This is a genomic window from Vibrio jasicida CAIM 1864 = LMG 25398, assembly GCF_000400365.1.
Lineage (GTDB): Bacteria > Pseudomonadota > Gammaproteobacteria > Enterobacterales > Vibrionaceae > Vibrio > Vibrio jasicida.
The window spans coordinates 57,672-108,099 of record NZ_BAOG01000102.1 but is presented as its reverse complement, the minus strand read 5'-3'; the positions used below and the strand labels follow the sequence as shown (position 1 = coordinate 108,099).

The following is a 50,428-nucleotide window of genomic DNA, read 5'->3' as shown; positions in this document are numbered from 1 at the left end:
TGAATGGTAGACATATGGTTCACCTCGTTCTGAGAGCCTACTCTAAGCGTAGGGCTTGAGAGTGAGGCGGACCATATAATTAGCCCCGACTCAATCGAGTTTCGGGGCTTTTTACTGTCTACTTACTAAATAACTAATTTGCTGAAAGCTTATAACGATCGTCGATAACCGTCACTTCAGGGAACGATTTGCCCGCCTTCATCGCTTTCTCTGTTTCTTTCTTCACAGACTTATCAATCCAGAAGTTTGAAATATCCATTGGGTGCAAAATCCATTCGGTATTTTTTGTCATCCCATTCTTAGGAATCTTAACCCAACGCCAATGGGCATCACGTGTGTAAGGGACCATGTAACCAGGAACAATGACGTTTGCATCACCGATGTATTTTTGGATCTGACGAGACAAGTCGTAGCGTTTTTGTTGTTCAAACTCATTATCATACGCTTCAATTAGCTTATCTAGCTCTGGGCTGCTGTAGTTTGTATGTGCATTAGTTTGAGGCTTATTCGCATTATCTGAGTGGAAGTATTCCCAGTACGCAGGGATCTCACCAGAGCCCATATTCAAAAATGCTAGTTGGTGCTTCTTCTCCAGAATGTATTTAAACGCCGAAGAACCATCAACAAGGTTTAAGGTAAACTCCAAACCTGCCAACTTCGCTTGCTCTTTTAAGTACGCAATACGTGGAGTGTGTGAGTTGTAACCGTAGGTAATCGCAAAACTCAAACGCTCACCTTTATCATTGACGCGGATACCATCCGAACCAATTTTACCAAAGCCGGCTTTCTCGAAATGTTTTACTGCCTCTGCAGCATCAAACTTCGGTGGTGTGTTGCTTGGATCATCATACTCACCGTGGCCAAAACCAAGACCATGTGGCTTACGAGAGTAGTCACCACGCATTATGTTTGCGATCATACCGTCGTAGTCTGTTGCTGCCATCACACCTTTACGCACTTCTAAGTTGTCTAGCATCGGCATTGCCGTGTTCATCCACAGACCACCCGCCCCCTGAGGCGACTGGTTGAAGCCCCAGTATTTTTGTACATAGCCTTTCTTGTACACTTCACTGTCTGTTTTATCATGCCAGAAGTTAGGTAACACCATCTCGAAGTAGTCTAAATTGCCCTTCTCGAAGTGCTTCATTGCGATGTCTTCATCACGAATCACGGTAATACGAACCTTGTCTACATTGTAACGATTTTTGTAGTAACGGTTGTTATAACCCCACCAATCTTCACCAACGTGTTTAAACGTCACGCTCTTACCTTTCTTTACTTTATCAATGTAATAAGGTGCCGCGGTAGGCTCTGATTTGAAGTTGAACTTACGAACAAAGTTGTCCGGCATACCATCTTTGTTTTCATCTTTTTCCCCTTCAAAAAAGTGCTCTGGGCGAGGCTGAAAACCATTACTTGGCATGTTGATCAGAACCATCAAAGCATCTTGGCTCTGTTCCACAGCAAGGTTTACTTGGATTGTGTAGTCATCGATTTTCTCTACGCTTACAATGCTTGTTTTAAAGAAATCGTTGTACCACGGATCAATGATGTCTTCTGACGTGTAGTACTTCATCATAAACACGTAATCATCGGCGGTTATCTTCTCACCATCGGACCATCTTGCCGTCTCATCTAACTTGAAATAAACGCTTTTGTTGTCATCGCCAAATGCCCATTCCTTAGCAAGTTGGGGAATCCATTTACCCGTATCAGGATGGCGCTGAGCGAGTTTAGGAGTGCCATCCATTAAGTATTGGCGAAGACCAGAGTTCGCATCAGGACCGACACTGCGTAACGTTTGAGGGAAGCTTCGAATAAAAGTACGGTATGTTCCACCTCGTACCGCTTCTTCTGAAGCAAACAGAGGCTCATTATTGTTTGAAATCCATTCTACCTCTGCTGGTAGCTCAGCTGCGCTAACTTGAAAGCTGGTTGCCATCAAGGTTGCCAGTGCTGCAAATGGCAGGGTTTTTATCATTGTATTCTTCCTTGTTGTGTTTGCGCAGTGCGGCAGGAAGAGCGACAACAAGTGAATCTCAGAATGACTGCGCGCGATACACAGCAAAGAAAATAGAGGGAGCGAATACAAAGTGAAGTCCTGTCCACTTCCGTATTAATATCAGAGAGTTTCACTAGGTCATCCTGACCTTACAACGCAGTGAATGCATCCACTCCATAGTATTCGTTACACATTTGTAACGCAACCCATCCATAACACATGGTTGCACATTCCGACTATCACAGCGATTTATGTTAGAGAAGTGTGATCATAACAGTACCATCCGCTAAGCCATTACTGCCCAGCGATATAGTGTCTTTATGTTGAGCATGTTTGTGTTACAGGAAATAAAAAAGGCGAAGTGTTTACCACTTCACCTTTCGTTTTAGCCTCAAACCAGTCTTACATATTCGCCAAACTTTCGTTGATGGATTTAAGCACTGCTGCTGGGTCGGTAGCTTGTGTAATAGGACGACCAATCACTAGGTAGTCTGAGCCTGCTTGAATCGCATCGACTGGTGTCATAATACGACGTTGGTCGCCTTGTTCAGAACCTGCTGGGCGAATCCCAGGAGTAATGAGCTTAAACTCTTTACCAAGCTCACTCTTAAGCATTGAAGACTCTTGAGCTGAACAGACTACGCCGTCTAGGCCAGAGTTCTTAGTTAGCGTTGCAAGGCGGACCACCTGCTCCTGAGGAGCCACGTTTAAGCCAATTCCAGCTAAGTCGCTTTGTTCCATACTGGTCAGTACCGTTACACCAATCAATAACGGGCGATCTGTACCATACGGCTCTAGGATTTCACGCGACGCAGCCATCATACGCTCACCACCGCTTGCGTGAACGTTTACCATCCATACACCCAACTCAGCGGCTGCTCGCACGGCTTTTGAACACGTATTCGGGATATCGTGAAATTTCAGGTCTAGGAACACAGAGAACCCGCGTTTATGCAGTTCACGTACGAAATCAGGACCAAATAGTGTAAACATTTCCTTGCCCACTTTTAGGCGGCATGACGCAGGATCAATTCTATCTACGAATGCAAGCGCATCAGCTTGGTTATCATAATCTAGTGCGACAATAACTTTTTGGTCGATCATTTCATCTCCTAACTATTTTTGGTTCTTATCAAATAAAGCTTAAAAAAATGCAGCGGACAGAAACTCTGCCAGCTGCATTAAAATTATTCACCGTCCAATCCGCGGATTGGCTTGATCGTCCCCCATCCTTTACAAGATGGACAATGCCAGTAAAGGGAATGGGTTGAGAAGCCACACTTCCTGCATCGGTAATGTGGCTTCACTTTTAACTGTTCACCAACCATGGCTTGCAGTGTCGATAGACTGTCCTTTGCACGACCGTCTTCTGCTTCTGCAATATGGTAATCAATAAGACGGTAAAAGCCTTTCATGGTTGGGTTTTTCAGTAGTTGTTTCGTCAACAGCTCTTGCGCGGCACCAACGCTCTCATGATGCGCGACAAGTTGCGCCAACATTAATTCGGACGATACACCCGCCTTTTTATCGATACAGGCACGTAAGAATTCTACGAGTTCATCTTCCTGACCTAAATGGTGATAACACTCAGCAATCGTTGGTAGGACATCACTAATAAAGTCTTTATCTTGCTCAAGCACACCTGTCAGGTACTTGATGGTGTGTTTGTAATCTTCTGACTCTAAATACACCCGGCCGAGGGCAATACTCGCACGAACACATTTAGGGTCTTCTGACAGTGCTTTCTTGAAATGTTGAATCGCTTTACTGGTGTGACCATCGGCTTGGTCAAGCATGGCTAACTCACACCAGAAATGTGCAATGTTGGCACGAATACGAGTGCGCTTCTTACCCATCTTCGCCAACTGGTTTGCGTAATGAATGGCTTTTTCCCACTCACGCGTTTGTTGGTAGATGGTGACAAGTTGCTGAAGTGCACTTTCACGATGGTCTGGCTCTTCCACTAACTGTTCAAAGATTTTTTCTGCACGGTCTAAGAAACCAGAGGCCATGTAATCTTTAGCGAGCTGTTGAAGCGCGAGATTTTTCTGGTCTAGCGTGAGGCCAGAACGAGAAATGAGATTTTGGTGGATTCGAATTGCTCGGTCGACTTCACCACGAGAACGGAAAAGATTACCCAACGCTAGGTGAGTATCTATCGTTTCGTTATCAACTTGGAGCAATTCAATGAAGTGGTCAACCGCCTTATCTGATTGATCAGATAGGAGCAGGTTAAGACCCGTCACATACTGACGGGATATCTGATGAGATTGCTTCTGCTTGTCTTGCTGAGCGCTACGGTGGCCCATGTACCAACCATAGGCGGCGGCTATTGGCAATAACAAGAAGAGTAGTTCAAGCATTAAAGTTAAGCCTTATCCTTATGCCTGTTTTTCTACTGCTGGTTTTGCAGGTTGTTCTGCTTCAGCGGGCTCATACTTTTTAAGTTTCTTTTTCAGACGACGCACTTGCAGTTGAGTTTTGAACTGAATGCTAGCAAAGATAACCCATGCTATGCCAAAACCAACGACAAACACTACACCCAGCAAGGTTGATAAGTGGAACTCACCTTTCGCCAGAAGATAATTAAAGGTTACGATCTCTTGGTTTTGAGAACCTAAAGCCAGTGCAATTAAAAAGAGAGCTAAAACAGCAATGATTTTTATAATTTTCATGTTACATCACCCTTCGAGGAGTAAGTAGGTAAGATTATGCAGTAAAATGTTTCTTCAGACCATGTATATTACCAATAATCTAGTTATAAAAAAGCGGCATACACGAGAGTATGCCGCTTTTTCAAACTAATAAGAGAGCCTTAGCTATCCATATTTACGCGTTCACGAAGCTCTTTGCCTGGTTTGAAGTGAGGAACGTATTTACCCTCTAACTCCACCTTGTCGCCCGTTTTAGGGTTGCGACCTACGCGAGGCTCGCGGTAATGAAGAGAAAAACTACCAAAGCCACGGATCTCAATACGGTCACCGGTCTCTAGTGTAGAGGCCATGTGCTCTAAAATATCTTTTACAGCATCTTCTACCTCTTTCGCTGATAAATGTGTTTGCTCAGCGCAGAGTCTTTCAATCAGTTCAGACTTAGTCATAGTTGCCCTCTTTGAGTATCTTTATCACTCATTATAGTAAGTAATACTAATTCCAACAAACACTTGCTATCAATTCTAGACAATTTTTACACAAAATGTGCAATCAAAAAATGTCTTTTTTTAGCATAGTTTATCAACATTAGTATTACTACTTAGTTTATAGCAAGCATAAAAAAGGAGCCTTGCGGCCCCTTTTTAGCTTAAGCGAGTAAATTATTCGCCTTTAGCAGCTTTGAAAGCGTCAGCCATTGCATTACCAAAAGCAGCTTCGTCTTGCTTGTTGATAGATGCCATTGCTTCTTGCTCATCAGCTTCATCTTTAGCTTTGATAGATAGGTTGATTACGCGGTTCTTACGGTCTACACCTGTGAACTTCGCTTCAACAACATCACCAGCACTTAGGATTAGAGAAGCATCTTCTACGCGATCGCGTGATACTTCAGAAGCACGGATGTAACCTTCAACGCCTTCTGCGATTTCAACTGTAGCGCCTTTAGCGTCAACAGCAGTTACAGTAGCGTTAACTAGAACACCTTTCTTGTTGTCAGCAACGTAAGCATTGAATGGGTCGTTTTCCATTTGCTTAACGCCTAGAGAAATGCGCTCACGCTCAGCGTCTACTGCTAGAACAACTGCAGAGATCTCGTCGCCTTTCTTGTACTCACGTACAGCTTCTTCGCCAGCAACATTCCAAGAAATGTCAGATAGGTGAACTAGACCGTCGATGCCGCCTTCTAGACCGATGAAGATACCGAAGTCAGTGATAGACTTGATCTTACCAGTAACTTTGTCGCCTTTAGCTTGTGCTTCAGCGAATGACTGCCATGGGTTAGCTTTACACTGTTTCAGACCTAGAGAAATACGACGACGTTCTTCGTCGATCTCAAGAACCATAACCTCAACTTCGTCGCCAACATTAACAACTTTAGATGGGTGGATGTTCTTGTTAGTCCAATCCATTTCTGAAACGTGTACTAGACCTTCAACGCCTTCTTCGATTTCAACGAAGCAGCCGTAGTCAGTTAGGTTAGTTACGCGACCAGTTAGTTTGTGACCTTCTGGGTAACGCTTAGCGATTGCTACCCATGGATCTTCGCCTAGTTGCTTAAGACCTAGTGATACGCGAGTACGCTCACGGTCGAACTTAAGAACTTTAACTTGGATCTCGTCACCAACGTTAACGATTTCAGATGGGTGCTTAACGCGCTTCCAAGCCATATCTGTGATATGTAGAAGACCGTCAACGCCACCTAGGTCAACGAACGCACCGTAGTCAGTAAGGTTCTTAACGATACCTTTAACTTCAGAACCTTCTTGTAGAGTTTCTAGAAGCTCGTCACGCTCAACGCTGTTCTCAGATTCGATAACTGCACGACGTGAAACAACTACGTTGTTACGTTTTTGGTCAAGTTTGATAACTTTGAACTCTAGCTCTTTGTTTTCTAGGTGAGCAGTGTCGCGGATTGGACGTACGTCTACTAGAGAGCCAGGAAGGAAAGCACGGATACCGTTTAGTTCAACAGTGAAACCGCCTTTAACTTTACCGTTGATGATACCAACAACAGTTTCAGCTTCTTCGTAAGCTTTCTCAAGAACGATCCAAGCTTCGTGACGCTTAGCTTTCTCACGAGAAAGTTGAGTTTCACCGAAACCATCTTCAACAGCGTCTAGAGCTACGTCTACTTCAGCACCAACTTCAACTTCAAGTTCGCCAGCAGCGTTCTTGAACTGTTCAGCAGGGATAGCAGATTCAGACTTAAGACCAGCGTCAACAAGAACGAAACCGTTCTCGATAGCTACTACAGTACCTTTAACGATGCTGCCTTGTTGGAATTCTGTTTCGTTTAGAAACTCTTCAAAGAGTTGAGCAAAAGATTCAGTCATTTATTTAATCTTCAATAAATTAAACGTCCACGGGTATCCTACCGCATGGGGTTATTAAATTCGCCAGTCATCATCCTTGCGACCAACGCTCTTAGTCTAGCCGAGTGTTATTACTCAGCTAGCTTCGATTCGATATATTGTAGTGCCTTTTCTACTACTTCGTCGATACTCATCGACGTAGAATCTAGCACAAGCGCATCCTCTGCAGGGCGTAGTGGTGCCACTGGGCGGTTACGATCGCGATCGTCACGCTCTTGGATCTCGCTCAAAAGGTCAGCAAATCTAACATCTAACCCTTTCTCTTGCAACTGTTTAAGGCGTCGATTTGCACGCTCTTCTGCGCTCGCATCAAGGAAAATTTTCGCTTGTGCATTCGTGAATACGACCGTACCCATATCACGGCCATCAGCAACCAGACCCGGAGCGGTCTCAAATGCACGCTGACGGCGCAATAATGCTTCACGAACGCGTGGCAGAGCTGCTACTTTAGACGCCGCCATCCCCGTTTCTTCTTTACGAAGCTCACCAGAGACGTCTTCGCCTTCTAGAATCACTTTTACTAGGTCACCTTCAGCAACAAACTGAACGTCTAGATGAGTAGCAAGTGGAACAAGCGCATCTTCTGACTCAGTGTCTACGCCGTGGTGAATCGCTGCGAGTGCAAGTACACGATAAATTGCGCCAGAATCAAGAAGATGAAAGCCCAACTTCTTCGCCAGCAACATACATAAAGTGCCTTTACCTGCACCACTAGGTCCATCTACGGTAACAACCGGAGTTTGAGAGGACATGTTTTTCTCCACGTTGATGTGCGAATTTCGGTGCTTCCACCCAAATTCATTTCATTCTTAATTTTACGGTGCGGGAGTATATACCTAATAGCCTCAGGATACCATTTCTTTGCCCTCTCCCCGGTTCAGAATTTGCCGTTTTCTCTCTTCTGATTTTTTCTCTTTAAAACGCAATACCAAATGGCGGATTTTCTCTAAGTTTCATTTTTCCGACCCGATCACATATTAGTAATACAATATTATTGTATATTAAATCATCTTATCGACGACCCTATAAAAATTGAGAACACAATATGAAGAAATTAGCGCTTACTTTTCTTGCTGCCAGCATTGCCTCTGCTTCTGCTATGGCTGCAACTTCGTCTAATGAATTAGCGAACAAATATGAGCTAGATCCGACAAAGGCTCCAGCTCAAAACTTTGATATGACGAATTGGAAAATTACCTTGCCTGAACTAACTAAAGAAGGTGAACGCAAAGGTAAAGCATTAGAAATAGCCAAAGATGAGCTGGGCAATACAGAAAACCCTTATGTTCACCCTGAGTGGTTCTATACCAACAAAGAAACAGGCGCCGTGGTTTTTGTTGCACCAAATGAAGCACCGACCACTCCTAATAGTAAGAACACCCGTAGTGAACTTCGTGCCATGCTTGCTACGCACTACGGTGAGCCAAAAAACAACTTTGTCGTCGCTTCTCACCCAAATGCTGCTGAGTATGGTGCGATTGGTGGCGAGCTAAACGCGACCCTATCTGTTGACCAAGTAAGTACAAGTGGCAACTACAAAAAGAATGGCGCATTCGCTGTCGTGATTGGCCAAATTCATGGCTCTGACAATGAGCCTTTAAAGATTTCTTACCGAAAACTGCCTGAGCATGAATACGGCTCTCTTTCGTGGAACTACGAGTTAAACCCAACCAAAGAACTTCAAGACGCGAAAGATGAAAATGGTAAGAAACTTCGCCAAGACATCCGCCACAACGTGTTCGGACAATACAACTTACGTAAAGGCGACGCAGACCCACAAGACGGCATCAAACTGGGTGAAATCTTCTCATACAGCGTGAATGTGGAAGGTGAGATCATGCACCTGACTTTCACTAAGAACCCTGGTGAGAAAAATGAAGTCACTAAGACATTTGATGTGAATCTAGCAGAAGGCAAATACCAAGGTCATGAAATAGACCAAGGCTATGGTAACGATTGGATGTATTACAAAGCCGGTGCTTACAACCAATGTAATACGAAGAAAAGCAGTTCAGACTGTGAATGGCGCGGCATGGAAGCGGGTGATTATGCTCAAGCAAGCTTCTATCAGTTAGAACTGAACCAATAACGGTTAGAGCTGAACTAACAACCCTCAGCGGAAACAAAAAAACCAACTAAACAGTTGGTTTTTTTGTTATTTCTTAAACATTACACAATTGGCTTTTGACCACGCTCTGCAAGTTTAAGTACGACACTGTCTGCTACTTTGCCTGCAACACCGGCAAGCTTGTCTGCCAGTTTTTTCTTTTGCACGTAATGCACTGCTAGTACGGTTTTCTCTTTGCATGCTGCAACAACTAGATCGTCGGAAGTGCTGATTTCATCCACCAGCCCTAGCTCTTTCGCTTGCGTACCAAACCAGTGCTCACCGGTTGCGACTTTTTCAAGTTCTAGCGCTGGGCGACGTTCACTGATGAAGTCTTTGAACAGTACGTGTGTTTCTTCAAGTTCTTGTTTGAACTTATCACGCGCTTTGTCGGTGTTCTCACCAAACATCGTTAGTGTACGCTTGTACTCACCAGCTGTTAGCTGCTCATATTCGATATCGTGTTTTTTCAACAGTTTGTTGAAGTTAGGGATCTGCGCGATAACGCCGATAGAACCTACAATCGCAAACGGCGCAGACACAATCTTGTCTGCCACACATGCCATCATGTAGCCACCACTTGCTGCCACTTTGTCGACAGAAATCGTCAGAGGCAGACCTGCAGCCTTGATTCGATCAAGTTGAGAAGATGCTAAGCCATAGCCATGGACCATACCACCACCAGACTCTAGACGAAGCAGCACTTCATCGCCTTCGCGAGCTACGGCTAATACTGCAGTAATCTCTTCACGTAGAGAGCCCACTTCTTTTGCATCAATACTGCCGTTGAAGTCCAACACGAACAGGTGCGGTTCACGCTTGCTATCGAGAGAGCCTTCTTTGCTCGCTTGTTTGATTTCTTTCTCGCGAGATTTGTTCTTTTCTTTCTCTTCCTTCTTAGCCGCTTTATCACGAGCTTTGATGAAAGCGTCATCGTGCAGGTGATGTTCTAACTGTTCGATTGCATCTTTATGACGCTCAGAAAGATTGGTGACTTCCAATTCGCCTTTCGCAGCACCCGATTTACCACCCGCCGATTTTGCAATAATCAGCAGCACAACCACGGCCGCAACAACGGTGATAATCTTGGCTAAAAACAGACCATAATCTAATAAAAATTCCAATGAGAGTTCCTCTATCTCATACCAGTAATAGTCATCAATATGTTACGTAGAAAAATCAGAGAGAAGGCAAGAAAATCAGTAACCTCTTGTTCTGATTGATGGTGTTCAAATAACATACCGGACAACCGTTCTGGAATTGGTATAACACATGAATTGGTGTATTGTAACCAACTTGTCACGATTACCAAGATTTTCCATTGAGAAACAGGCGCATTTCTACACCAAGATGACGTCTGTTCGTCGGAATTAGATACAATAATAAGGATTAACTACCGTGAACTACTCCGTTTCAGCAGATGCCCTAAAAGGTAAAGTCATTCTTGTCACTGGTGCAGGCAATGGTATTGGTCGCCAAGCGGCACTTTCTTACGCTCAGCACGGTGCGACTGTGATTCTACTTGGTCGAAACGTTCAAAACCTTGAATCCATCTACGATGAAATCGAATCTGCAGGTTACCCTCAACCCGCGATCATTCCACTTGATCTAAAAGGCGCAACTAAGCAGCACTACATCGATATGGCAGAAACCATCGAAGGTCAATTTGGTCGTTTGGATGGCCTGCTGCACAACGCCGGTGTTTTAAGCACGCTGTGCCCGTTTGAGCAAATCAATGAAGAAGACTTTGACGACATCATGCAGATTAACGTGAAAGCAGAAGTCCTAATGACTCAGGCACTGCTGCCTATTATGCGTAATTCAGATGCAGGTCGTATTATCTTTACGTCTTCAACAGTGGGCCATTCTGGCCGTGCTTTCTGGGGTTCGTACGCCATCTCCAAATTTGCCGTAGAAGGTATGATGCAGGTTCTCGCCGACGAACTGAGTGACACACCAATGCGAGTTAATGCCATTAACCCCGGAGCAACTCGCACTCGTATGCGTGAAAAAGCCTACCCTGGTGAAGATTCAAATACATTAAAAACACCTTTAGATATTATGCCGTTGTACCTGCATTTAATGGATCCAGCCGTCACTGATGTCAACGGTCAGTGTATTGACGCACAACCAAAGCGTAAGTGATAAATTCTCACGACCTCGCATAATCGATTGAAAAGGCAGCAAACGCTGCCTTTTTTCGTATTTCTGCCTATAAAAATCTTGCGACTTTCCATCACAGAAATATACTGTACATATATACAGGTATTTTATTATGCAAGACATTATCCAGAATTTAAAAAGCCAACATCTTGTTTGGCAAGCAAATTTAACCAAAGCTGATACACACCAGACTCTCCATAGCTCAGGTTTTCCTGAGTTAGATACCTTGCTTGGGGGCGGTTTTCCTCCCCATGGCGTCGTGGAAATAGAGTCCGTTGGCAGTATTGGTGAATTGCGTCTTTTAGCGCCTTATTTAAAAGCATCTCTGGCAAGAGGAGTAACGGCATTCATTCAGCCTCCCGCATTGATGAATTCATTGTTCCTACACAGCATTGGGTTGGACATCAACCAAGTATGGGTTGTCACACCGGAACATCAACGCGATGCCTTATGGGCAGCAGAGCAATGCCTCAAGAGCGGCGTGTGTACCAACGTTTTGCTATGGCAAGATGAGCTAGAGATCCACCAAGTAAAACGCCTGCAAGTGGCAAGTGAGCAAGGCGCTTGCCCTCTGTTTATGCTCAAACCTAACATGACAAATCGCTTGTCTTTGCCTGTGTCACTCAGCTTAAAACTTCACGGTCACGAGCAAGGTGTGAGTGTAGAAGTGCTCAAAAGAAAAGGCGGTTGGAGCAAAGGCAGCGTCGATATCAACTTCCAGCACCACTACCCGCAACTGGTGATGCCAAGCACAACTCGTATTCCATCCACGGTGGTCAATTTCCCATTGGCGAATCAAGGTTAGTGATATGGCTTTGTGGATATACTTGCACTTCCCTCGCCTACAGTTAGATGCACTCTTTGGTGATAACCAAGAGCAGCCCGTGGTGATTGTAGAAAGCCAACGTTGTCGGATCATTCAATACAACGAGATTGCCGAGCAACAAGGCATTAAGCCAAATATGGGCTTGGGTAGCGCGGCTTCTTTGTGCCGGGATTTGCAAGTGCATCCTTATCATCCGCAAACCGAATTGAGCAAGTTACAAGAAATTGCTCAATGGCTGTATTTGATTACGTCTGATGTCGTATTGATGCCAAGCCAAGGGGTTCTACTACGCGCAACCCCGATGCTTAACTTATATGAAGGGCTGCAAAATTACTGGCAAAAAGTCACGACTCACCTAGCAACGCTCAAGCTGAGCTTTCAGTTCGGCTGCGGCTTTTCACCCTTTTCAGCCAAATTGATGGCCTTATCTGGGAGTAATTGTTTGAGTGAAGATAAAGCCTTCATGCTACAAGCGTTACAACCTTTGCCACTGACATTGACCGATTTGTCGACCTCAACTGTCGATAAGCTACAGCGCGTTGGAGTTACAACCCTCGAAGGTTTGCTTGAGTTGCCGTTACAAGATATTGCACGCCGATTTGATATCGATTTAGTCAACTACGTTGGGCGGTTAACAGGCCAGTTCAAACATCCTGTTGATTTTTATCATCCAACGGAATCATTCCAAGTATACCTAGAATTGCTGTTTGAAATTGAAAACGTGCAATGGGTGGAAAGACCGTTAGCCAAGCTCCTTCAGCAGCTCGAAACCTTCCTCAAGCTGCGCGATAAAGTCGCGTTTGAGCTGTGCTTGACGCTCCACCAGCGAGATAAGCAAGAACAACATCTTCAATTGACTTCAGCGCAGGGCGATTACTTATGTCAGCGTTGGCAACAACTGGCCAGTTTGAATCTAGAATCATTGACCTTAAACGGCCCAGTGATGGGCTTAACGTTAAAAATCGTCCGTCAAGGAGAGCCTTTAAGCGCAACTCGTGATCTCTTTGCTGGGCAAAAGGGCCAAATGAATGCATTAGAGTTGCTCTCTCTACTGCAAGCTAAATTGGGTAAAAGCGCAGTACTCAAACCGAATATCGCCTGCGACCCAAGACCAGAGAAAGCCAGTCAGTATCGCCCAGCCGATGAGCCGGATGTGTCGATTAACACCATCCCTGCGTTGTTACGCCCAGCGATGCAATTACCCGAACCTATCGCGCTACAAGAGCAAGTATCTCTCATTCATGGACCAGAGCGAATTGTCTCTGGATGGTGGGATGGCGATGAAATCATGCGTGATTACTACGTAGCACATACCAAGCAAGGGCGCTGGTTATGGGTCTTTCGCGATCAACACAAGCATTGGTTTCTTCATGGCTATTTTTGTTAAATCGGCAGTTATTTTTGTTAGGTTGTTATGAGTTACGCAGAACTATTTTGTCAGTCCAATTTTTCCTTTCTCACTGGGGCTTCTCATGCGGAAGAGTTAGTACTGCAAGCCGCTTTTTATCGTTATCAAGCTATTGCGATTACTGATGAATGCTCTGTTGCCGGTGTCGTCAAAGCGTACGCGACCATTAAACAGCACAAGCTTGATATTAAACAAATCGTCGGCAGCATGTTTTGGTTGAACGAGGAATGCCAAGTCGTGCTGCTTTGCCCTTGTCGAAAAGCCTACGCTGAGCTGTGCCGTATCATCACCAATTCAAGAAGACGCAGCGAGAAAGGCAGCTACCAACTTTCCGAATGGGATTTAATGTCGATTCGTCACTGTTTCGTGCTGTGGTTACCTGCACACCAGGAAAGTGATCACTACTGGGGACGTTGGCTTAATCAACACCATTCCGAACGATTATGGGTCGCGATTCAACGTCACCTCAGTGGAAGTGATGAAGCATACACAACTCATTGTGAGTTATTGGCTAATGAATTTCAGCTTCCTATTACCGCTTGTGGTGGTGTTTTGATGCATGCTGCCGAACGCCTACCTCTACAGCACGTACTCACTGCCGTTAAGCATGGATGCAATGTCGATAAACTTGGTTTTGATCGCCTATCCAATGCAGAAAGAGCGTTGCGCCCAATGAATAAGCTACTCCGCATCTATAAACCAGAGTGGCTTGCAGAAAGCAAAACCATCGCAGATTTGTGCGAATTCGAGCTGTCTGACCTGAAATACGAATACCCAGCCGAACTCATTCCAGATGGTTACACACCAGACTCTTACTTACGTTTTTTAGTTGATCGAGGTAAGCAACGACGCTTTCCCGAAGGGGTTCCAACAGACATCAATCAAACGATTGAGCGTGAACTCACACTCATTAAAGAGCTAGAGTACCATTATTATTTTCTAACCATTCACGACATTGTGATGTTCGCTAAGCAGCAAGGCATCCTCTATCAAGGACGTGGATCCGCGGCTAACTCCGTAGTGTGCTACTGCTTAGAAATCACCGCGGTTGACCCGAGGCAAATCTCTGTCTTATTCGAGCGTTTTATTAGTAAAGAGCGAGACGAGCCGCCAGATATCGATGTGGATTTCGAGCACGAGCGTCGTGAAGAAGTGATTCAATACATCTACAAAAAGTACGGGCGCGAACGTGCTGCTTTGGCAGCCACCGTGATCAGTTATCGCTTTAAAAGTGCCGTGCGTGAAGTAGGAAAAGCGTTGGGGATTGAAGAAACTCAACTCGACTTTTTCATTAAAAACGTCAATCGCCGTGATCGTAGCCAAGGTTGGCAAGCGCAAATCATCGAATTGGGGTTACAACCAGAGTCATTAAAAGGCCAGCAGTTTATCCAGTTGGTGAATGAGATCATCGGATTCCCGCGCCATTTATCTCAGCATGTCGGCGGCTTTGTGATTTCATCTGGCCCTTTATATGAACTGGTGCCTGTCGAGAATGCCTCGATGGAAGATCGCACCATTATTCAATGGGATAAAGATGATTTAGAAAGCTTAAAGCTATTGAAAGTCGATGTACTTGCACTTGGCATGTTGAACGCGATCCGTAAATGCTTTCAATTAGTCGAGAAGCACCACCAGCGATCCCTGTCGATTGCCGAGATCACACGCCTGCAAGACGATCCGCACGTATACCGCATGATCCAAAAAGCCGATACTGTTGGCGTATTCCAGATTGAGTCTCGCGCGCAGATGAGCATGCTGCCACGCTTAAAACCTGCACGTTACTACGACTTAGTCGTGCAGATTGCCATTGTTCGTCCGGGCCCAATCCAAGGAGATATGGTGCACCCGTTTTTAAAAAGACGAAATGGTGAAGAACCGATCAGCTACCCATCGGAAGAAGTGAAAAACGTACTAGAGCGCACCATGGGCGTACCGATTTTCCAAGAACAAGTGATCAAGTTGGCAATGGTCGCGGCTGGTTTTAGCGGCGGTGAAGCGGATCAATTGCGTAGAGCAATGGCAGCATGGAAGAAGAACGGCGATCTCGCTAAATTCAAACCAAAGCTTATCGATGGGATGCTTGAACGCGGCTACGATCTTGAGTTTGCCGAACGTATCTTTGATCAGATTTGTGGCTTTGGTGAGTATGGTTTTCCTGAGAGCCATTCCGCCTCTTTCGCGGTACTGGCTTATTGCTCTGCATGGCTAAAGTTCTACTATCCCGCTGAGTTTTATACTTCGCTACTGAATAGCCAACCCATGGGCTTTTATAACCCTTCACAGCTGGTTCAGGATGCACGTCGACACGGAGTGGAAGTACTGCCTACTTGCGTGAACCACTCACACTACCAGCATCACTTGGTAAAACGCCCCAATGGACGCCTTGGTATCCAACTAGGCTTGCGGTTAGTCAAAAGCCTTAATGAAGAAAACGCTATCCGCTTGGTTGAACACCGCCCAACTCATGGTTATCGTTCTATCCAAGAGGTAAAACAAATTCTGAGAAGTCGTCGTGATATTGAGTTATTAGCTTCTGCGAATGCTTTTCAAATACTCTCAGGTAACCGATATAACGCACGCTGGTCAGCTATGGATTCGTTATCAGACTTGCCCTTATTTAATCAAATTGAAGAGCCTGAGGTGAGCTATCAACCTCAGCCTTCTGAGTACGAAAATCTCATTGAAGATTATGCCAGTACAGGGTTATCACTTAGCCGTCACCCAATTACCCTACTGGAGGAAGCTGGCAAACTACCACGCTTTACTCGTATGAAGCAGCTAGTAGAAAAAGAGCACAAGTCCTTGGTGACGGTTGTCGGTGTCGTCACAGGCAGGCAATCCCCTGGCACTGCAGCTGGCGTCACCTTTTTCACGTTAGAAGACGACACTGGTAACATTAATGTGGTTGTGTGGCGAGCAACAGCGCGCGCGCAGAAACAAGCTTATCTCACCTCAAAGGTGTTAATGGTAAAAGGAATTTTAGAAAGAGAGGGAGAAGTCACGCACATCATTGCAGGTAGGCTCATTGATTGCACTCAACACCTTGCGGGACTGCAAAATAAATCGCGGGATTTTCATTAAAGAAATGAGAATAGAGACAGATTGACACAGGGTAAACTGAATAAAATAAAGGGAGGTCGACCCTCCCTTTCAATTCCGCTGAAATTAGTCATCAGCTTCCGCTTCCGTACGTTTTTTCTTGTATTCCCTATACAGTAACAAGGATAAAGTCATAATAACTTTAGATGTTAGCCATATCATTAAAAGGAAGTACCCTATACTGATGAGTCGAGTTGACTCGTAGGTGAAAAGTAACGTGATATACCTGACATATTTCACTGTAAAAAATATGTAAGTAAAGTATAGCAACTCATGAAGCAGACATCATAAAAACTTATGAATGAGTTTGTAACAAGATAATTATACCTTGGATAACCTAAACCACCTGACGCAAACGTTCTTGTGCGACTTCAACAAGAAGATCTGGTTGGAACTTAGATATAAAGCGGTCACAGCCCACCTTTTGCACCATGGCTTCATTAAAACTCCCACTTAAAGAAGTATTTAGCGTGATGAACAGTTTGGACATTCTCGGATCACTACGGACTTCATGCGTCAGTCGATAGCCATCCATTTCTGGCATTTCAGCATCAGTAATCATCATCAGTAACTCGTTCGCGACATCTTTACCTTCGTCACACCAACGTTTTAATACCGTCAATGCTTCAAGGCCATCTCGGCACTCAATAATATTCAAACCTAATTGAGACAAGGTATCACGTACTTGGTTACGAGCTGTTGAGGAGTCATCCACAATCAGCACATTACGACCAATCATAGCTTGAGCAAGTTCGTGGTCTAACACGCCTTCAGAAATCGTGACATCGTAATGAATGATTTCCGCTAACACCTTTTCTACATCGATGATTTCGACGATTTGAGAGCTATCCCCTTCTTTCACTTGGGTAATTGCCGTGAGGTAGTTAGAGCGACCAGATGTGGAAGGTGGAGGCTGAATTTCGGTCCAAGCCGTATTGATGATGTTTCGTACAGGCCCAACAAGGAAGCCTTGAACTGAGCGGTTATATTCCGTGATGATCAGGTTTTCTTCTTCCGCTTCACCACGCAAAGGGGGAAAGCCAATTGAACCACGCAAATCAATCACAGGTACTGCTTCACCACGGAGAGAAGCGACACCACGAATATTGTAGTGTGAACCAGGTAGCTTGGTCAGTGGCGGCAGTTTGATCACCTCTTTCACTTTGAAAACGTTGATCGCAAATAACTGGCGACTATTTAATGTGAACAGCAAAAGCTCCAGTCGGTTCTCACCCACTAGATTCGTACGCTGATCCACTGTATTTAACACTCCGGACATACCACTACCTAACTCTGAATAACTATCCTTCACTCTTTAAAGAAAACCGTGCTGAAACAACAAAGTAAAACTTTTGTATGAGTGTTTTACATTACTTAGGGAAATTACATTAATGCTATTGATATAGCAATGAAGCAAAGCTCAGATTGGCGCTTTGCATCAAATTGGCGATCAAAAAAGGGTGAGCTCTTAAAGCTCACCCTTTAAAACTACGCCACAACAATACGGGAAATTAGCCTTCAATTACCTTCATCAGTAACTGACCATCATACAAAGCTTGTTTGATAAGCGCGGCACCCGGCATGGTCGCTTGTTTGTAGAAACGAGATTCCACCAGCTCAAGATCTTGGTGGTAGACCGGTAAACTCTGCTCTTCAATGCAGCGGCGAACGGCAGGATAAAGCACCTCTTTCGCTTGGTTGATTACCCCACCAATCAAAATCTTCTCTGGGTTAAACAAGTTGATCACAATAGCAATTGCAGATCCCAAGTAACGACCAAGCTTTTCGATAACATCGACAGCCAAAGGATCGCCATTTGCCGCCGCCTCACAAATACTTTCGATGCTCATTTCTTCTTGATCAGCAAGAATTGAGGGTTCGCCATCAGCAATACGAGTCACCACTTCTTCACGAATAGCTTGTGAACTCGCAACGGTCTCTAAGCAACCAATGTTACCACAGTGACAACGTTTACCATTCGGATCAATTTGAATATGGCCAAGTTCACCAATGTTACCATGACGGCCCTGTAGGACTCGCCCATCTAAGATGATACCGGCCCCTAAGCCGTGGTGAATCGAAATCAGAACCGAGTTATCGTTCTCTTGTGAGTGACCAAACAGCTTCTCAGCCAATGCCCACGCACGTGTATCGTTGGCAATAAACACTGGTAAACCTGTTGCTTTGTAGATCTCAGGTCCTAGAGCAAGGTTCTCAACATTGTAATGCGGCATTTGCAGCACAATACCCTGCTCTGAGTTCACCAGACCAGGCAACGTGATAGCAATACTAGTCACACGATCAAGTTGATCAGCGTACGTTTGAAAGAATTCATCAATTTCGTAGAGTAAGCGTTCCAAAACATCATCTTGATCGCGCTCGTGGATATCGATTTTGGTATCGATAAGCACATCCCCACCAAGTTCATGCAAAGCAATGGTCAAATACCCTCGCCCTAAACGCATCGATAAGAATTGCCAGCCTTCATTATTGACTTGCAAACCTACCGCTGGACGGCCACGACTGGTCGCCTCTTGCACGGTAGTTTCATGAATCAGATGTGCTTCAATCAACTCTCGAGTGATCTTAGTGATACTCGCAGGTGCAAGCTCACTTTTCTTGGATAAATCGATTCGAGAAATTGGACCCTTCAGGTCAATTAGTTTGTATACACGACCAGCATTGACCTGTTTGATATGATCAATATGGCCCGGTTGAGCCATGTACATCTTGCACTCCGAAATTCTATAACGGGATAATTTTTTTACTTTGCGAAGTAATTGTGAAGTGAATTGATAAATCCCCGTGACAAGCATCACGTATAAACATGTTTGTTTGTGTATTCAATCAAATAACGAGAAATCTACTCCTGTTAAATTGTTTGAAAATTGACTTATTTTATTCATCAAATTAGGAAGCAAAGCCTGAGACTCAGCGTTTTTTCAGCACTTTGACCTAAATACGAACAATATGTACATAGTGTGCATATACTTAGCGAGAATAGAATTCCAGTTATCTCGTCCTACACCTGCATTCTTCGGAGAATCTATGACTTCTATATTGAGAAGAACAAAAATCGTCACAACGCTAGGCCCTTCAACCGACAAAGACAATGTCCTTGAAGAAATCATCAAAGCGGGCGCAAACGTCGTACGTATGAACTTTTCCCACGGTACGAGCGAAGACCATATTCAACGAGCCAATAAAGTCCGTGCGATTGCGGCTAAACTGGGTCGACAAGTTGCTATTCTCGGCGATTTACAAGGCCCTAAAATACGAGTCTCAACTTTCCAAGATGGTAAAATCATCCTCAGTGTCGGAGACAAGTTCACTTTAGATAGTGACTTACCTAAAGGCGAAGGCAATCAAGAATCGGTTGGCTTAGATTACAAAGAACTTCCACAGGACGTCTCAACTAACGACATCCTGTTACTTGATGATGGCCGAGTACAGCTCCAAGTTACCAGCGTTGAAGGAAATAAAGTTCACACCCGAGTCACTGTTGGTGGTCCATTGTCCAACAACAAAGGCATCAACAAAAAAGGTGGAGGTCTTTCTGCGGATGCTCTAACAGAAAAAGATAAGGCAGACATCCTAACCGCAGCAGAAATCAAAGTGGATTACTTAGCCATCTCATTCCCTCGCAACGGGGAAGACATGAACTACGCACGTCGTTTAGCGCGTGACGCTGGCTTAGAAGCGAAGCTTGTCGCTAAAGTCGAGCGAGCAGAGACGGTAGCGAACAATGAATCAATTGATGACATCATCCTCGCTTCCGATGTGGTGATGGTTGCTCGTGGTGACTTAGGGGTAGAAATTGGCGATCCAGAGCTTATCGGCGTACAGAAAAAGCTGATCCGCCGTGCGCGTAGCTTAAACCGCATTGTTATCACTGCAACCCAAATGATGGAATCTATGATGGCTGCACCGATGCCAACTCGTGCAGAAGTGATGGACGTTGCCAACGCCGTGCTTGATGGTACAGACGCCGTTATGCTTTCAGGTGAAACAGCTGCGGGTTTATACCCAGTAGAAACCGTTAAATCCATGGCAGAAGTCTGTATGGGTGCAGAAAAAATGTCAGAAGCAAGCCTCTCGACTTACCGATTGGACCGCACGTTTGCGACCGCAGAAGAGACCATTGCAATGTCGACTATGTATGCTGCCAATCATATGGAAGGCGTAAAAGCGATGATTTCATTAACAGAATCAGGCCGCACAGCATTGATGATGTCACGTTTGAGTTCTGGTCTACCGATTTTCGCACTCTCTCGTAACGAGTCCACATTGAACCGTGCAGCACTATACCGTGGTGTAACACCAGTGTTCTTTGATTCTAAGGGGGGCGCTGGATTGACGACCGCTCACGCGGCAATTGTAACGCTTAAAGAACAAGGATTGCTCGATGAAGGGGATCTCGTGATCTTCACTCAAGGTGATGTCATGGATGTGGTTGGTTCAACGAACTGTATGCGAATCCTATCTGCGTAGCATTTGACTCGAATACATGACAAAGGCTCCAACTGGAGCCTTTTCTTTTATCGAATTACGGATTCAAACCTAAGCGGTCTCTCGGCCATCTACGTTTAACTTATCATAGAGCTGAATTAGGTTAAAACCCGCTTGTAGTCCGAGTTGGTAGTCATGCTCTAGCGCTTCTGGGTCACTAAGTAGAGAAGAGGATTGGAGCTCTTCTTTAGGAGCCAACTGGAGGATAAAGGTATCATCCGGTGGTGCAGACAAGAAAGCTTGTGTCAGTTCGAACGTTTGATAGTGAATCATCAACATATCTGCCAGCCCAGAGTCGAAGTTCTCCCCGATCAAATGACTCAAACGATACAAATTGTCCGCCCCAAACAACCAACGTCCGCCATTCAGCAGTTTGTGGCCAGTTAACTTAGAGTCATGAGCGGCATTGATTTTTTGTTGAAGGAAGTCACTCCAATCATCTTTCCATTGAGTAACTTTTTGTTGCCAAGATTCTTGTACTGAATTAATAGATTCTCGATACCACTCAACGCCACCATCACCAATCTCACTTTGCGCTTTAGCTTCTGATTCAGAAAAAGGCTCGGTACGAATCACAATAATATTACGTGCATTTTGTCGCCATGCTTCTTGCACTGGGATAGACGCAGATACACCTCCATCCACAAACTGCTGACCATTAATACTCACGGGGCTTTGGTACAATTTTGGTATGGCGCACGTCGCTACCATGGTATTAACCCAATTTTGGCTCAAAATCGGCAGGTATTGATCTGAGAGAGTGTCGGCGTTAGTAACCGCTGCGAAGGCGTTACGGGCTCCTAACACACTTTTACCCATATCTAAGTCAAGTTTGTAAGGGTAATCCTGAATCCTCTCTAAGGCCCATTCTAGCCCCAAATACTGCTTTTTACGGATGTAGCGGAAGAGATTGAAGAATTCGTCAGATGTCGTGAGGTCAGTAATGAAAGCTTTCCCCATTCCGTGTTGTCGGCAGAGATAAGCACAGAGGTTAAGCGCGCCGGCTGAAGTTCCATAGAACTCATCAAACGGATCGAAATTGGAAAGAAGAAATGCATCCAATACACCAGCGGTAAAAATCCCTCTCTGCCCTCCACCTTGTGCGACAAGGGCAGTTTTGCCATTTCTAAAGCGCTCGTAAACATCTACATCAAGCTCTGCATGGCTGTCGGTGATTATACCGCTGTTACGTATCATAGGCGTGATGCCAGTATGTTAGTTAAGCCGTAGTAATCGCAATAATGCCAAAAGACAGTAAAACTGCGAACACCGTGACGACAATGAGTAGGGCGGATTTTAGATCGTGTTCCATAGACACCTCCTTTAGTTGTAACAAATTAATAACACCAGTGTGAATTATGTTCAAGAATTGCCTAATTTAGTCGCACGATTTTGACTAAGGCATCACAATTAGCTTAGTCATAATAAGGAGATAGCAAATGAACTATAAAATTGGCTGGCTAGTTGGGAGTATCTTATTGAGCAGTTCTATGGCTGCTCAAGCAAACGTTATCGTTACTCCCTACGTCGGCTTTACAGGGGGCGGAAAAGTAGAGGATGAAAACAGCCGCACCTACGATTTAGACCCTTCCATCAATTATGCGATATCCGTAGAAACACCTTTCGAGATGGGTCGTATTGGTTTTTTCTATTCAAACCAATCCTCAGAGCTACAAGACATCAATAACTCCGCAGATATTCACTATCTCCAATTTCAAAGCAGTATTTACTACCCTCTTTCTCAAGGATGGCAAACCTATGTTGGCTTGGGATTAGGAGCCTCTTATGCCGATGTTGATTGGGTTAATGACAAATACGGGTTTTCTGGCAGTGCTTTCGCCGGTCTTGAATACGAATTCTCGAAAACCTTTGCGATGACAGCTCAGATCCGTTGGTTGGGCACTGTTGTCGATAACGACACATCAGGAGCCTGCGTCCTACCGACTGACGGTTCATCTTGTATTATCAAGTTTGAAACCGATTGGATGAACCAATTCCAGTCAAATATTGGTTTTACCTTCCGCTTCTAACACGTCGTTTTAACGTAATATCTTCTATAGGGTGTCATCAATACAGACAGACACCCTATAAAACAAAAACAGTTTATTAGACCAAGATCACATTGATAAATTAGATATTTATTTCAAAAATAACCACTAGTTACCGATCGTATGCCCTACAAAAACACCATTTAACAATATTTAAACCACATAAAATCCTGCCATTAACATTTAGAATCTATTGCGCTAAATAATGTAAAAAGTTAGTCTAACTACAGAAAGCAGAAGAATATTTCAGCTTTTACAAACACACATCAAAATACTAAGCATTTAATTCTAATTCTTTGCAGGCATTGCAAAGTAAAACACCAGAATTTTGTAACAATTCGGAATTAAGGACAAAAACTGATGGATAACAGTTGCCCTTTCTTCTACTGTTTTTTTCATAATGCCTGAAAGAGCTTCATTCCTTAGGGAGTTGTACAGGAGTCAAATATGAAGCGAGAACAATGGGGATCCCGTGCGGGATTCATTTTAGCCGCAGTCGGTTCAGCCATCGGTTTGGGTAACATCTGGCGTTTCCCTTATATGGCTTATGAGAATGGTGGCGGTGCCTTTTTTATTCCTTACCTTTTCGCCATGATCACAGCAGGTATTCCATTCATGATCCTAGAGTTCAGTATGGGTCAAAAGTACCGTGGTTCTGCGCCAAAAACACTCGCGAAGATCCACTCTAAGTTTGAGTGGTTAGGTTGGTTTCAGGTGGGTGTTGCTGCAGTTATCGCAGTCTATTACGTTGCCGTTATTGGTTGGGCAATTTCTTATTTTGGTATGTCGTTTACTCAAAGTTGGGGCTCAGATACGAATGCATTCTTCTTTAGTGAATACCTAAAGCTTGGTGATAATTCACCAACGGATTTAGGCAGTATTCAATGGAAGATCGCAGTATCTATGTTGATTGCTTGGGCGATTACCTACACAGCCATTGTGAGCGGTGTTAAATCGGGTATTGAACGCGCTTCTAAGATCATGATGCCTATTTTGTTTGTTATGGTGATCTTCTTGATTGGCCGCATGATTTTCCTACCTGGTGCGCTAGATGGTGTGAACTACATGTTCGAGCCTGATTTCAGCAAAATTTGGGATGTGAAGGTATGGGCTGCGGCTTATGGTCAAATCTTCTTCACGTTGAGCATTGGCTTTGCGATCATGCTGGCGTACTCAAGCTACCTACCAGAGAAATCGGACATCACCAATAACGCCTTTATGACGGTATTGATCAACTGTGGCTTCTCAATTCTATCGGGTATCATGATTTTCTCGGTGTTGGGTTATATGGCGCAAGAGCAAGGCAAACCACTCACTGAAGTTGTATCTGCAGGTGTTGGATTGGCATTTGTGACATTACCTGCGGCAATTAACTTATTACCAGCACCATACATTCTTGGCCCGCTGTTCTTCTTTGCTTTGGTTGTTGCTGGTTTAAGCTCGCACATTTCGATCATGGAGGCAGTCACTTCAGCGGTTATCGACAAGCTAAAATGGAGTCGTAAAAAAGCCGCTAACGTCGTAATTGGTGCGGGATTTGTTGTCTCGATGGCATTCGCGACCAACGGCGGACTGCTTCTACTTGACCTTGTCGACCACTTCGCAAACAACGTTGGTATTATGGTTGGCGGCCTTGTAGAAATCGTTCTGATGGCTTGGTTGTTGAAGCAAGTGCCAGAAGTTCGCAATTACGTCAATGAACGCTCTGACTTCTCTATCGGTCAATGGTTTGAAATCTGTCTACGTTTCGTGACGCCTATCATGCTAGCGATTATCTTGGCAACAAAACTGTACGCGCTTCTAACAGAAGGCTACGGTGGCTACGACCTAACCCTAGGTTGGGCAATGATTGCTGCGCTGTTCGTGTTTGGTGTATTAATTAACGTAATGAGCAAGGAGAAAGCGTAATGACGACAAGTGCAATCATCATGATGATTATCGGTCTGGGTATTACTTGGGGCGGAGCCGCAATTTGCATCAAACGTGCAATGAACAAGCAATAATCATAATTAGAAGTTAAAAAATAAAGTGCCGGCGACAAAGCCGGCATTTTTGTGTCTGTTAGAAATTATACTTGATACCAAGTGCCCCACCGATTTGTAGGTCAGGTCCTTTATAAAGCTCAAGTTCTGGGTGAATTTGAGCGTAGAGGTCCCAACCTTTAGATAAGTCCCAGTTCAAACCCAATGGAACACGGACACCAAATTCGTCATCCCACTCATACCAACCACCAATACCGACGTACCAGGTCAGTGGCATGCTTTGATCGAACGTCCCGCGCTTCGCAATGTAGTCAAACGCCATCCCATCATTACCAATGATGCCGCGATACTTATCTTCAATTTCAATCACGACACTCAACTGCTGATCAACAGCCATACCCACAGAAAAATTCTTTGGTCCATCTGCAGCCATTACGGCGCTTGGCAATGCAGCTGCTGCCAACAAAATTAGTTTTTTCATCAACATCTCCCCCTCTAAAAAACAGCGTGCATAATTCAAACATAACACCATTTTATTTTGTCAGTAACGAGTAAGGATGACGTACGAATAAAGCTACAAAGGTAAGGCTGAGAAGAAGATCACGCACTGTAACTAAGGAAGTGACTAAGAGAGAAAACAGTAACAATAGAAAAGAAAAAGGTAGACCAAAATTTACAGATCAAAAAAGGAGGCCGAAGCCTCCTTTTTTATGAATGACTGAGATTAGCCGTGGTTACGAATCCACTCATCCATTTCTGTTTTCAGGTTGTCAGACTTAGTACCGAAGATAGCCTGTACACCACCTGCAACAACTACAACACCAGCAGCGCCAAGTTGTTTTAGCTTGTCTTGGTCAACGGCTGCTGTATCAGCAACTGCTACACGTAGGCGAGTGATACATGCGTCTAGACCTGTGATGTTAGCTTTACCGCCGAATGCAGCAACAAGCTCACCAGCCATGTCTGAACCAGTCGCAACCGCAGCAGTTTCTGTTTCATCTTCACGACCAGGAGTTTTTAGGTCAAGAGCAGTGATTACTGTGCGGAATACTACGTAGTAAATGACTGCGTAAACTAGACCAACAGCAACCATCAGACCCATCTTCTGAGCGTGGCCAGATAGAACTAGGAAGTCGATCAGACCGTGTGAGAATGATGTACCGTGTACGAAACCTAGAGTATTAGCAACAACGTATGCAGAACCAGCTAGTAGAGCGTGGATACCGTATAGTAGTGGAGCAACGAATAGGAATGAGAATTCGATTGGCTCAGTAATACCTGTTAGGAATGAAGTCAACGCAGCAGATGCCATGATACCCATTACTTTCGCGCGGTTTTCTGGTTTAGCACAGTGAGCAATTGCGATTGCTGCAGCTGGTAGACCAAACATCTTGAACATGTAACCACCCGCTAGCTGACCGAAGCCATTACCAGCAGCACGAGATGCTTCATCAGCAACTAGGTAACAAGTTAGTACGCCGTTTTGAGTTTCGCCCGCAGCGTTCACACAAGTACCAGCTTCGAAGAAGAATGGTACGTTCCATACGTGGTGTAGACCGAATGGGATTAGAGAACGTTCAACAACACCGTAAATACCGAATGCTAGTTGTGGGTTCTGATGTGCAGCCCAGTCAGAGAATGCAGAGATTGCACCGCCGATTGGTGGCCATACGAAAGAAAGTACTACCGCAAGGAAAATCGCAGCAAAACCAGTGATGATTGGCACTGCACGCTTACCAGCGAAGAAACCAAGGTACTCTGGAAGTTGAATTTTGAAGAAACGGTTGAATGCCCAAGCAGCAACACCACCGACAAGGATACCACCTAGTACGCCTGTATCGATTTTCTCAACGCCCATGATGCCAGCCATAACGCCAAGCGTTGCTGTCATAATGCCGTAACCAACAATAGCAGCAAGACCTGCTACACCGTCGTTGTTTGTGAAGCCAAGTGCTACACCAACAGCAAATAGAAGTGCCATTTGGCCGAATACTGAACCACCAGCTTGTTCCATAAGATTCGAAACGATCTCTGGAATGAAGCTAAGGTGGGCAGCACCAACACCTAGTAGAATACCTGCGACTGGCAAAACTGATACTGGTAGCATCAGAGCTTTACCAACTTTTTGCAGGTTTGCAAAAAGGTTCTTAAACATGTTTATGCTCCTGATAAATTATAAGTATTATTTGGGCACTAACGGCACACCCCCGTAGCCTCAATGTTAGCACCCAATGAAAATGTAACCACACGTTGCATTATATTTTCCGGCTCTAAATATATATTGATGGCCCTCAAACTTTCCACACAGTTACGAAATTTAGTTTCAAAACAAGTCTCAGATCACACCGAAAAAGCGCTAATGAAAAGGTTTGCATTAAACTTATATTACTGTTTTATAAAGACTTTATTATCAACAGAATTAATTTTAAGGCGTAAATAAAATAAAGACCGATGTTATTTTTAGTAACAAAATTACATTTGAGGGATTTGAATGCGGTTAAATCAACAAATTTAGTAAACATTAAACTAAATGATCTTTTTGGCGTATTTCTAAACAAAAAAGGGGCTATTGCCCCTTTTTTACTACGCCTATTGATTTTTCATCGCAAAAAAAGATTTCGGAAGTTTTCGGTGGTTTTTTGCCCTACCTCTGCTAGCGAGCATCCTTTTAGCTGTGCGATATAGGCTGCAACTTCGACTACGTAAGCGGGTTGGTTCTCTTTTCCACGATGTGGCACGGGAGCTAAATACGGTGAGTCCGTCTCAATAAATAGCTTTTCTAGCGGTAATGCTTTCACTACTTCCTTCAATTCTGTCGCTTGACGGAAAGTCACAATACCCGAAATTGAGATGTAGAACCCCAAATCCAACGCAGCTTCTGCAAATGGCAGATCTTCCGTAAAACAATGAATCACACCACCACATTTATCCGCTCCACCTTTACGTAGAATTTCTAATGTATCTTCACGAGCGTTACGAGTATGAATGATGAGTGGTTTATTTAGTTCTACCGCTAATTCAACTTGCTGCTCAAAACGCTCTTTTTGCAGTCTCGCTGTCTCTGGTTTGTAATGATAATCTAACCCCGTTTCACCAATCGCCACGACTTTCTCGTGAGAAGCATGACGATGCAGCGTCTCTAGTGAAAATGCACTTTCCACATCAAGTGGGTGCACACCACAAGACGCGTATACATTATCGTAAGGCGTGATCAGCTCTAACATCTTAGGGAAAGAGTCCAACGTCACACCGACCGATAGAAGTTCGGTTACGTTAGCTTGTTTTGCTTTGTTAATAACGTCTTCAATATTGATATGAAGATCGTCGTAATTCAACTTGTCTAAATGACAATGCGAATCTACGAACATAATGCCTCTCGTGATTCAATTAACCAGTTCATTGATAGTAGTTCAAGGTTCAAACCCGGAAAATTCTGGACCTGTGCTTTAAGCTCAAGGAGCTTTTTCGTTGATAGGTACAACCCATCATAATTATTTGTTGGGAACTTCGTCGCGCCAGGCAGTTGATCCACCTCGACAACGCCAAACTGAGCCTTCTGCGCATCTGTTAATAAATACCATGCCCAACCCAACGCTTTATCAGGGTTCTTCGCAATCATAGTCGCGCACTGAAAAACATCCGATATAGGCGAAGATAGCGTGTCGATAAAACAGCGTTCAAACGTTTGATATTCATCTAACTCACCACTTTTCACAGCTTCTAGGGTTTTTATTGGAGAGCCCATATTCAACTTTAGCGCATAAGCAGGCACATTTGACTCGCCTTGCTCTTTAATCCAGTTCATTGCCTGTTCAGTCGAAGGGGATGCCACCACCCACTGCTGACAACGACTTTGAATCGTTGGCAGTAATCGCTCTTGATTGTGCGTGACAAGTAAGAACAAGCATTTGTGTCCTGGTTCTTCGAGTGTTTTTAACAAAGCATTAGATGCAGACTCGTTCATTGCATCCGCAGGCTCGATAATAAACACACGATAACCATTCAATTGAGAAGACTCATGAGCAAGACGATTACAGGCGCGAATCTGATCAACCGTAATCGCTTTGCCTTCTTTCTCTGGCCTTATCCAGTGTAAATCGGGATGGCTTTGAGACTTCACTAACTGACAGCTATGGCAAAAACCACAAGCTTCGCTGGCGTAGTTTTGGCACAACAAAGCATGACTGAAAACTTCCACGAGCTTATCCACGGCCAAACCTTTCTCACTTTGCAGCATCAAAGCGCCGGGAACCCGTTCGGAATCTAGGCTCGTTTTTAGGTTATCCCAAACTGGCTGTAACCATGGAAAATCATTCAACATGAATCACCTCAATCCAGATATCACTTATTGTTGCTCTAACCACTCATTAAGAGCGGCTTTGATGTCTCGTGACACTTCTTCAATCGTCTGTTGTGCGTTGATAATAACAATAGAATCGTCTGCATTCGCCAGCTCTAAATAACGCTCACGAGTACGCTCAAAGAAGCTGATGTCCATCTTTTCAATACGATCAAGTTCGCCACGACCACGAGCACGCTCAAGACCGACACGCGGATCGATATCCATGTACAGTGTGAATGCAGGCTTGAACTCACCTAACGTGGTATCACGTAGGTTCTTCATAAGAGATGCATCGATTTGACGACCACCACCTTGGTAAGCCTGAGAAGACAAATCATGACGATCGCCCACCACCCACTGGTCGTTTGCTAGAGCTGGCTTGATGACGTTTTCGACTAGCTGAACACGCGCTGCGTAAAGCAAAAGCAGTTCGGTCATGTCTTTTAGGTCTTCACCCTCATGCTCTTCTTTTACAAGCGCACGCATTTTTTCTGCTAGCGGTGTGCCACCAGGTTCACGAGTATTAACAATGTTTTCGATACCCGCCATCTTTAGCGTATCTAAAACTGTTTTAATGGCAGTGCTTTTACCCGCGCCTTCTAGGCCCTCAACGACAATAAAGTTTGCTTTCATCATTTGTTCTTTCTTAGTTCTCTTAAATAGGCACGTACAGCACGATTGTGCTCAGCAAGGGATTTCGAAAATACATGTCCGCCCTTTCCACTTGCTACGAAATATAGATAGTTGCTGTTTTCTGGGTTTAAAGCCGCTTCAATCGATGCTTCACCAGCCATGGCAATTGGTGTTGGCGGCAAGCCATTAATCGTGTAAGTGTTGTATGGCGTTGGTGTTCGTAAGTCTTTCTTCCGGATGTTGCCATCATACGCATCGCCCATACCATAGATAACCGTCGGGTCAGTTTGTAGGCGCATACGTTTATTCAAACGGTTTACAAACACAGAAGCTACACGTTCACGCTCAGAATCAATCGCCGTCTCTTTCTCGATGATAGACGCTAAGATCAATGCTTCATATTTATCTTTGATTGGCAGTTTTTCTTGGCGTTGTCCCCAGTGAGCATCCAAAATGGCATTCAACTTATCATGAGCACGCTTCAGAATTTGACTTTCACTTGCGCCCGCAGTGTAGTGATACGTCTCTGCTAAAAACAAACCTTCTAGCTTATCTCGTTTAATACCCAATTTTTCCGCCATCTGTTTTTCAGATAAATCTGTCATATCATGCTTAACATATGGCGCAGCACTCAGTTGTTCGACCCACTCAGAAAAACGGCTCCCCTCAACAAACGTAATCGCAAATTGATGCTCTTTGCCAGTATTAAGTTGTTCGAGAGTTTCGTACAACGACACACTAGGCTCAAGTTGGTAAGTGCCTGCTCGCACCTGAAGAAGCTCTGGGTAAAGGTGGGGCATTAAACGAATGTAATCAGCAGCTTCTATGATGTCGTCTTTTACAAGATCACGCATCACTCGGTGAAAGCTGGTGCCATTTTCTACGGTAAACAGCTGAGGCTGCTCTATAAGAATTGGCGAGTTAACATATTGCTTAGTCTGTGAAACAACGTAAAAAACACCAGCTGCACCAATAACGGCAATCAGTACAACAAAAGCAAACAGTTTTTTAATCACGTATTTAGATTCCCTTGAAGTCGTTGTGTCAATTTTCCAATTGGAAATAGAGTCTTATTGTTTTGCGACGTAATACTCCTAACAGGAGCAACACCTAATAGAGAGTTACACATCCAGATCTCATCGGCCTCAAGCAGCTCGGCAAGCGAATAAGTACTCACTGCCACTTTAATACCAATAACATCTAAATATTCCAGAACTTTACGGCGCTGGACGCCAGCGACACCAGATAAACTCAAATCCGGTGTAAACACACTATTATCTTTAACCCAAAAAAGGTTTGCCATTGTAGTTTCAATGACATGATTTTGCACATTTAACGTCACAGCATCGGTAAATTCAGAGCCCTCTATTTCTGCTTTGGCGAGAACTTGTTCTATTCGGTTATTATGCTTATGTCCGGCCAGAAGCGGTTGAATACCAAGGCGGGTTTCACAGACCCCTAAGTGAACACCATTTTCTTGCCAAAAAGGATAATGAGAAGGAAACGTAAAGTTAGAGACACTGACCGTAGGTCCCTCAATGCCACTTGGACTGTACCCTCGCCCACCTTCACCACGGCTGATGTGAATTTTGATACCTGCCAATTCATCTTTCAAAACAGCTTGGGTAGCCCATTCATGGACAGTGCACCAATTTGGAGAAGGTATTTGTAATGTTTTTAGGCACGCCTCCAACCGCTCGATATGTTCTGGCCAATAAACCAGTTCACCTTTTTTAGTCAAAATAGTGGTGAAGCAACCATCGCCATACTGAAAAGAACGATCGCTAACTGAAACGTGCGTTTGTGGAAGTCCATTTACCCAGAACATTCAAATACCCTTGCTTTGTGAGCGCCAAATAAAACAAAACGGCTCAATGCTAAGCATCGAGCCGTTAGAATACAAGTTTCGTGTCCCTAAACAGTGTTAGAGATTTTTACTCAGCAAATTTTTTGAATACAAGCGAACCGTTTGTTCCGCCGAAGCCGAACGAATTACAGATAGCGTATTCCATATCAACTTTACGCGCTGTGTGCGGCACAAGGTCGATATCTAAGCCTTCTTCTGGATCATCAAGGTTGATCGTTGGTGGAACAATTTGGTCAACCAGCGATAGAACCGTAATAATAGCTTCAACCGAACCTGCAGCACCTAGTAGGTGACCAGTCATCGATTTAGTCGAAGAGACAAGTACTTGCTTAGAGCCTTCTTCACCAAGAGCACGTTTCACACCCTTGATTTCAGCAACGTCACCCGCAGGCGTTGATGTACCGTGAGCATTCACGTAACCAACTTGAGTACCTGTGATGTTTGCGTCACGCATTGCTGCTTCCATCGCTAGAGCGCCACCTGAACCATCTTCACTTGGAGAAGTCATGTGGTAAGCGTCACCAGACATGCCAAAGCCAACAAGCTCTGCGTAAATCTTAGCGCCGCGTGCTTTCGCGTGTTCATACTCTTCAAGAACCATAATACCGGCACCGTCACCAAGAACGAAACCATCACGGCCTTTATCCCAAGGACGAGACGCTTTTTGTGGTTCGTCATTGCGAGTAGAAAGCGCTTTTGCTGCACCAAAACCAGCCATACCTAGTGGAGTAGATGCTTTTTCAGCACCACCAGCAACCATAGCTTCAGCGTCACCGTATGCGATCATACGTGCCGCGTGGCCAATGTTGTGAAGACCAGTAGTACATGCTGTAGAGATCGCGATGTTTGGACCACGAAGACCACGCATGATAGATAGGTTACCTGCAACCATGTTTACGATGGTCGAAGGAACAAAAAATGGGCTAACTTTGCGAGGGCCTTTATCAACAAGTGCTGTATGACCTGTTTCGATAAGGTCTAGGCCGCCAATACCTGAGCCGATTGCAACACCAACTCGAGCCGCGTTTTCTTCGGTAATTTGTAAGCCAGAGTCATCTAGCGCTTGGATACCAGCAGCAATGCCGTATTGGATGAATAGATCCATTTTACGCGCATCTTTTTTAGACATGTACTCTGTGCAATCGAAATCTTTTACAAGACCTGCAAAACGAGTTGAGAAGTTTGTTGCATCGAAATGTTCGATGTTAACAATACCACTTTGACCTTCTAGCAGGGCTTTCCAAGATGATTCGACTGTGTTGCCTACCGGTGACAACATACCCATGCCAGTGACAACTACACGACGCTTGGACACGATATAATTCTCCGGGAATTGAATGTTTCTATGAGAGGATAGAAGAAGTTAGAAAGAACACAGGCGGTCTAGGAGACCGCCTGGGAGAGATAATTACTGAGCGCTGTTTACGTAGTCGATTGCAGCTTGAACAGTAGTGATTTTCTCAGCTTCTTCGTCAGGAATCTCAGTGTCGAATTCCTCTTCTAGAGCCATAACTAGCTCTACAGTGTCTAGAGAATCAGCACCTAGATCATCAACAAATGAAGCTTCGTTTTTAACTTCTGCTTCGTCTACACCTAGCTGTTCAACAATGATTTTCTTTACGCGTTCTTCGATGTTGCTCATTTTTCTTTTCCTTTACAGATTTCGCCTAATGCGATGATTCCGTAGTTTATTCGAACTATTGAAAGTTGCAAGGGGGTCCTTGCTGGTCAAACCACAAAATTAGCGAATTTAACCGAATTTCAATACATTTTTGACTTAAATCATGCACAAATCTTGCGCATGAGCATGACAACTTAATGACAGTTAACAGCAACTATAGGCTATTTTTCACAAAGTAAAACAGCTTATTTTGCGCGAACTGTGCATTAAACCATGTACATGCCACCATTTACATGCAAAGTTTCACCAGTAATGTAAGCCGCTTCAGGTGAAGCCAGGAACACAACTGCTGATGCAATTTCACGTGGGTCACCTAGACGACCTGCAGGCACGTTTGACAACGTTGCTGCACGTTGGTCATCATTTAGCGCCTTAGTCATGTCAGTTTCAATAAAACCAGGTGCTACTGTATTGACTGTCACGCCACGAGAAGCAACTTCACGAGCCATCGACTTAGTAAAGCCAATCACGCCCGCTTTTGCTGCAGCATAGTTAGTTTGACCAGCGTTACCCATAGTACCAACAACTGAACCTACATTGATGATACGACCCGCACGTTTTTTCATCATGCCGCGTAAAACCGCTTTAGACATGCGATAGATAGGCGTTAGGTTCGTATTGATGATGTCATTCCACTCATCATCTTTCATGCGCATAAGTAGGTTATCACGCGTGATACCAGCGTTGTTAACTAGGATATCGATCGCACCAAACTCATCGTTGATGTTTTTTAGTGTCGCTTCGATTGACTCAACGTCAGTTACGTTAAGTGCAAGGCCTTTGCCATTTTCACCTAGGTATTCGCTGATCGCTGCTGCGCCGCCTTCAGACGTTGCAGTACCGATAACTGTCGCACCGCGTTCAACAAGAAGTTCAGCAATTGCACGACCAATGCCACGGCTCGCGCCTGTCACTAGGGCAATTTTACCTTCTAGATTCATCATGTTGTGTTTCCCTTTTCTTATCGTGAGTAAATTACTTAGCGGCTTCTAGCGACGCGACGTCGTTAACAGCTGCTGCGCTTAGTGTTTTCACGATACGTTTTGTTAGACCTGTAAGTACTTTACCAGGACCAAGCTCAAGAAGATTTTCTACGCCTTGCTCACTCATTAGCTGCACGCTCTCAGTCCAGCGAACTGGGCTGTGTAACTGGCGAACAAGTGCATCTTTGATTTTTGCAGGATCTGTTTCTGCTGCCACATCAACGTTGTTGATTACTGGAAGCTGTGGCGCATTGAATTCAATAGACTCTAGCGCAACAGCTAGTTTCTCTGCTGCTGGTTTCATTAGTGCACAGTGTGAAGGCACAGAAACTGGAAGAGGAAGAGCACGTTTAGCACCTGCTTCTTTACATAGTGCGCCGGCGCGCTCTACTGCATCTTTGCTACCTGCAATAACAACTTGACCAGGCGAGTTGAAGTTTACTGGAGAAACGACGTCACCTTGTGCTGCTTCTTCACAAGCTTTTGCAATGGCTTCGTCATCTAAACCGATGATCGCGTACATTGCACCAGTACCCGCAGGTACCGCTTCTTGCATCAGTTGACCACGTAGCTCAACCAGTTTGATTGCTTCTTTAAAGTCAATCACACCAGCACACACAAGCGCTGAATACTCACCTAGGCTGTGACCCGCTAGGTTTGCTGGTTGCTCTAGACCAAGATCTTGCCATACACGCCAGATAGCCACAGATGATGCTAGTAATGCAGGCTGAGTACGGAAAGTTTGGTTTAGATCTTCTGCAGGTCCATTTTGAACAAGCGCCCATAGGTCGTAACCTAGTGCGTCAGATGCTTCTGCAAATGTTTGTTTCACTACGTCATATTGTTCGCCTAGGTCAGCAAGCATACCTACAGCTTGTGAACCTTGACCTGGAAATACGATAGCAAACTTGCTCATGTTGTTTTCCTTTAAGCAAAGTAAAAAGAAATAAGATGCACCGCAGCGCATCTTAAATTTTGAATTCTTATGAAAGTTAGAACTTCACCAGAGCTGAGCCCCAAGTGAATCCGCCGCCAAACGCTTCAAGAAGCAGAGTTTGACCACGTTTAATACGACCATCACGTACCGCTTCATCCAGTGCTGTTGGCACGGTTGCTGCTGATGTGTTGCCGTGTTTATCAAGTGTAATCACGACTTGGTCTAGTGACATCGAAAGCTTCTTCGCTGTCGCTGAAATGATGCGGTAGTTCGCTTGATGCGGAACTAGCCAGTCTAGTTCAGACTTATGCATGTCGTTCGCTTCAAGCGTGTCTTTTACTAGCCTTGAAAGCTGAGTAACGGCTACTTTGAACACTTCGTTTCCAGCCATATGCAGCCACTTGTTCGCATCTTTACCACGTTCAGGAACAGGCAGGCTCAATAGATCGCCAAACTGGCCGTCTGAATATACGTGCGTAGAGATAATACCAGGCTCTTCGCTTGCACCAAGGACAACGGCACCCGCAGCATCACCAAATAAGATGATAGTTGAGCGATCCGTTGGATCACATGTTTTCGACAATGCGTCTGCACCAATCACAAGCACATTTTTGCACATGCCAGATTTGATGTGTTGATCAGCAACAGACAATGCGTATACAAAGCCTGAACAAGCAGCGGCTAAGTCGAATGCAGGACAACCTTTAATGCCAAGCTTTCCTTGCACCTGACACGCAGATGAAGGGAAAGTATGGCTACTGCTAGTAGTAGCAACGATAATCAGGTCGATATCGTTTTTGTCGATGCCGGCCATATCGATAGCGTTTTCAGCTGCGTAGAATGCCATATCTGCAACTGTTTCATCTTCAGCTGCAATTCGACGCTCTTTAATACCAGTACGAGCTACGATCCACTCGTCACTTGTATCTACCATTTTCTCTAGGTCTGCGTTAGTACGCACCTGAGATGGCAGGTAGCTGCCAGTACCTAAAATTTTGCTATACATGAAGACTAATAATGCCTCTCGAGTAAAACCGCTTCCAAACGATCGCTAATACGGCTTGGTACTTGTCGTTTGACCTCGTGTACTGCCTCGCCAAGTGCATTGACAATCGCAGATACATCCGCACTTCCATGGCTTTTTATGACGATGCCGCGCAATCCTAGCAAACTTGCGCCGTTATACTGGTCGGGGTTCAGTGTTTTTAGTTCATTAAATAGCCGAGAAAACAGTTTTCTAGCAATCCATCCCTTTATCGTTGATGCCATCATGCTGGTTTTTAGTTTTTCGATAAAGAGTTGCGCTGTTCCCTCGCTGGCTTTTAAGCATACGTTACCGACAAAGCCATCACAAACAATGACATCGGCCACGTCATGCAAAATTTGATTACCTTCAATATAACCTACAAAATTAATTGCGTCGGTTTGAGAAAGCATTTCTGCACAGCGTTTGACTAAATCGTTTCCTTTAATTTCTTCAGCACCAATATTCAGTACCGCCACTCGAGGTGGGTGGCCAAGGTGCTCTTCGGCTAATGCACTGCCCATTACAGCAAACTGAAATAAACTGTCAGCATCGCACGACACATTTGCACCAAGATCTAACATCCAAGTACGTTTGCCACTGATGGTTGGTAATGCGGAAACTAAAGCAGGACGCTCAATACCAGGAAGCAGTTTAAGAATAAATCGTGAGAGCGCCATAAGGGCACCGGTGTTCCCACCACTCACACATGCATCTGCTCCGTTTTCAGAAACGAGATCGATAGCCATACGCATAGAGCTGTTTTGGCTGTTACGTAATGCTAATGAAGGCTTTTCTGAATTTGAAATCACTTTCTCGCTATGAAGAATGCTCAAACGAGAACTGGTCGAGGTGCCTAGTTGGGATAATTGAGACGTGATCAGAGGTTGATCACCTATAAGAATCACTTTTAGCTCTGGGAAATGAGACAGTGCCTGCACGGCGGCAGGCACTGTTACGCGTGGACCGAAATCCCCGCCCATTGCATCAAGTGCAACGGTAATACTTTGCAAAGGTTCAACCTTACTTGTTGATAACCTTTTGACCACGGTAGTAACCTTCAGCAGTTACGTTGTGGCGTAGGTGAGTTTCACCAGAAGTCGCGTCTACAGATAGTGCAGCTGTAGTTAGCGCATCGTGTGAACGACGCATACCGCGCTTAGAACGAGTTTTACGGTTTTTCTGTACGGCCATTGACCCTACTCCTATACTATTGGGTTAAAAACCTAAAGAAGAAGCGGCTACCACACCAGTTACTTTTTCAGATTTTTCAAAACGTCGAATGGATTCGGTTTTTCTTCCTCAATTTCTTCAGGAATCTCACCAAAAACCATGTTATTTGAATCAACGCTACAATCCGCTTCGTCGTGCATTGCGATTTGAGGCAATGTTAAGATGAACTCGTCTTCAACTAGTTGTATAAGGTCTAATTCACCGTACTCATTTAGATCTACCAAATCATAAATTTCTGGTGCTTCCTCTTCCGTCTTCTCACCGTAGTAAGGAGTGTAAAGGAATTCAACTTCACACTGATGTGTGAATACCTCATTACAACGCTGACACTCTAAATCGACTTCGATGTTAGCTTTACCAGAGATAACAACAAGTCGCTGTTCATCAAGATCAAATGACAATGAGACTTCTGCGTCGCGTTTTACGCCTTCAGTTGTTTCCGCTAAGCGCTTGAAAAGACTAGCTTGGATGATGCCATCGTAATCTAATCGTTTCTGTGCGGACTTCGCCGGATCAACCGTTCGCGGTATTTTTACCTTTTGCATAGGGCGCGAATATTATCTTCCAAATCAAAATTAGTCAAAGAAAAAGGCAAAAAAGTTGTACTTTTTTACGCTTAACATACAGAGCATTAGCCAGAATCGATTTTGATCGATTATCCTATTGGAAATGCTTGTGCGAATTGTAATTCAAAATGAAAAATTACCAACTGGTTTTAGCCTCAACCTCCCCTTTTCGTAAACAACTGCTGGAAAAACTAGCAGTGCCTTTTACTTGCTTGTCACCGAACAGCGACGAGACACCTTTGCCGAACGAGACACCTTTAGAATTGGTGCAAAGGCTCGCAATTAGTAAAGCCACCTCTTGTGACACAACCGATAACAGCTTAGTGATAGGCAGTGACCAAGTCTGTGTTATTGACGGTAATATAGTTGGCAAGCCGTTGAACCGAGAAAACGCCATTAAGCAATTATTAGCTCAAAGCGGTAAAACTATCACTTTCTATACTGGCCTTGCCGTACACAACACTAATACGAACCATACTGAGGTCGGCTTCGATACGTTTGAAGTGCATTTTAGAGCGTTAACCCAAGAACAAATCGAACGTTACGTCGATAGAGAAGAACCATTTTACTGCGCAGGCAGTTTTAAGAGTGAAGGCATGGGGATTTGTCTGTTTAAGAAGTTAGTCGGCAAAGATCCGAATACGTTAGTCGGGCTGCCGCTTATTGATTTGATCGACATGCTGCAAAAACAAGGGCTAGATATTTTGTAGGGAATCAGGAATCAGGAATCAGGAATCAGGAATCAGGAATCAGGAATCAGCTCTATTTTGTCTTTCTACATACCAATTCTGTCAACTCCAGTTAGAACTTAGCTTCTTTCACATGCCCTCCAACGGAGCGCTTCCGAATATTAGAGCGCTGCATTCCGAACGCCCTTGTAATCCAACTCAACGATCAAAAAAGCCGATGTATTAACATCGGCTTTTACATAGTTTTTTGCAGTCCAGAAGGAGTAGATACTCTTACCTCTACTTTTTACGCAAACCCGCTAAGACTTTCTCTAATTTCGCTTCCATCGGCGCGTTGATTTCCATCCACTCATCATTCGATGGGTGCTGGAACTTGATGTTAGCTGCGTGTAGGAACAAACGGTTCAAACCAACCTGACCAGTGTACGCATCAAAACGACGATCCCCATAGCGGTCATCCCATGCAATTGGGTGGCCCGTGTATTGAGTATGCACACGAATCTGGTGAGTACGCCCCGTAATCGGGCTGGCTTGAATCAACGTTGCTTGCTCGAACTTCTCCAACACTTTAAAACGCGTCTCAGACGGCTTACCGTTTGGATTCACTCGAACAATACTGTTCACTTCGTTTTTAAGAAGTGGCGCATTAACAACTTTGCAGCTGTTTTTCCACTCGCCCATCACAAGCGCGAAGTAAAACTTCTTCACTGTTTTCTCACGGAACTGTGCTTGCAGGTGACGCAGTGCTGAACGCTTCTTCGCAACAAGTAAGATTCCGGATGTATCACGGTCAATGCGATGAACAAGTTCAAGGAAGCGAGCTTGTGGACGCAGTGCTCTGAGTGCCTCAATCGCACCAAACTTCAAACCACTTCCTCCGTGTACTGCCGTACCGGATGGCTTGTTGAGAATCAAAAGATGATCGTCTTCAAAAATGATCTTATCTTCTAACTCTGCCACTTTATTTAGCTTCGTACTTGGTGCAACGTCGTCTTCTTTCTTTTCTACCGTAACTGGAGGAATACGAACAAGATCGCCTGCTTTTAGTTTGTACTCTGCTTTAATGCGCTTTTTATTTACGCGTACTTCGCCCTTGCGCACAATTCGATAAATCATGCTCTTTGGGATGTCTTTTAATTGGTTACGCAAGAAATTATCAATGCGTTGACCCGCCATATCTTCGTCGATATCGACGAACTGGACTTGTGTTCTTATTTCGCTCATGGCCGCTATTGTAAACCCAAATCTGTGTGACTTCACATTATTCTTGCTGCAAAAGAAACACTTGTAGTCATAAATAGCCCCAAAACACGCCAAGCTTTTGTTTAGATTATTAAAAGTCTTTATCAACTTCTCTATTTGTTTCTCGTCTTTCTCAGTTTGCGAGACTCAAGTGCTTATGAAACAGCCAGTTATAAATTACAAAAATTGAATTTAGCGCCAATTTTTCCATCGTTTGCGCTAAAGCAGATTGCTGATATCAACCTGCGCTGCTATAGTTCACAGCTGCTAAGGAAGGTTTGGTTACATTTTGTTCATTACCAATCATTTACCCCAAGCAATGTGAGTAGGTTGTTGAATGTCAGGTGCAGCATTGGCGTAAGACACATTGAGTTCAACACACTTGTCACTCTACTCCTCGCATATTCACGTTGAGTATCAACCGCCCGAATAGCGGGTCACAAGTTTCCGTTTCCAACGAAACCCAAAAGAATTTGTGATGACTGAAGTGCCCGAGAGCATCCCCTTCCAGCCGGGAGGCTGCAAAATATAAGCCATGGGATCAGGCACCGTGAAAGAGCGAAAAACCAGTGACAAGTTGCAAAGAAATATAAAAGAAAAGACAACGAGAAATTTTCAATGAAAAGAATGTTAATTAACGCAACTCAAAAAGAAGAGTTGCGTGTCGCTCTGGTTGATGGCCAGCGACTTTTCGATCTTGATATCGAGAGTCCAGGTCATGAATCTAAAAAAGCGAATATCTACAAAGGACGTATCACACGTATCGAACCAAGCTTAGAAGCCGCATTTGTTGATTACGGTGCTGAGCGTCACGGTTTCCTCCCTCTCAAAGAAATTGCCCGCGAATATTTCCCTGAAGGTTACACTTACCAAGGTCGCCCAAGCATTAAAGAAGTGCTGACTGAAGGTCAAGAAGTAATCGTGCAAGTGGAAAAAGAAGAACGTGGTAGTAAGGGGGCAGCCCTAACTACGTTCATTTCTCTTGCGGGTAGCTACCTTGTTCTCATGCCTAATAACCCTCGTGCTGGCGGTATTTCTCGCCGTATCGAAGGTGACGAGCGCACTCAACTGAAAGCCGCTTTAAGCACGTTAGAACTACCACAAGGTATGGGTCTAATCGTACGTACTGCAGGCGTAGGTAAGAGTGCAGAAGAACTTGAGTGGGATTTGAACGTACTACTTAACCACTGGGGTGCGATTAAGGGCGCAGCAGATTCTAACCCTGCTCCATTCCTAATCCACCAAGAAAGTAACGTAATCGTTCGTGCAATCCGTGACTACCTACGTCGTGATATCGGTGAGATTCTAATCGACAGCAATACCATCTACGAACGTGCTAAAGAGCACATTCAGCTGGTACGCCCAGATTTCATCAGCCGCGTTAAAAAATACGAAGGCGAAGTACCGCTATTTAGCCACTACCAAATCGAAAGCCAAATTGAATCGGCTTTCCAACGTGAAGTGCGTCTACCATCCGGTGGTTCTATCGTAATCGACCCAACAGAAGCGCTAACTTCTATCGACATCAACTCTGCTCGCGCAACAAAGGGTGGTGATATCGAAGAAACAGCATTGAATACTAACTTAGAAGCAGCAGACGAAATTGCTCGTCAATTGCGTCTACGTGACCTTGGTGGTTTGGTTGTTATCGACTTTATCGATATGACACCAGTTCGCCACCAACGTGAAGTTGAAAACCGTCTACGTGAAGCTGTTCGCCTAGACCGTGCTCGCGTTCAGATTGGTCGTATTTCTCGCTTTGGCCTTCTAGAAATGTCTCGTCAACGTTTGAGCCCTTCTCTTGCAGAAGCGAGCCACCATATCTGTCCTCGCTGTAGCGGTACAGGTGTCGTTCGTGATAATGAATCTCTAGCTCTATCCGTCCTTCGTTTAATCGAAGAAGAAGCACTGAAAGACAACACCGCGCAAGTTCTTGCCGTTGTACCTGTTCCGATTGCCTCTTACCTTTTGAACGAAAAGCGTCGTTCAGTAAACCACATCGAGCGTATCCAAGAAGTTAAAATCACCGTTGTTCCTAACTCTGATATGGAAACGCCACACTTCGAAGTGATTCGTGTACGCGAAGGTGAAGAGTTTGACCTGCTTTCTTACCTACTTCCTAAGAAATTGGAAGCAATGAAAGAAGCAGAAGGCAAAGAACCTGTTGAAGTTGAAATCAAACCAAAACGTATTGAAGAACCAGTACTAAAAGGCTTCGCTTCACCAACTCAAACTGCACCAGCTCCGGCTTCTAAACCAGCACCAGCTGCTAAGAAGAAAGAAGTGGTACAGGAAGAGAAACCTGGGTTGTTCAGCCGTCTATTTAAAGCACTAGGTAGCTTCCTATTTGGTGGTTCTGAAGAAGTTAAAGAAGAGCCGAAACAAGAAGAGAAGAAACCAAACCGCGACAATAAACGCAACAAACGTGATCGCAACGACCGCCGCCGCAACAATCAGCGTGGCGAAAACCGTGAGAATCGTGGTGACAGAGATAACCGTGATGGCAACCGCGACAACAAACGTCGTCGTAAACCACGTGAAGAGCAGTCAACAGAGCAGAACGAAACACAGCAGCAGTCTAATAAACCACAAAACCGTAACCAAAAGCGCAAGCCAAAACCTCAACAAGCTGAAAAAGCTCAAGAGCAAAAGGCAAACGCTAAAGTTGCGGAAAAAGGTCTACAACTAGCTGCCGAAGCTCGTACTGGTTCAGAGGCGAAGCCTGAAGAAAACAAAGCGAAGCCAAACGCGAAAGCAGAAAAAGTGAAAGAGCGTCGTCAACGTCGCAAACTGAACAAATCTGTTCGTGTGAAGGACCAACAAGCCGCCGAGCAAGCAGTTGAAACTGTAAAAGCCGTTGAACCTGTTGAAGCGCCAGTTGAAAAGCCAGTAGAGGCAGCAGCAGAAGCACAACAAGACAGCAAGGCAGAGTCGAAGCAACGTCGTAACCGTCGTTCTCCACGTCACCTACGTGCAAGTGGTCAACGTCGTCGTCGTGGTCGTGATCGCCGCCCTAACCCATTCCGCCTACGTAAAGGTGGTGTAGCCTCTCCAGAGATGGCAATGGGTAAAGTAATGCCACGTTACATTCCAAAACCAGCGCCTAAGAAGGAAGAGCGAGTTCAGGAAGAAACCGTTATTGCAACATCAGCGGTACCAGCAATGCAAGGTGGTTTTGCTTGTCCAGAAATGGCGATGGGTAAAGTTATCATTCGTCGTGAACAACCTGTTGTTACTGAAGCACCAGCTGTTGAACCGAAAGTTCAAGAGATTGTTGAAGCAAAAACTGAAACACCAGTTGTAGAAACGGTTGTTGTTGAAGCACCAGTCGTGGCTGAACAAGCTCCAGTTGTTGAAGTCGTTGAGGCTGTTGAAACTCCAGTGGTTGATGCAACAGAAACCGTTGTAGAAGCAGCACCTGTGGTAGAAGCGATTGAAGAAGCAGCAGAAGAAGTTGCCGTTGCAATCGAAACACCAGCAGTAACAGCAGAGCCAAAAGCAGAAGTCATCAAAGTTGTAGCTAAACCACAAGCTAGCGCACCAATGACGAAAGCACCGGGCCCTCAAGAAATTCGCGAAATTTCCGTTACCGCAGCACCACTTAAAGCTGAACGTTACACGTCGAAAGGCGCTGGTAGCCAAGTAGCAACAAACAGTGCAACAGCGGCAATGACAAAACCGAACTTTAACTAAGTTTAAAACTGTCATAGCTTAAAGCTAAATAAAAGGCTGCCATTTGGCAGCCTTTTTTGTTACTTATCGTGTTAACTGAAATTGTTCATATTAATATCAACGACTGATCACATTTGTCGGTCATTATCCCTATCATTCTTGAACTTAATCACACTTTTCGGTAGCATTCGCCGACTCAAGTTTTCGACACCATTCTGATGCTGCTCTTTTTTACTACGGTTTGTGCTGATCGAAGTGGCTAACACTTCACCTATCAGTACTTGTGCAAATATGAATATGTGTCGAGAGAAATTCATCGCCAAGAGAACTCAATACAAACCATGTTCGAATTTCCTCAATTTTCTAAGCACTCCGTAAAAAATGATGTGCTTTCAGGCTTAACCGTTGCGCTTGCGCTGGTTCCTGAAGCAGTAGCATTCGCCTTCGTTGCAGGTGTAGATCCAATGGTCGGTCTGTATGCTGCATTCATTGTAGGCCTTATCACCTCTATCTTTGGTGGCCGTCCTGGCATGATTTCAGGTGCGACCGGTGCAATGGCAGTGGTAATGGTATCGCTAGTTGCAACCCACGGAGTGCAATATCTATTTGCCGCGATTATGCTGGCGGGTATTCTTCAGATTGCTGCTGGTTTATTCAAACTAGGTAAATTCATCCGTATCGTTCCACATCCAGTAATGATTGGTTTTGTAAACGGTCTAGCTATTGTTATCTTCCTAGCACAGTTAGGTCAGTTTAAAGCGCCTGATATCAACGGTATGCTAACTTGGTTACCACAGGACCAAATGTTCCTTATGCTAGGTTTGGTTGCTTTGACGATGGGCATCATCCACTTCCTACCTAAGATCACCACAGCTGTGCCATCTTCGCTTGTTGCGATCGTGACAGTGACAGCGCTTGTTGTTGGTTTGGATCTGGAAACTCGCACAGTAGTAGACTTCCTACGTACTATGTCTGGTGACGAAGCAGCGACTTTGGCGGGCTCTCTCCCTACATTCTCCATTCCAGCGGTACCATTGACACTTGAAACACTACAAATCATTCTGCCGTACGCAATCATCCTTGCAGCTATCGGTCTGATTGAGTCTCTGTTGACGCTGACTGTTCTAGATGAAATGACGAATACTCGCGGTCAATCGAACCGTGAATGTATCGGTCAAGGCATGGCAAACATGACGTGTTCAGTATTTGGTGCGATGGGTGGCTGTGCAATGATTGGTCAATCAATGATCAACGTAAATTCAGGTGGTCGTGGTCGACTTTCTGGCATCGTTGCAGCAAGTGCACTTCTGATCTTTATCCTATTTGCATCATCGCTTATCGAAATGATCCCTCTAGCTGCGCTAGTCGGTGTGATGTTCATGGTTGTAATCGGCACATTTGAATGGGCGACCTTCAAGCTTGCACGTCGTGTACCTAAACAAGACTTCTTCGTTATCGTTCTAGTAACTGTCGTTACGGTGCTGACTGACCTTGCGGTCGCCGTTGCTGTCGGTGTTATTGCATCAGCGCTGATGTTTGCATGGCAGCACGCAAAACACATCTACGCAGACACTCGTTTGAATGAAGAAGGCTCTAAAGAATATAAAATCCATGGCCCTATCTTCTTCGGCTCAGCGGCAAACTTCCTAGAACTGTTTAACGCGCACGGCGATCCAAAAGATATTATCGTTGACTTCGCAGACTCTCGCGTAACAGATCACTCCGCAATCGAAGCGATTGAAACTTTGGCAGAGCGCTACGCTGCACTAGGTAAAACACTTCACCTACGTCACTTGAGCCCAGACTGCCGCAAGCTTCTTGATAAAGCTGGTAGCTTGGTTGAAATCAATGTGAAAGAAGATCCAAGCTATAAAGTAGCAACAGACATTCTAGCGGGTTAATCCCAAATTAGATTGTTCAGGTATAGTTCTTTAGAAAGCGAAAAAGGGATGAGTCATACTCGTCCCTTTTTGTTATCTGTTATTTACATTTATAGCTTGTTCAAAATCGCTTCTGAAGCTTCTTCAATCAAATCTAATACCAATTCAAACCCCCTTTCTCCACCGTAATATGGGTCAGGAATTTCATCGTATTTGGAGTCCGAATGGCTCAAAAATAGCGAGACTTTATGGCGATGCTCTACCGGGCAAATATCCAGAAGATCCGCAAGATTCGCCTTGTCTGCTGCGAGTACAAGATCAAACTCTCCAAAATCCTCAACCTTTACCTGACGTGAACGTATTCCTTTAAAAGAATAGCCTCGTTGCTTACCGGCTTGCATAGAGCGTGCATCTGGTGAATTACCTGCGTGGTAACCAATTGTGCCAGCCGAGTCAATTTCGACATCCACACCAAGCTTTTCGGCTTTCGCTCTCAGTACCGCCTCTCCAGTTGGAGAGCGACAAATATTTCCCATACAAACAACGAGTACTTTCTTCATTTTATTCCCTGAATTATCGATGGTTTTTCTTCACGATGTGTTGGTCTATCATAGCGAGATAATCCAATGAACCCAAGTCAGCTTGGGCAAGGCACGACAAGGAATTGAGGAAGTAATATGTCTATCGAAGAAAACAAAGAAGCACGCCATAAGGCTCGCCAACAAAAAGTAAAAGAACAGGTAGACGCAAAAATTGCTGCGGCTCAAGAGGAAAAAGGCTTGCTACTGGTTATCACAGGTAACGGTAAAGGGAAGTCAACTTCGGGCTTCGGAACAATCGCTCGTGCAGTTGGTCACGGTTTGAATTGTTCCGTTGCTCAATTTATTAAAGGTACTTGGGACAACGGCGAGCGTAATCTACTTGAAAAACTTGGGGTAGAATTCCAAGTGATGGCCACGGGTTTTACATGGGAAACACAGAATAAAACGGCGGATACAGATGCTGCTCAGTTAGTTTGGCAAGAATGTAAGCGTATGCTTAAAGACGAATCGATCGATGTGATTCTGTTTGACGAATTAACTTACATGGTGAGCTATGGGTACATAGACTTGGATGAGGTCGTAGAAGCCCTAAACAACCGTCCTAAAATGCAGTCTGTCGTGATCACTGGCCGCGGAGCACACCGCACTCTGATTGAAATGGCCGATACAGTATCGGAAGTAAAGAACGTCAAACACGCTTTTGAATCTGGCGTAAAAGCTTTAAAAGGTGTGGATTGGTAATCTATTCATCGTGCAATAATTAATAAAAAAGGGTTGGCGTATTGCCAACCCTTTTCTCTTTTAGATTTAGACCGCAGTTAATTGAACAAGCCTTTCAATAGGCCATCAACGGCTTCTTTGGTCTTCTCATCTTTGATCTTGTCCGTTAGCTTCTCTACACCACGATCAATTTCTTTCTGCGCTTTTTGTTTTAACACATCATCAAAGACCAGTTTGAATTTAGGCTCTGCCCATTTTCCAGATACATTGATAGGAATGGTAATGTCTTTAAGTTCATCGATGTTCTTACCACCTTGCCCTTCTAAAGAACCAACCACTGAGGTACTGATCGTAAAATCGACGGTTTCATTCAGATAGTTGGCTTTACCTTTACCGCGCACACGCAATAACGGTGATTGGGCTTTCATGTTATCCGTTGAAACGACACCTTTATTCAGTTTCAATGTTGCTGTCATAGCACTGAAGTCGGTTTTCTTCACTTCATCTGTGCCGTCTAAGCTCTGCCCTTTAAAACGTGCGTAGTTTTCACGAATCAATTGAGCAACGTTAATGCCGTTAACTGCACCATCGGTAAAGTTAATCGCGATAGTACCAACTAAGTTCTTTTTGATGCCTGTTGGAGTGAGGCTGCTGCCCTTGACATTAACGTCAATATTACCTGTTCCTTCAAGCATATCGTTGTTCGCTACATCAATAAGTAGCGGTTGAACATGAATACCTTTGATCGACTTCTTAGCCGTATAAGTCGCAGGTGATTTACGAGCATCCAACTTAGCTGTTGCAGAAATCGTACCTTGATATAGCTTAGAGGTGAACGAGTTCAGATCAAACACACCACGATTGATAGAGAAGCTTGCTTTTACGGCTTCCATCTTTGCATTCGCCGCTTTGAATTTATCGATCGTGATATCGCCTTTCACGTCTAACGTTTTCAATGCAGACAGGTCCGGTTCAACTTCTGGTCCTGCTGGTGCTTTGCTACCACCAGATGCTGGTTTATCACCCGCAGGAGCTTGAGTATTCAAGCCCAAAAATTCATCTAAGTCGATATTAGGGCTGTGCACAGCAAAGCGTACCTTAGGAATATCCCCCAGAGTGACATCCGCTTTACCATCAAGTGCAATGGCGTTCGCCGTTAGCTTCTCCAACACAAAGCTCAGGTAACTCTTAGTTAGGTCAAACGAAAGATCCGAAGCCATATCCACTTTCATTGGTGATTGCGGCAGCGTATCCCCCTCAAAAGTTGAGTTGAGCGTCAACTTGTTTAATTGCACTTTGCTAATCGCCTTATCAACGTTCAGCTCACCGCCGCCTTTCATATCGAGTTTCATGCCACCCGCTTCGCCTTTGAGCGCATAGCTTAGGTTATTGGCCTTATCGAACTCAAAAGTGTCCAGACCGATAGTTGCGGAATCAATCTTGTTTGTCGCATCCGCATAAGTCGCATCAAAGTTAATGTCTTTCAGAGCATAGTTTGCAAGACCTTTCGCCAACTTAAAGTCAGCTTTACCTTGGGCAGTAAACTTCTGCTCATTCATCTCACCTTTCACACCAAAATCTGCGGTGGTCCAGTTATCAAAAGCAAACTGGGAGAGATTTAAAGAGATATCAGAAAGCTTAATATGGCTATCTGCTTGCTTGTCTTGGATTTCAACATAACCATTTGAGATGCTGACTCCTGCAAGATTGATTGTCCAATCGGAGCCAGAACCTTGCGTTGCACTCTCCTGCTTCGGCGTAGTATTCGTTGTTTGCTCAGCTTGTTGAGTTTGCGCCTTGGTAAGAGCATCAATATTTTTGCTGCCATCTTTCAAGGTTTCTAAATAGAACTCAGCGCCATCCAGTGTGACATTGCCAATTTCTAATTGTTTGCTCAACAGAGGCGTAACTGAGACATCCACACCGACGGCGTCGACTTTGAATAAGTTTGGTTGGCTAAAACCTTGAGGATTGCGCAGCTCGGTGCGTCCCAGTTCGAAACCAATCGATGGGAAAAACTGCCAACTGATATCGCCTTCAATCACCAACTCTAAACCCGTTTGCTTCTGCGCTTGTTCCACAATAAGGGGTTTAAATTGATTCGGATTGACGAAAATAATTAATGCTAAAACAACGGCCAAAATTGCCACAACAGGTATGGCGATAATTAAGAGCAGTTTCTTCATTCGCTTTTTCCTTGCTCGTGTGTTTTTAAAATTATAATAGCTGACGCCACTTATCGCAGACAGTTCCGCAAAAGCGTGAAAAACATCCAATTTTATCTGCAACTGACTAATTTAAAAACAAAAAAAAGAAGTGGCACCTAAGGTGCCACTTCTTATCACAAAAATAAAGCGATATAGCCGTCTAAAGGCTTAAGCTTTCAGAAGTTTTGCAATGTGCGCTTTAAGAACGTCGATTGCGATACGGTTTTTACCACCACGAGGAACGATGATATCTGCGTATTGCTTTGAAGGTTCAATAAATTGCATGAACATCGGACGAACAGTTTGTTGGTATTGCTTAAGAACAGAGTCCATTGTACGACCGCGTTCTTCAACGTCACGCTTAACACGACGAAGTAGACAAATATCCAAAGGCGTATCCATAAACACAGTTGCGTGCATTAGGTTACGCAGGCGTGGGTCCGTTAGCAGCAAGATGCCTTCTAAAATGATTACCTTTTTAGGGGTCATTGGTGTGGTGTTACTTGTACGAGTGTGCTCAGTGTAGCTGTACTCAGGCACTTCTACGGCTTCGCCACGCACCAATTTTTCCAAGTGTTCACAAAGTAGGTCGTGGTCTAACGCGCTCGGGTGATCGTAGTTAGTCTTTACACGCTCTTCCATGCTTAGTTGGCTTTGGTCGTTGTAGTAGCAATCTTCCGTGATGACACCGATTTGATGATCGCCCACTTTCTCGCGAAGCTCATTGTAAATCGTGCTCGCGATCAGACTTTTTCCAGAAGCAGAAGCGCCAGCAATACCTACGATGACGCATTGATTATTATCAGACATTAGTTTGCACCCGATGATGATTTTCTAGTCACATAAAAAGATAAACTGCGTGATTATAGGGAGTTCACCCCATAGTTACTAGCTGGAATTAGAGTTTCGTTATAAGTTTCTGTCTACCTAGAGGATCAACCTCTAGGCAAACGATAAAACGAACAGTTTTCAACCAGTACTGTTTAAGAACTTAGTTTACCATTGTAAAACTGATTGCATCTGGCTTGGTCTTTCCTTGCCAA

Annotated in this window: 45 protein-coding genes (1 of these 45 running past the window's edge); 13 read left to right on the top strand and 32 right to left on the bottom strand. The window is 44.5% G+C overall.

From position 1 onward, the window contains the following. Positions 1-133 precede the first annotated feature (133 nt). From VJL_RS22965 to cmk, 7 genes are all read right to left on the bottom strand, one after another. Complete coding sequence (locus VJL_RS22965) at positions 134-1,981, bottom strand: extracellular solute-binding protein (RefSeq protein WP_038881646.1); 1,848 nt, start codon at positions 1,979-1,981, stop codon at positions 134-136. A 423-nt stretch (positions 1,982-2,404) separates the two neighbouring features. Continuing rightward, positions 2,405-3,106 (bottom strand): orotidine-5'-phosphate decarboxylase, encoded by a 702-nt coding sequence (pyrF, locus tag VJL_RS22960; RefSeq protein ID WP_038869495.1) that lies wholly within the window; start codon positions 3,104-3,106, stop codon positions 2,405-2,407. An 83-nt stretch (positions 3,107-3,189) separates the two neighbouring features. After that, entirely contained in the window at positions 3,190-4,365 is a 1,176-nt protein-coding gene (gene lapB / locus VJL_RS22955; protein ID WP_038881644.1) for a lipopolysaccharide assembly protein LapB, read from the bottom strand. An 18-nt stretch (positions 4,366-4,383) separates the two neighbouring features. Beyond that, positions 4,384-4,677, bottom strand: coding sequence for a LapA family protein (locus VJL_RS22950; RefSeq protein WP_038869494.1), 294 nt, complete (start codon positions 4,675-4,677; stop codon positions 4,384-4,386). 140 nt (positions 4,678-4,817) lie between these two features. Continuing rightward, positions 4,818-5,102 carry an integration host factor subunit beta gene (gene ihfB / locus VJL_RS22945; RefSeq protein WP_038869491.1) on the bottom strand — a complete coding sequence of 95 codons (285 nt, stop codon included), beginning with the start codon at positions 5,100-5,102 and terminating at the stop codon, positions 4,818-4,820. A gap of 213 nt (positions 5,103-5,315) precedes the next feature. After that, positions 5,316-6,986, bottom strand: coding sequence for a 30S ribosomal protein S1 (rpsA, locus tag VJL_RS22940; protein ID WP_005533588.1), 1,671 nt, complete (start codon positions 6,984-6,986; stop codon positions 5,316-5,318). Between the two features lie 110 nt (positions 6,987-7,096). Continuing rightward, positions 7,097-7,777 carry a (d)CMP kinase gene (cmk, locus tag VJL_RS22935; RefSeq protein WP_038881643.1) on the bottom strand — a complete coding sequence of 227 codons (681 nt, stop codon included), beginning with the start codon at positions 7,775-7,777 and terminating at the stop codon, positions 7,097-7,099. A 293-nt stretch (positions 7,778-8,070) separates the two neighbouring features. Here cmk and VJL_RS22930 point away from each other — a divergent pair, with 293 nt between their 5' ends. After that, the gene (locus VJL_RS22930) at positions 8,071-9,114 is read left to right on the top strand and encodes a polysaccharide lyase family 7 protein (RefSeq protein ID WP_038881642.1); all 1,044 of its coding nucleotides are present in this window, start codon (positions 8,071-8,073) and stop codon (positions 9,112-9,114) included. Positions 9,115-9,194: 80 nt separating this feature from the next. On the opposite strand, the gene sohB is transcribed toward VJL_RS22930, so the two are convergent. After that, complete coding sequence (sohB, locus tag VJL_RS22925; protein WP_038869487.1) at positions 9,195-10,256, bottom strand: protease SohB; 1,062 nt, start codon at positions 10,254-10,256, stop codon at positions 9,195-9,197. Between the two features lie 274 nt (positions 10,257-10,530). Here sohB and VJL_RS22920 point away from each other — a divergent pair, with 274 nt between their 5' ends. The 4 genes from VJL_RS22920 to VJL_RS22905 all read left to right on the top strand — a co-directional run bounded on the left by VJL_RS22920 (position 10,531) and on the right by VJL_RS22905 (position 16,610). Then, positions 10,531-11,277: a YciK family oxidoreductase gene (locus tag VJL_RS22920; protein WP_038869485.1), complete on the top strand. Its 747-nt coding sequence runs from the start codon at positions 10,531-10,533 to the stop codon at positions 11,275-11,277. A 130-nt stretch (positions 11,278-11,407) separates the two neighbouring features. After that, entirely contained in the window at positions 11,408-12,100 is a 693-nt protein-coding gene (gene imuA / locus VJL_RS22915) for a translesion DNA synthesis-associated protein ImuA (RefSeq protein ID WP_038881641.1), read from the top strand. Between the two features lie 4 nt (positions 12,101-12,104). Next, positions 12,105-13,508, top strand: coding sequence for a Y-family DNA polymerase (locus VJL_RS22910; RefSeq protein ID WP_038881639.1), 1,404 nt, complete (start codon positions 12,105-12,107; stop codon positions 13,506-13,508). A 27-nt stretch (positions 13,509-13,535) separates the two neighbouring features. Further along, the gene (locus VJL_RS22905) at positions 13,536-16,610 is read left to right on the top strand and encodes an error-prone DNA polymerase (protein WP_038881638.1); all 3,075 of its coding nucleotides are present in this window, start codon (positions 13,536-13,538) and stop codon (positions 16,608-16,610) included. Positions 16,611-16,965: 355 nt separating this feature from the next. Here the strand turns inward: VJL_RS22905 and VJL_RS22900 are convergent, their stop codons facing one another. Continuing rightward, entirely contained in the window at positions 16,966-17,907 is a 942-nt protein-coding gene (locus VJL_RS22900; protein WP_038869478.1) for a chemotaxis protein CheV, read from the bottom strand. Between the two features lie 232 nt (positions 17,908-18,139). Beyond that, the gene (gene mlc / locus VJL_RS22895; RefSeq protein WP_038869476.1) at positions 18,140-19,357 is read right to left on the bottom strand and encodes a sugar metabolism global transcriptional regulator Mlc; all 1,218 of its coding nucleotides are present in this window, start codon (positions 19,355-19,357) and stop codon (positions 18,140-18,142) included. 319 nt (positions 19,358-19,676) lie between these two features. Between mlc and pyk the strand changes: the two genes are divergently transcribed. After that, entirely contained in the window at positions 19,677-21,119 is a 1,443-nt protein-coding gene (gene pyk, locus VJL_RS22890; RefSeq protein WP_038881636.1) for a pyruvate kinase, read from the top strand. Positions 21,120-21,188: 69 nt separating this feature from the next. On the opposite strand, the gene VJL_RS22885 is transcribed toward pyk, so the two are convergent. After that, complete coding sequence (locus VJL_RS22885) at positions 21,189-22,334, bottom strand: patatin-like phospholipase family protein (RefSeq protein WP_038881635.1); 1,146 nt, start codon at positions 22,332-22,334, stop codon at positions 21,189-21,191. Between the two features lie 22 nt (positions 22,335-22,356). Beyond that, positions 22,357-22,449 carry a cytochrome bd-I oxidase subunit CydH gene (gene cydH / locus VJL_RS29210; protein WP_005444835.1) on the bottom strand — a complete coding sequence of 31 codons (93 nt, stop codon included), beginning with the start codon at positions 22,447-22,449 and terminating at the stop codon, positions 22,357-22,359. A 127-nt stretch (positions 22,450-22,576) separates the two neighbouring features. Here cydH and VJL_RS22875 point away from each other — a divergent pair, with 127 nt between their 5' ends. The 3 genes from VJL_RS22875 to VJL_RS29205 all read left to right on the top strand — a co-directional run bounded on the left by VJL_RS22875 (position 22,577) and on the right by VJL_RS29205 (position 25,188). Continuing rightward, positions 22,577-23,167 carry an outer membrane beta-barrel protein gene (locus VJL_RS22875; RefSeq protein ID WP_038881634.1) on the top strand — a complete coding sequence of 197 codons (591 nt, stop codon included), beginning with the start codon at positions 22,577-22,579 and terminating at the stop codon, positions 23,165-23,167. Between the two features lie 465 nt (positions 23,168-23,632). Continuing rightward, on the top strand, positions 23,633-25,093 hold the full coding sequence (locus VJL_RS22870; RefSeq protein ID WP_038869467.1) for a sodium-dependent transporter: 1,461 nt from the start codon (positions 23,633-23,635) through the stop codon (positions 25,091-25,093). After that, positions 25,093-25,188: a MetS family NSS transporter small subunit gene (locus VJL_RS29205; RefSeq protein ID WP_095760653.1), complete on the top strand. Its 96-nt coding sequence runs from the start codon at positions 25,093-25,095 to the stop codon at positions 25,186-25,188. The genes VJL_RS22870 and VJL_RS29205 overlap by 1 nt, the downstream gene beginning before the upstream one ends. A gap of 58 nt (positions 25,189-25,246) precedes the next feature. On the opposite strand, the gene VJL_RS22865 is transcribed toward VJL_RS29205, so the two are convergent. The 15 genes from VJL_RS22865 to yceD form a co-directional block, all read right to left on the bottom strand. Beyond that, the gene (locus VJL_RS22865) at positions 25,247-25,648 is read right to left on the bottom strand and encodes a hypothetical protein (RefSeq protein WP_038869518.1); all 402 of its coding nucleotides are present in this window, start codon (positions 25,646-25,648) and stop codon (positions 25,247-25,249) included. A 243-nt stretch (positions 25,649-25,891) separates the two neighbouring features. Beyond that, entirely contained in the window at positions 25,892-27,322 is a 1,431-nt protein-coding gene (gene ptsG, locus VJL_RS22860; protein ID WP_038869464.1) for a PTS glucose transporter subunit IIBC, read from the bottom strand. A 445-nt stretch (positions 27,323-27,767) separates the two neighbouring features. Continuing rightward, complete coding sequence (locus VJL_RS22855) at positions 27,768-28,535, bottom strand: TatD family hydrolase (RefSeq protein ID WP_038881633.1); 768 nt, start codon at positions 28,533-28,535, stop codon at positions 27,768-27,770. Then, positions 28,526-29,488, bottom strand: coding sequence for a DNA polymerase III subunit delta' (locus VJL_RS22850; protein ID WP_038869460.1), 963 nt, complete (start codon positions 29,486-29,488; stop codon positions 28,526-28,528). The genes VJL_RS22855 and VJL_RS22850 overlap by 10 nt, the downstream gene beginning before the upstream one ends. Before the next feature lie 24 nt (positions 29,489-29,512). Then, entirely contained in the window at positions 29,513-30,145 is a 633-nt protein-coding gene (gene tmk / locus VJL_RS22845; RefSeq protein ID WP_038881631.1) for a dTMP kinase, read from the bottom strand. Then, positions 30,142-31,158: an endolytic transglycosylase MltG gene (gene mltG, locus VJL_RS22840; RefSeq protein WP_038881630.1), complete on the bottom strand. Its 1,017-nt coding sequence runs from the start codon at positions 31,156-31,158 to the stop codon at positions 30,142-30,144. Before mltG ends, tmk begins: the two co-directional genes overlap by 4 nt. Next, a complete protein-coding gene (pabC, locus tag VJL_RS22835; RefSeq protein WP_038881629.1) occupies positions 31,155-31,970 on the bottom strand; it encodes an aminodeoxychorismate lyase in 816 nt (271 codons plus the stop codon). Before pabC ends, mltG begins: the two co-directional genes overlap by 4 nt. Before the next feature lie 106 nt (positions 31,971-32,076). After that, positions 32,077-33,324, bottom strand: a complete 1,248-nt coding sequence (gene fabF / locus VJL_RS22830; RefSeq protein ID WP_038869452.1) for a beta-ketoacyl-ACP synthase II — start codon at positions 33,322-33,324, stop codon at positions 32,077-32,079. A 93-nt stretch (positions 33,325-33,417) separates the two neighbouring features. Continuing rightward, positions 33,418-33,651, bottom strand: coding sequence for an acyl carrier protein (acpP, locus tag VJL_RS22825; RefSeq protein ID WP_004406112.1), 234 nt, complete (start codon positions 33,649-33,651; stop codon positions 33,418-33,420). Positions 33,652-33,896: 245 nt separating this feature from the next. Continuing rightward, positions 33,897-34,631, bottom strand: a complete 735-nt coding sequence (gene fabG / locus VJL_RS22820) for a 3-oxoacyl-ACP reductase FabG (protein WP_026000247.1) — start codon at positions 34,629-34,631, stop codon at positions 33,897-33,899. Positions 34,632-34,665: 34 nt separating this feature from the next. Beyond that, positions 34,666-35,589: an ACP S-malonyltransferase gene (fabD, locus tag VJL_RS22815; protein WP_038869450.1), complete on the bottom strand. Its 924-nt coding sequence runs from the start codon at positions 35,587-35,589 to the stop codon at positions 34,666-34,668. 76 nt (positions 35,590-35,665) lie between these two features. Continuing rightward, a complete protein-coding gene (locus tag VJL_RS22810) occupies positions 35,666-36,616 on the bottom strand; it encodes a beta-ketoacyl-ACP synthase III (protein ID WP_038869448.1) in 951 nt (316 codons plus the stop codon). 5 nt (positions 36,617-36,621) lie between these two features. Then, a complete protein-coding gene (gene plsX, locus VJL_RS22805) occupies positions 36,622-37,647 on the bottom strand; it encodes a phosphate acyltransferase PlsX (RefSeq protein WP_038869447.1) in 1,026 nt (341 codons plus the stop codon). A 10-nt stretch (positions 37,648-37,657) separates the two neighbouring features. Next, a complete protein-coding gene (gene rpmF, locus VJL_RS22800; protein ID WP_005396978.1) occupies positions 37,658-37,828 on the bottom strand; it encodes a 50S ribosomal protein L32 in 171 nt (56 codons plus the stop codon). 59 nt (positions 37,829-37,887) lie between these two features. Then, positions 37,888-38,412, bottom strand: coding sequence for a 23S rRNA accumulation protein YceD (gene yceD, locus VJL_RS22795; RefSeq protein WP_038869444.1), 525 nt, complete (start codon positions 38,410-38,412; stop codon positions 37,888-37,890). A gap of 149 nt (positions 38,413-38,561) precedes the next feature. Between yceD and VJL_RS22790 the strand changes: the two genes are divergently transcribed. Next, a complete protein-coding gene (locus tag VJL_RS22790) occupies positions 38,562-39,143 on the top strand; it encodes a Maf family protein (RefSeq protein WP_038869442.1) in 582 nt (193 codons plus the stop codon). Positions 39,144-39,401: 258 nt separating this feature from the next. Here VJL_RS22790 and rluC read toward each other — a convergent pair whose 3' ends face one another. Beyond that, on the bottom strand, positions 39,402-40,346 hold the full coding sequence (rluC, locus tag VJL_RS22785) for a 23S rRNA pseudouridine(955/2504/2580) synthase RluC (protein WP_009707033.1): 945 nt from the start codon (positions 40,344-40,346) through the stop codon (positions 39,402-39,404). 636 nt (positions 40,347-40,982) lie between these two features. Here rluC and rne point away from each other — a divergent pair. Beyond that, a complete protein-coding gene (rne, locus tag VJL_RS22780) occupies positions 40,983-44,057 on the top strand; it encodes a ribonuclease E (RefSeq protein WP_038881628.1) in 3,075 nt (1,024 codons plus the stop codon). Between the two features lie 320 nt (positions 44,058-44,377). Continuing rightward, positions 44,378-45,937: a SulP family inorganic anion transporter gene (locus VJL_RS22770; protein WP_038869435.1), complete on the top strand. Its 1,560-nt coding sequence runs from the start codon at positions 44,378-44,380 to the stop codon at positions 45,935-45,937. An 89-nt stretch (positions 45,938-46,026) separates the two neighbouring features. Here VJL_RS22770 and VJL_RS22765 read toward each other — a convergent pair whose 3' ends face one another. Further along, positions 46,027-46,476, bottom strand: coding sequence for a low molecular weight protein-tyrosine-phosphatase (locus VJL_RS22765; protein ID WP_038881627.1), 450 nt, complete (start codon positions 46,474-46,476; stop codon positions 46,027-46,029). Between the two features lie 117 nt (positions 46,477-46,593). Between VJL_RS22765 and cobO the strand changes: the two genes are divergently transcribed. Continuing rightward, a complete protein-coding gene (gene cobO / locus VJL_RS22760; RefSeq protein WP_038869430.1) occupies positions 46,594-47,199 on the top strand; it encodes a cob(I)yrinic acid a,c-diamide adenosyltransferase in 606 nt (201 codons plus the stop codon). 77 nt (positions 47,200-47,276) lie between these two features. On the opposite strand, the gene VJL_RS22755 is transcribed toward cobO, so the two are convergent. From VJL_RS22755 to apbC, 3 genes are all read right to left on the bottom strand, one after another. Next, entirely contained in the window at positions 47,277-49,364 is a 2,088-nt protein-coding gene (locus VJL_RS22755; RefSeq protein WP_038881626.1) for an AsmA family protein, read from the bottom strand. A 189-nt stretch (positions 49,365-49,553) separates the two neighbouring features. Beyond that, the gene (udk, locus tag VJL_RS22750) at positions 49,554-50,195 is read right to left on the bottom strand and encodes a uridine kinase (protein ID WP_038869428.1); all 642 of its coding nucleotides are present in this window, start codon (positions 50,193-50,195) and stop codon (positions 49,554-49,556) included. A 181-nt stretch (positions 50,196-50,376) separates the two neighbouring features. Beyond that, positions 50,377-50,428, bottom strand: the 3' end of a protein-coding gene (gene apbC, locus VJL_RS22745; RefSeq protein ID WP_038881624.1) for an iron-sulfur cluster carrier protein ApbC. Its footprint extends 1,025 nt past the window's final position; only the last 52 of its 1,077 coding nucleotides appear in the window; its start codon lies off the right edge, out of view — the gene reads right to left on this strand; it ends in the stop codon at positions 50,377-50,379.

Excerpts from the sequence above, each read along its gene's own strand:
- VJL_RS22965 (WP_038881646.1), bottom strand. The coding sequence starts at position 1,981 with ATGATAAAAACCCTGCCATTTGCAGCACTGGCAACCTTGATGGCAACC.
- pyrF (WP_038869495.1), bottom strand. The coding sequence starts at position 3,106 with ATGATCGACCAAAAAGTTATTGTCGCACTAGATTATGATAACCAAGCT.
- lapB (WP_038881644.1), bottom strand. The coding sequence starts at position 4,365 with ATGCTTGAACTACTCTTCTTGTTATTGCCAATAGCCGCCGCCTATGGT.
- VJL_RS22950 (WP_038869494.1), bottom strand. The coding sequence starts at position 4,677 with ATGAAAATTATAAAAATCATTGCTGTTTTAGCTCTCTTTTTAATTGCA.
- ihfB (WP_038869491.1), bottom strand. The coding sequence starts at position 5,102 with ATGACTAAGTCTGAACTGATTGAAAGACTCTGCGCTGAGCAAACACAT.
- rpsA (WP_005533588.1), bottom strand. The coding sequence starts at position 6,986 with ATGACTGAATCTTTTGCTCAACTCTTTGAAGAGTTTCTAAACGAAACA.
- cmk (WP_038881643.1), bottom strand. The coding sequence starts at position 7,777 with ATGTCCTCTCAAACTCCGGTTGTTACCGTAGATGGACCTAGTGGTGCA.
- VJL_RS22930 (WP_038881642.1), top strand. The coding sequence starts at position 8,071 with ATGAAGAAATTAGCGCTTACTTTTCTTGCTGCCAGCATTGCCTCTGCT.
- imuA (WP_038881641.1), top strand. The coding sequence starts at position 11,408 with ATGCAAGACATTATCCAGAATTTAAAAAGCCAACATCTTGTTTGGCAA.
- VJL_RS22910 (WP_038881639.1), top strand. The coding sequence starts at position 12,105 with ATGGCTTTGTGGATATACTTGCACTTCCCTCGCCTACAGTTAGATGCA.
- VJL_RS22905 (WP_038881638.1), top strand. The coding sequence starts at position 13,536 with ATGAGTTACGCAGAACTATTTTGTCAGTCCAATTTTTCCTTTCTCACT.
- VJL_RS22900 (WP_038869478.1), bottom strand. The coding sequence starts at position 17,907 with ATGTCCGGAGTGTTAAATACAGTGGATCAGCGTACGAATCTAGTGGGT.
- mlc (WP_038869476.1), bottom strand. The coding sequence starts at position 19,357 with ATGTACATGGCTCAACCGGGCCATATTGATCATATCAAACAGGTCAAT.
- pyk (WP_038881636.1), top strand. The coding sequence starts at position 19,677 with ATGACTTCTATATTGAGAAGAACAAAAATCGTCACAACGCTAGGCCCT.
- VJL_RS22885 (WP_038881635.1), bottom strand. The coding sequence starts at position 22,334 with ATGATACGTAACAGCGGTATAATCACCGACAGCCATGCAGAGCTTGAT.
- cydH (WP_005444835.1), bottom strand. The coding sequence starts at position 22,449 with ATGGAACACGATCTAAAATCCGCCCTACTCATTGTCGTCACGGTGTTC.
- VJL_RS22875 (WP_038881634.1), top strand. The coding sequence starts at position 22,577 with ATGAACTATAAAATTGGCTGGCTAGTTGGGAGTATCTTATTGAGCAGT.
- VJL_RS22870 (WP_038869467.1), top strand. The coding sequence starts at position 23,633 with ATGAAGCGAGAACAATGGGGATCCCGTGCGGGATTCATTTTAGCCGCA.
- VJL_RS29205 (WP_095760653.1), top strand. The coding sequence starts at position 25,093 with ATGACGACAAGTGCAATCATCATGATGATTATCGGTCTGGGTATTACT.
- VJL_RS22865 (WP_038869518.1), bottom strand. The coding sequence starts at position 25,648 with ATGAAAAAACTAATTTTGTTGGCAGCAGCTGCATTGCCAAGCGCCGTA.
- ptsG (WP_038869464.1), bottom strand. The coding sequence starts at position 27,322 with ATGTTTAAGAACCTTTTTGCAAACCTGCAAAAAGTTGGTAAAGCTCTG.
- VJL_RS22855 (WP_038881633.1), bottom strand. The coding sequence starts at position 28,535 with ATGTTCGTAGATTCGCATTGTCATTTAGACAAGTTGAATTACGACGAT.
- VJL_RS22850 (WP_038869460.1), bottom strand. The coding sequence starts at position 29,488 with ATGTTGAATGATTTTCCATGGTTACAGCCAGTTTGGGATAACCTAAAA.
- tmk (WP_038881631.1), bottom strand. The coding sequence starts at position 30,145 with ATGATGAAAGCAAACTTTATTGTCGTTGAGGGCCTAGAAGGCGCGGGT.
- pabC (WP_038881629.1), bottom strand. The coding sequence starts at position 31,970 with ATGTTCTGGGTAAATGGACTTCCACAAACGCACGTTTCAGTTAGCGAT.
- acpP (WP_004406112.1), bottom strand. The coding sequence starts at position 33,651 with ATGAGCAACATCGAAGAACGCGTAAAGAAAATCATTGTTGAACAGCTA.
- fabG (WP_026000247.1), bottom strand. The coding sequence starts at position 34,631 with ATGAATCTAGAAGGTAAAATTGCCCTAGTGACAGGCGCGAGCCGTGGC.
- fabD (WP_038869450.1), bottom strand. The coding sequence starts at position 35,589 with ATGAGCAAGTTTGCTATCGTATTTCCAGGTCAAGGTTCACAAGCTGTA.
- VJL_RS22810 (WP_038869448.1), bottom strand. The coding sequence starts at position 36,616 with ATGTATAGCAAAATTTTAGGTACTGGCAGCTACCTGCCATCTCAGGTG.
- rpmF (WP_005396978.1), bottom strand. The coding sequence starts at position 37,828 with ATGGCCGTACAGAAAAACCGTAAAACTCGTTCTAAGCGCGGTATGCGT.
- yceD (WP_038869444.1), bottom strand. The coding sequence starts at position 38,412 with ATGCAAAAGGTAAAAATACCGCGAACGGTTGATCCGGCGAAGTCCGCA.
- VJL_RS22790 (WP_038869442.1), top strand. The coding sequence starts at position 38,562 with ATGAAAAATTACCAACTGGTTTTAGCCTCAACCTCCCCTTTTCGTAAA.
- rluC (WP_009707033.1), bottom strand. The coding sequence starts at position 40,346 with ATGAGCGAAATAAGAACACAAGTCCAGTTCGTCGATATCGACGAAGAT.
- rne (WP_038881628.1), top strand. The coding sequence starts at position 40,983 with ATGAAAAGAATGTTAATTAACGCAACTCAAAAAGAAGAGTTGCGTGTC.
- VJL_RS22770 (WP_038869435.1), top strand. The coding sequence starts at position 44,378 with ATGTTCGAATTTCCTCAATTTTCTAAGCACTCCGTAAAAAATGATGTG.
- VJL_RS22765 (WP_038881627.1), bottom strand. The coding sequence starts at position 46,476 with ATGAAGAAAGTACTCGTTGTTTGTATGGGAAATATTTGTCGCTCTCCA.
- cobO (WP_038869430.1), top strand. The coding sequence starts at position 46,594 with ATGTCTATCGAAGAAAACAAAGAAGCACGCCATAAGGCTCGCCAACAA.
- VJL_RS22755 (WP_038881626.1), bottom strand. The coding sequence starts at position 49,364 with ATGAAGAAACTGCTCTTAATTATCGCCATACCTGTTGTGGCAATTTTG.
- udk (WP_038869428.1), bottom strand. The coding sequence starts at position 50,195 with ATGTCTGATAATAATCAATGCGTCATCGTAGGTATTGCTGGCGCTTCT.